Source organism: Bradyrhizobium genosp. L (assembly GCF_015624485.1).
Taxonomy (GTDB): domain Bacteria; phylum Pseudomonadota; class Alphaproteobacteria; order Rhizobiales; family Xanthobacteraceae; genus Bradyrhizobium.
Map to the genome: position 1 here is coordinate 4,126,395 of NZ_CP061378.1, position 55,885 is coordinate 4,182,279.

The window sequence follows — 55,885 nt, forward strand, 5'->3', positions numbered from 1 at the left end:
CGTCCCGATCATCGTGCTGACCGCGCGCGGCGATCTCGCCGACCGTATCACCGGGCTCGACAGCGGCGCTGACGACTATCTGGCAAAGCCCTTCGCGGTCGAGGAGCTGCTGGCGCGGCTGCGCGCCGTGCTGCGCCGCCCCGCCGGCCTGCAGCTCGACATCATCCGGGCCGGCCGCGTCGCCTTCGACTGCGGCCATCGCGAGGCCAGCGTCGACGGCCGCCCGCTCGATCTGCCGCGCCGCGAGCTGTTGGTGCTGGAGACGCTGCTGCGCCGGATGGGCCGCACCGTGCTGCGCGCGACGCTGGAAGACGCCGTGTACAATTTCGACGACGAGATCCAGTCGAACGCGCTCGATGCCCATGTCTCGCGCCTGCGGCGCAAGCTCACTGATGCCGAGGCCGGTGTCGAGATCCACAGCATCCGCGGCGTCGGCTATCTCCTGAAGCAGGTCTCATGAGCGAGACCGCCGATCATTATTGCCTGCGCTCGCAGCTGAGCTGGCGGCTGGTCGCGCTCCAGGCGGCGGTGCTGGCCATGCTGCTCGTTCTGCTGATCGGCGCGCTGTGCGCGTCCGGCGTGCTGGTGGTCCCGCGCGACGAGGATCACGTCATCGCCATCGTGCAGGGCGCGCTCGCCCGCAATGCGCAGGGCGAACTGACGCTGCGCCCGACGGCGGAGCTGAAAGAGCTCCGCGAGACCACCCCCGACCTCTGGTTCCTGGTGCGCGACCACCAGGGACATTCGTTGTCGGAAGGCACGGTGCCGGGCGAATTTGCCAGGATCGGCGACGCGCTCGATCAGATCAGCCAGGCGCGGCTCGGCTGGCAGATGTTCGAGGACGATCCGCGCAAGCTGCCGGCGCGGATGAAGCGCGTCAATTCCGATGCCGGCCAGGTGCAGGTGCTCACCGCCGCGCAGGGACCGATGACACGCGCGAAGACGCTGCTCGCCACCTCGTTCGCGTTCCTCGCCATCGCGCTGCCTGGCGTGCTGGTGATGGCCGCCGCGACCTTCGTCGCGACCCCGATGGTGGTCAGGCGCGCCCTCGCCGGCCTCGACACCACGGCCGACCAGGCGCGCCGGATCGATTTCCGCCAACGCGGCAGCCGGCTGTCCGCCGACCATCTGCCGCTCGAGGTCGTGCCGATGGTCACCGCCATCAACGATGCGCTGAAGCGGCTCGATGACGGCTATTCGCGGCACCAGCGCTTTGTCGCGGACGCGGCGCACGAACTGCGCACGCCGATCGCGATCCTCACCACGCGGCTGGAATCGCTGCCCGCAGGCGCCGAGAAAACCCGCCTGCTCGAAGACGCCGGCCGGCTTGCGACGCTGGCCGAGCAGCTGCTCGACATCCAGCGCTTCGACCAGTGCCGCAATCCGTTTACCCGCGTCGATCTCGTCGCGGTCGCGCGCAACGTCGCGGCGGATCTCGCGCCGCTCGCGATTGCGGCCGGCTACGAGCTGTCGCTGGAGACCGCGGCCGAACAGGTCGCGACGTCGGGCGACCGCGCGGCGCTGGAGCGCGCGCTGACCAACCTGGTGCAGAACGCGATCCAGCATGGCGGACGGCGCGGCACCATCGCCATCCATGTCGGCAGCACGGCCACGATCGACGTCACGGACGAAGGCGACGGCATTCCGCAGGACGCGCGCGCGCGGATCTTCGATCCGTTCTACCGGCTCGCGCCGCTCGATCGCGGCGCCGGCCTCGGCCTCAACATGGTGCGCGAGATCGCGCGCCTGCATGGCGGTCACGTCTCCGTGCTCGACGGGCCGAACGGCGGCGCCTGCTTCCGCCTGTCACTGCCGCCGGCGCCGCTCGTCGAATAGCGCGAACGTGTCATTGCGCAATGCTGCCGCAATGCTGACTCTGCAAAACAGCTCATGCCTCGCAATCGAATCGAGGCGCGATGACACCTTGCCGGGAATGCACATGGCACACGATTTCCTCTCCTTCTTCACCGCGTGGATGGCCGCGCCGGGGCGCGTCGGCGCGATCGCGCCATCGGGCACCGCGCTCGCCGAGCTGATCACGCGCGACGTCACCGCCGCGACCGGCCCCGTGCTGGAGCTCGGCCCGGGCACCGGCGCGTTCACCTATCACTTGCTGAAGCGCGGGCTGCGGCAGCAGGATCTGACGCTGATCGAATACGGCTCCGACTTCATGCGGCTGTTGCAGCTCCGCTTTCCCGGCGCGCGCGTGCTGTGGATGGATGCGGCGCGGCTGGCATCGGAACGGCTCTACGACGGCGCGCCGGTCGGCGCTGTGATCAGCGGCCTGCCGCTGCTCAACATGTCGCCGCGCAAGGTGATCTCGATCGTCGGCGGCGCGTTCAGCTATTTGCGTCCCGGCGGCGCGTTCTATCAGTTCACCTACGGCATGCGCTGCCCGATCCCGCGGCCGATCCTCGACCGTCTAAGCCTGCGCGCCACCCTGGTCGACCGCGCGATCCTCAACGTGCCGCCTGCCGCAGTCTACCGGCTGACGCGACGGCCGCAGTACCGGCTAATCACGCGCGATGCGACGACGGCGGCAGAGTCCGGCATACCGCCTAGCGCGAAAGCGAGCCGGGTCAGCGATGACTGTATCGCCGAGGTCTGAATGACGGCTATGACCGGCGGTCGCAGTTTCGCTGCGACGCGGTCAGGCTTGCCGGTTGGCGCTCGAGCCACATGCACACACATGCTGTGCAGTGGCCAAGGCCCCTTTACAATCTCAGCTGGCCGATCGAATATGCTTCTATTGAACGTTTATTTCATTTCATTCCTGAATTTGGGGTGCTCCGATGGATCATCCAGCGTCTCCGGCATCGTCCGCGCCATCAGATGAGCACGGTTCCGAAACCGATGCAGGTCGAGTCCAAGCCAATGGCGAAGGCGCGGACGTGTCAAAATCCGACGGCGCCGAGAAGGGCTCGAAATTGAGTCCCATCCTGATCGCGGTCTGGACTGCCGCCATCGCAGCGCTCGGCAATGGCGTCGTCAGCTATATGAACGGGCGGCAGATGTACGCGCTGGAGCACGAGAAGGCGCAATCCGCGGTGATCCTCGAAGTGGTCAAGACCAACAGTCCCGACAGGGCCGCGGGCAACCTTGCGTTCCTGGTCGAGATCGGCGTGATCTCGGAGGAGCAGGCCGGAGAGCGGCTCAAGAACTATCTGAAGACACGCGTCGCGGGTCAGGGCCCGTCGCTGCCGTCGGTCAGCGACAAATCGTCAGGTGACCTCTCAGCCGAGGCAACCTGCGCGCCGGTCGCAGGCGATTACGTGGTCGCCGGCGTCCATCTCGGCGACAGCGACGGCGGCCTCAACATTCGGGTCGGACCGAACCAGACGTCGATCGGTGTCATCCCCACGACGGGCACTGGAATCGATGTCGGGACGTGCATGAACGCCTGGTGCCAGGTCCGCTACAAGTGCCTGTCGGGGTGGGCCTTCGCCAACTACCTCGCCCTGCGCACGTCCCGGCTGGCGCGGGTCAAGGGGAGCACCGATCCCGGCGGCCTCGTGGTGCGCCGCGATCCCGGCCCCAAGGGCGAGCCGACCGGCGCGCTTGCCGCCGGCACTCCCGACGTGGTCAAGCACGTCTGCCAGGAAGCGCCCCTCACCGATCACGAACAATGGTGCCAGATCAGCTCGGGAAAGATCGCGGGCTGGGTGCCGTATGCGAATCTGGAGGACCAGAAAAACCTGCCAACGGCTCAAGCCGCGCCGGTTGCCGACCACGCAGCGACCCAATCCGTCGAAGCCACGCCAGCGCCGCCGAAATGAGACGGCGCGCCGCTGCGCTCGAGGACGCTACACCAGCCGGCTCTGCTTCGCCGCCGCCTGGATGAACGACGCGAACAGCGGATGCGGCTCAAACGGCCGCGACTTCAGCTCGGGGTGGAACTGGACGCCGATGAACCAGGGATGGTCCTCATACTCGACGATCTCCGGCAGCACGCCGTCGGGCGACATGCCGGAGAAGCGCAGGCCGTGCTGTTCGAGCCGGTCCTTGTAGGCGGTGTTGACCTCGTAGCGGTGGCGGTGCCGCTCCGAGATCTCGGTCGCGTCGCCATAAACCTGCGAGACGCGGCTGCCGCGGTTCAACGCCGCGGGATAGGCCCCGAGCCGCATCGTGCCGCCGAGATCGCCGCTCTGCGAACGCTTCTCCAGCTCATTGCCGCGCAGCCATTCGGTCATCAGGCCGACCAAGGGCTCCTTGGTCGGCCCGAACTCGGTCGAGTTGGCGTTCTCGATGCCGACGAGATTTCGCGCGGCCTCGATCACCGCCATCTGCATGCCGAAGCAGATGCCGAAATACGGCACGTCGCGCTCGCGCGCGAACTGCGCCGCCTTGATCTTGCCTTCGGCGCCGCGCTGGCCGAAGCCGCCGGGCACCAGGATGCCGTTGACATGCTCAAGGAACGGCGCCGGGTCCTCGTTCTCGAACACCTCGCTCTCGATCCAGTCGAGGTTGACCTTCACCTTGTTGGCGATGCCGCCGTGCGACAGCGCCTCGATCAGCGATTTGTAGGCGTCCTTCATCCCGGTGTATTTGCCGACGATCGCGATCGTCACCGCGCCTTCCGGATTGCGGACGCGCTCGTTGATCACGTTCCAGCTCGCCAGCGCCGGTGGAATCTTGGGCGCGATGCCGAACGCGGCCAGCACCTCGTCGTCGAGGCCGGCGGCATGATAGGCCTCGGGCACCGCGTAGATGTTGTCGACGTCGCGCGCCTCGATCACGGCGCTTTCGCGCACGTTGCAGAACAGGCCGAGCTTGCGCCGCTCCTCCTTGGGGATTTCGCGGTCGGTGCGGCACAACAGGATGTCCGGCTGGATGCCGATCGAGCGCAGCTCCTTCACCGAGTGCTGCGTCGGCTTTGTCTTGAGTTCGCCGGCACTTGGAATGTACGGCAGAAGCGTCAGGTGAATGTAGACGGCGTGATCGCGCGGCAGCTCATTCTTGAGCTGGCGGATCGCCTCGAAGAACGGCAGGCCCTCGATGTCGCCGACGGTGCCGCCGATCTCGACCAGCACGAAATCGTACTCCTCGTTGCCCGAGAGTACGAACTCCTTGATCGCGTTGGTGACGTGCGGGACCACCTGGATGGTGGCGCCGAGATAATCGCCGCGGCGTTCCTTGGAGATGATGTCCTGATAGATGCGCCCGGTCGTGATGTTGTCGGCTTTGGTGGCCGGACGCCCGGTGAAGCGCTCATAATGGCCGAGATCGAGATCGGTCTCGGCGCCGTCGTCGGTCACGAACACTTCGCCGTGCTGATACGGCGACATCGTGCCTGGATCGAGGTTGAGATAAGGGTCGAGCTTGCGGAGACGGACCTTGTACCCGCGAGCCTGCAACAGCGCACCAAGTGCCGCCGATGCCAAACCCTTTCCGAGCGATGAGACCACGCCGCCGGTGATGAAGATGTACCGCGCCATGGGACTTAACCTTTAATCCGCTTCCTGCGATTCGCAAAACGAATCGCCTGTTCCCGGCAAAACAATTCACCGGGCTGTGGGTGACGTTAAATTGACAGCGATTTCAGAGCATTAATGGGGGCTTTGGATGCAGGATGCCAGCGTCGCATCCTGCATGGCCACCCTGCTTTATTGCGACTGCGGCGCCTGCGGGCCCGACGGGGCCGCGGGAGCCTGCTGGCCCTGCTGCTGGTCGGACTTCTTCAGGGAATCGAGGATGCCGCCTGAGGTCGGCGCGGTGATCGGCGCGCCGCCGGCCGGCTGGGTCTGCGCCGGGGCGCCGATGATCGAGGTCGGCTGGCGATTGTAGCCGGCGTACCAGGACAGGAACAGGCTGGTCAGGAAGAAGCCCGCGGCCAGCACCGCCGTCGTCCGCGTCAGCAGATTGGCGGTGCCGCGGCTCGACATGAACCCGGCGCCGCCCCCCATGCCCAGGCCGCCGCCTTCGGACTTCTGCAGCAGCACGGAGCCGATCAGAACGGTGACGATCATGAGGTGGATGACGATAACAACTGTCTGCATTGCAAGCCTTCCGTCACAAGCCCGGAAGCGGCCTGACAAACGGCGCTATCGGCTTCTCGCGGGTTTTCATGAAGTCGCGCCCTGTTACACGATTGGACCGGGCATTGTCACCCCCGAGATAGTCGCAAGCCCTGCGATGGCAAGCGCTGTGAACAGACCGCTGCCGGCGGCTTGATCGGCAGGCCAAAATCCATAATAATCGACGAATGGATACTTTGATAGACGATCTCAGCCAGCGCCTCGCACAGCGCATCAAGCTGGAGCGTGATGGCCGGGGCTGGTCGCTGGCTGAGCTCGCCGAACGTTCCGGCGTCTCCAAGGCCACGATCAGCAAGATCGAGCGTGCCGAGGTCAGCCCGACAGCCGTGGTGTTGGTACGCCTTGCCGGCGCCTTCGATCTCACCCTCGCCGGCTTGATGCTGCGCGCCGAGGGCGAAGGCGAGCGGCTGTCGCGTGCGACAAGGCAACCGGTCTGGCGCGACCCCGAAACCGGCTATCTGCGCCGCCAGGTGTTCAGCCGTCCCGATCATCCCGTCGAGCTGGTGCGGGTCGAGCTGCCGCCGAAGCAGGCCGTCACCCTGCCTGCCTCCTCCTATGCCCATATCCGCCAGCTGGTCTGGGTCTTGACCGGCAGCCTTGTCATCACCGAGGGCACCACGCGCCACCCGCTTGGCCCCGGCGATTGCCTCGGCTTCGGTCCGCCGGCGGAGACCACTTTCTCAAACGAGACCAACGCCGGCTGCACCTACGTTGTCGCCCTGGCGCGGAGCTGATCGATGCCGCCTTTCGCCATCAAACCGCTCGACGACCGGCCAGAGATTCGCGACTCGCTCAGCGAGCTGTTGGTCGAGACCGTCGCCAGCGGCGGCTCAGTCAGCTTCATGCATCCGCTGGCGCCGGATGACGCACAGGCCTTTTGGCGTGATTCGCTGGCATCAGCCGCGCGCGGCGAGCGCATCGTACTCGGCGCCTTCGGGGACGACGAATTGATCGGCACCGTCACGCTGCTGCTCAAGCTGCCGCCAAACCAGCCGCACCGGGCGGAGATCGCCAAAATGATGACGCGCGTGGCGCATCGCCATCGTGGCGTGGCGACGTCCCTGATGCGAACTGCCGAGCAGCTCGCGATCGCACACGGCCGCACGCTGCTGGTGCTCGACACCGCGGAGGAAGACGGAGCCGCGAAGCTTTACGAGCGATGCGGCTTCCAGTTCACCGGCATCATCCCGGACTACGCGCTGAAGCCGCACGGCGGCCTTACCGGCACGTTGATCTATTGGAAGCGGATTGGGGCGACGGCGACGGCCTAGTTGTCTGTCATTGCGAGCGAAGCGAAGCAATCCATCTCCCCGCCCGGAGATAGATGGATTGCTTCGTCGCTAACGCTCCTCGCAATGACGGGGATGGAGTGGCCACGGCCTAGCAGCCCGCCGCGATCGCCAGGAAATCCGACGCCTTCAGGCTGGCGCCGCCGACCAGCGCGCCGTTGACATTGGCCACCGCCATCAGCTCGGCCGCGTTCGACGGCTTCACCGAGCCGCCATAGAGGATGCGGATCCGGTTTCCCTGGTCCTTGAAGCGTTCGGTGAGCTGACCTCGGATAAAGGCATGAACTTCCTCGACATCTTTCGTCGTGGGCGTGAGACCGGTGCCGATCGCCCAGACTGGCTCATAGGCCACCACCAGATTGGCTGCGGTCGAGCCGTCCGGCAGCGAGCCCTTGAGCTGCCCGCCGCAGAGATCCAGCGTCTTGCCGGCATCACGCTGCTCGCGCGTCTCCCCGATGCAGACGATCGCGACGAGCCCAGCGCGCCAGGCAGCTTCCGCCTTCTGCCGCACCAGCGCGTCGGTCTCGCCATGGTCGGCGCGGCGCTCGGAATGACCGACGATGATGGCGACGGCACCCAGATCCCTGAACATTTCCGCCGACAAATCACCGGTATGAGCGCCCGACGCCTTGGGGTGGCAATCCTGGGCACCGACCGCGACCTTGCCGCCGCGCGCCTTGGCGGCGAAGGCGCCGACCAGGGTTGCGGGCGGACAGACCAGGAGATCGGCCTTGGCCGACACAGCGCCCGCCCCCGCCAGCATCGCCTCGAACTCGGCCGTCGAGGCGGTCAAGCCGTTCATTTTCCAGTTGCCGGCGATCAGGGGCCGGATGGCATCGGTCATGTCAAGATTCCCATCGATCAAGCTGATCCCTGCGCTAGCAGAGCTCGGCTTCAACTTCCAGAGAGCGGCTTCGCGCAGGCCGCGCGGCGAATAATCGCTTCAATCCACCCCGCAGCCTCAAGGTTGCGGGGGGCTCTCGGCCACTTTATAAGCGTTTTCAATTCGGTGACGCCCTACCGCGAGACATTCAGCCTCGCCTTGGGCACGACCCGGTTCCCCTCCCTACAAGACAAGTTGGACCCATGCTTCGAGGAATGCGGAAAGCCTCATCAAACTGGCTCGGCAAGACCATTATGGCCTTGGTGATGGGCGTTTTGATCGTCAGTTTCGGCATCTGGGGCATCGCCGACATCTTCAGGGGGTTTGGCCAGTCGACGCTCGCCAAGATCGGCGGGACGGAGATTTCGGCCGAGCAGTTCCGCCAGATCTATACCGACCGCCTGCAGCAGCTCGGCCGCCAGTTCGGCCGGCCGCTGACGCCGGAGCAGGCCCGCGCCTTCGGCATCGACCGCCAGGTGCTGCAGCAGACGCTGGCCGAAGCAGCCCTTGACGAGGAAGCGCGCCGCATCGGCCTCAACCAATCCGACGCCGAGGTGCTGCGCACGATCTACAACGACCCGAACTTCCGCGGCCTCAATGGCCAGTTTGATCCGCAGCGCTTCGCCGCCGTGATCCGCAACGCTGGCTATACCGAAGGCCGCTACATCGCCGAGCAGCGCCGCGTCGGCCTTCGCCGCCAGATCGCGAGCACGGTCTCGGCCGGGATCGAGCCGCCGAAATCGATGATCGAGGCGCTGACCCGCTTCCAGAACGAGCAGCGCTCGATCGACTATGTCACGCTGGGCGCTGCCCAGGCAGGCGCCATCGAGGCGCCCTCGCCGGAAGCGCTCGCCGCCTATTTCGACGACCACAAGGCCCAGTTCCGCGCCCCCGAATACCGCAAGATCGCCTTCGTCGCTATTACGCCCGAGGCGATCGGCAAGTGGGAGACCGTCTCCGACGAGGACGCCAGGAAAGTGTTCGAAGAGCGCAAAGACCGGGTCAGCACGCCGGAGAAGCGCGAGGTATCGCAGATCGTGTTCCCGAACGCCGCCGAGGCACAGGCGGCGCGCGAGCGCATCACCGCGGGGACGTCGTTCGACGACATCGCCAAGGAGCGCAAGCTCGATCTCTCCGACGTCAATCTCGGCCTGGTGACGAAGTCGGCGATCCTCGACCCCGCCGTCGGCGATGCCGCCTTCACGCTGCCGTCCGGCGAGGTCAGTCAGCCGGTGCAGGGCCGCTTCGGCGTGGCACTCGTCAAGGTCGGCAAGATCGAGCCAGGCGTGACCCCGACCTATGAGAGCGTCGCGGCGCGGGTGAAGAGCGAGATCGCGACCGAGCGCGCCCGCAACAAGGTCGCCGAGCTGCGCGACAAGATGGAGGACGAGCGCGGCGGCGGCACCAGCGTGGTCGAAGCCGGACAAAAACTCGGCCTGACACCGGTCACGATCGACGCGATCGACCGCTCCGGCCGGATGCCGAACGGCCAGCCCGCACCCAATATTCCGCAGGGCCTCGACGTGGTCTCGCAGGCCTTCGGCAGCGATATCGGCGTCGACAACGACCCGATCCAGTTCAACAATGGCTGGGTCTGGTACGACGTGCTCGGCATCACGCCGTCGCGCGAGCGCAACCTCGACGAGGTCCGCGACCAGGTCGAGGCGAAATGGCGCGAGGACCAGATCTCGACCAGGCTGCGCACCAAGGCGACCGAGCTCGTGCAGAAGCTCGACACCGGCGGCAAGCTTGCCGACGAGGCGACGGCGCTCGGCGTCAAGGTCGAGGCCGCCACCAATTTCCGCCGCGATGCGACGGTCGCAGGCGTGCCGGCGGCCGCGATCACCGCAGCGTTCCGTACCGCCAAGGATAGCGACGGGCAGACGCCGACCGCCGGCGGCAGCCAGTGGATCGTGTTCCGCGTCACCGACGTGACCGTGCCCCCGGTCGACTTCGCCTCCAACGAGGTCAAGCAGCTCCAGGAGGCCGTGCGGCGCTCGCTGAGCGACGAGCAGGTCGCGGAATATGTCGGCAAGATCGAGGCCGACATCGGCATGACCGTCAACCAGTCCGCCTTCGCCCAGGTGACAGGCGCAAACAACAATTGAGCGTGGCGAATGGACGACCTCAAATCGATCATCGGAAAAGTCGCCACCGGCGCCACGCTGACGCGTGAGGAGGCAGCCACCGCCTTCGACGCCATGATGTCGGGCGAAGCCACGCCCTCGCAGATGGGCGGCCTGCTGATGGCGCTCAGGGTGCGCGGCGAGACCGTCGAGGAGATCACCGGCGCGGTCACGGCGATGCGCGGCAAGATGCTGCGGGTCTCGGCCCCAGCGGAGGCCGTCGACATCGTCGGCACCGGCGGCGACGGCTCCGGCTCGGTCAATGTCTCGACCTGCGCCTCGTTCATCGTGGCGGGCGCCGGCGTGCCGGTGGCCAAGCATGGCAACCGCGCACTGTCGTCGAAATCGGGTGCCGCCGACGTGCTGGCCGCGCTCGGCGTCAAGCTCGACCTCACCCCCGAGCAGGTCGGGCGCTGCGTGCGCGAGGCCGGCATCGGCTTCATGTTCGCGCCCTCGCATCATCCGGCGATGAAGAATGTCGGCCCGACCCGGGTCGAGCTGGCCACCCGCACCATCTTCAATTTGCTCGGCCCGCTGTCGAACCCGGCCGGCGTCAAGCGGCAGATGGTCGGCGTGTTCTCCCGGCAATGGGTGCAGCCGCTGGCCCAGGTGCTGAAGAATCTCGGCGCCGACAAGGTCTGGGTCGTGCACGGCTCCGACGGGCTCGACGAGATCACCCTGACCGGCCCGACCTTCGTCGCGACCTTGGAAAACGGCGAGATCAGGACGTTCGACGTGAACCCGGAGGACGCCGGTCTCGGCCGCGTCGGCGGCGAGGCGCTCAAGGGCGGCGACGCCGATGCCAATGCGATCGCGCTGTCGAGCGTGCTGGCCGGCAAGCCGAGCGCCTATCGTGACGTCGCGCTGCTCAATGCCGCCGCCGCGCTGATCGTGGCCGGCCGCGCCAAGGATCTGAAGGAAGGCGTCGCGATCGGCGCAAAATCGCTCGACAGCGGTGCGGCGGCGGCAAAGCTGAAGCACCTTGTCGCTGTATCCAACGGGTAGCGGTGCGATCATGTCCGACATTTTGACCAAGATCGAAGCCTACAAGCGCGAGGAGATCGCGGGCGCCAAGCGTGCGCGTCCGCTCGCCGAGGTCGAGGCGCAGGCGAAGGCCGCCTCGGCGCCGCGCGGCTTCGTCCGCGCCATCAAGGACAAGCACGCACGCGGCGACTTCGCGCTGATCGCCGAGGTGAAGAAGGCCTCGCCTTCGAAGGGCCTGATCCGCGCCGACTTCGATCCGCCGGTGCTCGCGAAAGCCTATCAGGCCGGTGGCGCGGCGTGCCTGTCGGTGCTGACGGATGCGCCTTCGTTCCAGGGTCATCTCGATTTCATGGTCGCCGCGCACGCGGCCACCGATCTGCCGGTGCTGCGCAAGGACTTCATGTTCGACACCTACCAGGTGGCGGAGGCACGCGCCCATGGCGCCGACTGCATCCTGATTATCATGGCCGCGCTCGACGACGCCGCGGCAAAGGATCTCGAAGACGCCGCGCTCGCGCATGGCATGGACGTGCTGATCGAGATCCATGACCGCGCCGAGCTTGAGCGTGCGCTCAAACTTAGGTCGCCGATGATCGGCGTCAACAACCGCAATCTGCGCACCTTCGAGACCACGCTCGCCACCAGCGAGGCGCTGGCGCCGCTGATCCCGCCCGACCGCCTGATGGTCGGCGAGAGCGGCATCTTCACGTCGGACGATCTCGCCCGCCTCGAACGCGTCGGCATATCGACCTTCCTGGTCGGCGAAAGCCTGATGCGCCAGCAGGACGTCACGGCAGCGACGAGGACCCTGTTGACCCGGCAGTCCGCGCCGCGCGCGACCGGCACGCGCTGACGCGATGGCGCGGAAGGCCAAAGCCAGAGCATCCGGCACCGCCCTCACCCATATCGACGCCAGGGGCGAGGCGCGGATGGTCGACGTCTCCGAAAAACCCGCCACCGAACGCACGGCGGTTGCCGAAGGCCGCGTCGTGATGAACAAGGCGACGCTGGCGCTGATCACCTCCGGTCAGGCCAAGAAGGGCGACGTGCTGGCGACCGCGCGGATCGCTGGCATCATGGCCGCAAAGCGGACCTCGGAGCTGATCCCGCTGTGCCATCCGCTGGCACTCGCCAAGGTCACGGTCGATATCGCAACCGACGCCAAGCTGCCGGGCTGCATCGTCCGCGCCGCCGTCAAGGTGACCGGGCCGACCGGCGTCGAGATGGAGGCGTTGACCGCGGTGTCGGTCGCGTGCCTGACGATCTACGACATGATCAAGGCCGTCGAGCGCGGCGTGCGCATCGAGGGTATCCATCTGATCGAGAAGATCGGCGGCAAGTCCGGGCATTATCGCGCCGGTGCGTGATCGACGCCGATGCGCAGCCGCCGCCTGATCTGGCTGATTGCGATCGTCGCAGCACTTGCCTGGCCGGCGTGGATCGCGTCGCGGTGGGAGACCGCGCGCCGGATCTATGCCGATCCCGACGACCCCGCGCTGTCTGTGACACCGCAGCATATCGAGGCCTTGCGCAAGCTGCAATTTGCCTGGAACACGCGGATCGAAAGCGGCGGTCCGGAGGTCGATCCGCTGACGCCCTATGGCAGCCCGGATTTGGCCGCCGACCTCAGCGCGATCATCGGCTCAAATGACCGCGCGGCGATTGCGCGGTTTCATCGCGAGGTCTCGGCACTCTTGATCTGGGCCCTGCACAATTGCGACCTCGCGGAGGGTCGCTACCGACTGGCCCATCTCGACAATGCCGCGATGGAGCAGCGGCTGCGGCGCGATCTTACCGGATTGCCGGAGGCGCGGATCAACGCGGTCATGGCCGAGCTGCCCCGCCTCGCGCCCGATGGCATGTTCGATTTCACGCGCCGGCACCTGCTGCTTCTGCACGAGATGCGGTTCGAGTGGCCGGACAGCGACGTCATGTGGATCGTGGCAGGCACCGGCTATCCGGTGCCCGCCATCCACTTCAAGCGCCCGTTCGGCGACATGACCGCGTTCGAGATCGACATGGCTGCGATCGTCGGCCTGCCCCGCCCCGACACCAACCGCGTCGATCCCGTGCTTGAGCGCCTCTATTGGGAGATGTGGCCGGCACTGCAGACCTTTGTGCAATACGTCAAGATCGACGCAGGACATTCCTCCTGCGCCGGCAAGTGACGACGGCATCCGCTTCGTCGAAATATCGGTGGATCCGGAGCGCGGGCGCGCAATCGCCTCGCGCGTTCGCTTACTTCAACGAGCCGCTGATCGAATTGAAGGTGCCCGAGAGCTTCGTGCCCACGCCCTTCACGGCGGCGATGATGGCGATGGCAATGCCGGTTGCGATCAAGCCGTATTCGATCGCGGTGGCTCCGGTCTCGTCGACCCAAAAATCCCGCAGCAGCTTTTTCATGGATACACACTCACACGTGATGAACTTATAGATCGCGCTACGCAAACAACGTGCCGACGACGACATCGAGTGTCCTCATAGGCTTAGATCGTAAACCGTTGCTTGCATCGATCGCGCACCCGGCAACGGATTCCGCGTCACGCACCTGACGCGGCAAAATCTGCAGTTCCGAATCCGGAACTTGTCGTTCTGTTATCGATCAACCGCGCGGCCGTGCGGATGTCGCAGCAGCAACATTTCCGCGGTTCGTTCCGCTTGCCACCGTAAAGCAACGCCCCTCGCCGACATCGGCAACCGTTTGTTAACCAGTCTCGCTAACCGCCGCTCCATTTCGTTTCGTTACGACTTTCACGGGCCGGCAGTGCGTCAAAGCTACTTCCGGATGAAACACCGGGAAACGATCATACGCAGATGAATCCAAGCGGCAGCACCTTGTTCAACATCACCTCGATCCTGCGCAGCGGCCCCATCCGCTGGCTGATCCTTGGCGGCGTGCTGCTGGTGGCTGCGATCGCGATCGGCGCGACCCTGATGGCGGAGAATTTCCGCGAGCGCGCCCTGCACAACAGCGAGCGTGAGCTCGAGAACACCGTGCTGCTGCTGGCGCGGCATTTCGACCAGCAGCTCGAGGATCTCGAAGTGGTCCAGAAGGACCTGATCGCGTTCATGCGCGACAATGGGATCGCGACGACCGAGAACTACCGGCGCCGGATGTCGGCTGCCGACATCCATGCCATGCTCAAGTCCAAGATCGACGCGCTGGCCTATGTCGGCAGCCTCAACGTGTTCGATGCCGACGGCACGCTGATCAACAGCTCGCTCGCCTGGCCGCTTGCGCGGGCCAGCATCGCCGACCGCGACTACTTCCGGGACTTCAAGTCGAACCCCGCCTCGCCGGAGCGGTTCATCGCCCCCGTCTTCAGCCGCGTCACCGGGGCCTGGACCATCGTGATCGTGCGCAAGGTCACCGGGCCGAACGGCGAATTCCTCGGCGTGATCGGCCGCGGCGTCGAACCGGCCACCTTCGAGAAATTCTTCTCCACGGTGGCACTCGGCGAAGGCGCCGCGATCGCGATGCATCACCGCGACGGCACGCTGCTCGCGCGCTATCCCCATGCCGAAGAGCTGATCGGCAAGAATTTTCGCGCCGGCCCGGCCGTCCAGCAGAGGGTATTCGATCTGCCGCAGACCACCGCGCGGCTGACCAGTCCGCTCGACGGCAAGGACCGCGTGGTGTCCTCGCGCGCGCTCAGCAACTTCCCGATCGTGATCGTCGCGGCAACGACCACGGCGGCGGCGCTCGCCAACTGGCGCGAGCAGATCGCGATCCTGATCGCGGTGACCGGACTGTCGATGCTCGCGATCGCGATCCTCCTGACGTTCGTGGTGCGCAAGCTGGTGCAGCAGCATCGCGCCCAGCAGCAGCGCCTGACGCTGGAGAAGCTGCGGCTCGATACCGCCGTCAACAACATGACGCAGGGGCTTCTGCTGTTCGATGCCGCGCGGCGCCTGGTGATCTGCAACAAGCGCTACATCGAGATGTACGGATTGTCGGCGGACGTCATCAAGCCGGGCTGCACCTTCCACGACGTCATCGCGCACCGCCACCACACCGGCTCGTTCAAGGGCGACGTCGAACGCTACGTCAATCTCGTGCTGCGCGACATCGGCAGCCGCAACACCATGGTGATCGCGACGCCCGACGGCCGCTCGATCCAGGTCGTCAACGAGCCGCTCGCCGACGGCGGCTGGCTCGCGACCCACGAGGACGTCACCGAGCGCCGGCGCGCCGAGGAGCGCATCACGCATCTTGCCCACTACGATGCGCTGACCGACCTGCCGAACCGCGCTTTGTTCCGCGACGAGATCAGGCGCGAGCTGCCGCATGTCACGCCGGACAGCCAGCTTGCGGTGCTCTATATCGACATCGACGAGTTCAAGGGCGTCAACGACTCGCTCGGCCACATGGTCGGCGACGAACTGCTGAAATCCGTAGCCAAGTCGCTGAGCGGGTTGATCCGAGACGGCGGCTTCGTCGCGCGCCTGGGCGGTGACGAATTCGCGATCGTCCAGACCGCCGTGAAGAGCCGCGAGGAGATCACCGATCTCGTGGGCCGGCTCTACGAGGCGATCCGCGCGCCGTATGAGTGCCTCGGCCACCAGCTCACCACCGATGCCAGCATCGGCATCGCGCTCGCGCCGACCGACGGCACCGACCTCGACCAGATCCTCAAGAATGCCGACCTCGCTATGTATGCGGCGAAGGCGGCCGGACGGCGCACCTCGCGCTTCTTCGAGCCGACCATGGATGCCGACGCCCGCGCCCGCCGCGAGCTCGAGATGGAGCTGCGGGCTGCGATCGCCGCGGGCAGCGGCCTCGAGGTCTACTACCAGCCCTGCCTCGACTTGCGGACCAACGAGATCACCGGCTGCGAGGCGCTGGTGCGCTGGCGCCATCCGGCGCGCGGCATGATTTCGCCGGCCGACTTCGTGCCGATCGCCGAGGAGACCGGCCTGATCAACCAGCTCGGCGAATGGGTGCTGCTGACGGCCTGCCGCGAAGCCGTGAACTGGCCCGAGCGCGTCAAGCTCGCGGTCAACGTCTCGCCGGTCCAGTTCCGCAGCGGCACGCTGGCCTTGAAGGTGATCACGGCGCTGGCGGCGTCCGGGCTGTCGGCCGGCCGGCTCGAGCTCGAGATCACCGAGGCCGTGTTGATCCGCGACGACGAAACGGCGCTGGCAGCGCTGCACCAGCTTCGCGCCATCGGGGTGCGGATCGCGCTCGACGATTTCGGCACCGGCTATTCGTCGTTGAGCTATCTGAAGCGCTTCCCGTTCGACAAGATCAAGATCGACCGTTGCTTCGTGACCGATATCGCCGATCCGCAAGGCTCGGCCGGCATCGTCGAGGCCGTCGTCAATATCGCCGCCGAGCGGAGCATGACGACGACGGCGGAAGGGGTCGAGACAGCGCAGCAGCAGCAATTGCTGCGCGAGCTCGGCTGCTCGGAAATGCAGGGCTATCTGTTCAGCCCACCGAAGCCTGCCGGCCAGATCCGCGAACTGCTCTCCGCGCACCGCCAGGGCCCGCCCGCCGGCAGCGGCCGCGCCCGCCGGCGCAAACCGGTCGCCGGCGCGGCGTGAGCTTTTCGTAGCCTGGATCAAAGACGAAAATGGCCAGGCAAGCCCGGCCATGACGCAGGAAAACCTCAGCGACTAATTCGGCACCGGCCGCTTCTGCTGCGCAGCCGACTTGGCGTCCGCGTTCTTGGCGTCGGCGTTGATGGTGACGCCGCGGAGCTGATTGAGGGCAGCCGCCAGCGCCTTGTCGTTCTTCTCGTCCGGCGGGACGTAGGACTGCGAGCCGGTCTGCTCGGCGCCCTCGGCGGCGAGATGACCGCGCATCTTGGCCTCGCTCACGATCTCGGAGCGGGTCTTGAACTCATCCGGCACGTCCTGAAGGATCTCGATGTCGGGGTTGATGCCCTGGGCCTGGATCGAATGTCCCGACGGCGTGAAGTAGCGCGCCGTGGTCAGCGCCAGCGCGCCGTTGCCGGTGCCGAGCGGAATGATCGTCTGCACCGAACCCTTGCCGAACGAACGGGTGCCGATCAACGTGGCGCGCTTGTGGTCGTGCAGCGCTCCGGCGACGATCTCCGAGGCCGATGCCGAGCCGCCGTTGATCAGCACGACCAGCGGCTTGCCCTTGGTCATGTCGCCGCCATGGGCGGTGAAGCGCTGGGTTTCTTCCGGATTGCGGCCGCGGGTCGAGACCACCTCGCCGCGCTGCATCAGGGTCGAGACCACCGACACCGCCTGGTCGAGCAGGCCGCCCGGATTGTTGCGGAGGTCGATGACGTAGCCCGCGAGCTTGTCCTGCGGGACCTCCTTCTGGATATCGCCGATCGCCTTGCGCAGGCCCTCGGTGGTCTGCTCGTTGAACGAGGTGATCCTGACATAGCCGATGTCGCCGCCCTCGACGTGAGACTTCACCGGGCGGACGCGGATGATCTCGCGGTTGATCGCGAGCTCGATCGGCTTGTCGGCGTCCTTGCGGACGATCTTCAGCTTGATCGACGTGTTGGGCGCGCCCTTCATCTTGTTGACGGCCTGGTCGAGCGTCATGCCCTGGATCGACTCGCCGTCGATCGTGGTGATGACGTCACCCGACATGACGCCGGCGCGCGAGGCCGGCGTGTCGTCGATCGGCGCCACCACCTTGATGAAGCCGTCTTCCATTGTCACCTCGATGCCGAGCCCGCCGAACTCGCCATGGGTGGTCTCCTGCATCTCCGACCAGCCCTTCTCGTTCATGTAGCGAGAATGCGGGTCGAGCGAGGAGATCATGCCGTTGATCGCGCCTTCGACGAGCTTAGAGTCTTCGGGCTTCTCGACGTAGTCGGATTTGACCTTTTCGAAGACCTCGCCGAACAGATTGAGTTGCGAGTAGGTGTTGTCGGAATGCGCGGCGGCCCTGGCGATCCCGACCAGATGCGCTCCCTGCGGCGAGGTGACGAGAACCGTGAGACACGCACCCGCAACCGTCCCCAGGAAAAACCCAACGTGTTTGCGCATCTTCCGCGATCCTTTTTCGCTACGGCCGGCAATGTTTCGCAACACTGGCCACCTCACCCCGACGGGGCACCACACAATGCCTTTTTGGTCGGATCAAGGCCGCAGCCTTACCGGACCATTACGGAACGCCGCAAACAACCTCCCGGCGACCCGAAAAGATCATGACCGAACAAGGAGATGGGATCGCCATGCGATTCCGTCCAGTGGTCCTTTGACCTAGACGCCTTTGCCGGCCTCCTGCAGCCCGCTCTGCCAGGTCGACGGCCGGGTCCCGAATCCGCGCTTCGCCCTCGTGCCCAACCAATAGCCAAATTGCGGTGGAACGCCCCTGAACGGGCCCTCCACACCGAGCTTCAGTGCGGCATCCATCGGCCAGTTCGGGTTATTGAGGATTTCCCGGCCGACCGCGATCAAATCTGCTTGTTTATCACGCAGGATTTGCTCGGCCTGGTCACCATGGATGATCAGGCCGACCGCCATGGTCATGATATCGGCCTGCCCGCGGACATATTCCGAGAGCGGCACCTGGTAGCTGTATTTGATCTCCTTGCCGAGGATCGGGGCCGCCTCGGTGATTCCCCCCGACGAGCAGTCGATGACGTCGACGCCCTTCCCCTTCAGGATTTTCGCCAGTCGCGCGCTCTGCTCCGGCCCCCAGCCGGCATTGTCCTCGACCGACAGCCGCACGAACAAGGGCTTGTGATCGGGCCAGTGCGCACGCACCGCCTCGGTCACCTCGATCAGGAAGCGCATGCGGTTGGATTCGGAGCCGCCATATTCGTCGCTGCGCTGATTGGAGCGCTCGGAGAGGAATTCATGCACGAGGTAGCCATGGGCGCCGTGCAGTTCGAGCACCTCGAAGCCTGCCTCGTGCGCCCGCCGCGCCGCCTGCCCCCAGGCCGCGACGAGGTCCTTCACCTCATCCGTTTCAAGCGCCCGCGGCACTGGCCAGCGCTCGCTATGGGCGATCGCGCTCGGCGCCACCGGGGTCCAGGCGTCCCAATCCTCGATCTCGGGCGTGCGCGCCAGCGGACGGTCGCCCTCCCACGGCCGGCTCGCCCGCGCCTTGCGGCCGGAATGGCCGAGCTGGATACCGGCCACCGCATTCTGCTGCTTGATGAAGCCGACGAGCCGGCTGAGCGGCGCGATGAACTTGTCGTCCCAGATGCCGAGATCGCCGACCGTGCCGCAGCCGCGCCGCTCGACCTTGGTCGATTCGACGATCACCAGCCCCGCACCGCCGGCGGCGAACTTGCCGGCATTCATCAGGTGCCAGTCGGTCGCAAAACCCCTTTCGGCCGAATATTGGTGCATCGGCGGCACCACGATACGGTTCTTCAGCGTGACGCCGCGGATCGTCATCGGCGAAAACAGCAGCATGTCGGACATCGGCTTCCTCGCGTCCTTCGAGTCGTTACCCAGCGCGTGCCGGGCCGATCTTCTGACGGCGCGAGACGATATAGGTCCGACGCGATCGCCGAAAGCGATTTGTCCGGCTGTCAGGGCAGCTCCGCACGTCCCGGAAACGGCGCGGAAATGACGCCCAGGATCAGGAAGCCGGCCGTGTAGACCACGAGAACTTTCTGCGAGAGCCAGATAAGCCTCCCCAGAATGAACAGCGCTGAGTCCTTCGGGCTCCCGAAGTGATAAGTGCCAACAGCGATCTGCCACGCGGCAACGATCAGCGGGATCCAGACGATCGCGTACAGCACGAGGAAAACGTAGGAGAAGGCGCCTTCCTGACGAGGAGCATTGCGAGCAGAGGAAGGAAGCACATCAGGGAATCGACGCCGTCCTTGGCTTTGTTGACGGCGCCAGAATAGCAGACGCTCAGTCTTCGGGTCGATGATACGTCCGTGCCACACGGGCTACCGCGATGGGAACATTTGAACCCAAAGGACTTTTTACCCCGGAATTTTCAGCAATGGGAGTGAGTAGGACTTGGCTTCCGACTTTCGGCCCCTATACGTTGCGCTTGAGACGATATTCAATCCTATTTCACGCACGATCGGCGGTCGGGGGACACTGCAGAATGCGCTGGAAGTTATGGCTCGGCTGTGCAGTGCCGATTTATTTTATTCTCGCGAACTGGCTGTCCTACGCCTATGTGCCGGTCTTGACCGCGCCGGGCGTGGGGGGCGAGCGGCATGAGCTGATGCGGCCATTCGTGCCGATCAACTCAACATTCGCCATGACCAGCGTCGACCCTTGGTTCGGCGACCTAGCCGATCGCGCAGGCGATCTCGACGGCACCTCGCCGATCGTGATTTATGAGGACGACAAGCCGCTCGGCCCGGCACATTCCACGCCGCATGCCGAGATCAGCACGCTCGGCCACGGCCGCTTCTCACACTGGAAGGGCAGCTTCTCCGTGTTCGTGTTCTCGTCCAGCGACAACACCGATCCCCGCACCAACGGTCGCACTTATTGGGCGGTCAAGCCTCCGATCCCGAAGGGCTCCGGAATCGTGCCCGACGTGCCCGGCGAAAAGCACCTCCTCGAGCGCCCCTTCAAACCCTTCGCAACCTCACCTTTCGCGGTCAGCACCAGGGACAAATGGTTCGCCGATGTGGCGGATGTCGCCGGACAGTTCGACTCTAGTTCGCCGATCATGATCTACGAGGACGGCAAGCCGCTCGGGCCGGCTCACTCCACGCCGCACGACACCATCGCGACGCTGGGCCACGGCCGCTTCTCGCACTGGATGGGCAACTATCCCGTGTTCGTATTCTCGTCGAGCGACAACACCGATCCGGAGACCAACGGTCGCGACTACTGGGTGGTACGGCCGCCGCCTCCCAAGGGATCCGGAATCGTGCCTGACGTTCCCGGAGAAAAGCATCTTCTCGAGCGGCCATTCGTACGTTTCGGAAAATCGCCCTTCGCTGCGATCGCGAAGGACGACTGGTTCTCCGACTCTGCCGACGTGCCCGGACGATTCGACTCGAGCTCGCCCATCATGATCTATGAGGACGGGAAGCCGCTTGGCCGCGCGCACTCGACACCGCATGATCTGATCAGCAGCCGCGGTCATGGTCGCTTCTCGCACTGGAAGGGCAATGCGTCGGTTTTCGTGTTCTCCTCCAGCGACAACACCGACCCCGAAACGAATGGCCGCGATTACTGGGCGGTCAAACCCGAGCGTGATCGATGATGCTCGCCACGCTTCGTGAATGGGTGGTCCAGCGGCCGCGGGCGATGAGGCGCGCGCCGCGTGATGGCACGCGAATCGAAGCGCTGACGTCCGGCAACGAATGGCTGGAAGTCTACTGGGATCCGTTCGAAGGCGCGTGGCATGCCGGCCACCACTTCGACCACCGAAAGATCGAGGATCTGAATGCGTGGCGGCCGCTGCGCCCCCTCGGGTGATGGCCGCGCGCCGAACGCGACCGCCGTCACGGGCTCCGATCGGCAGCCGTCACGAGGCGTCATACATCGCCAGAAACATCGCCACGGCGGATTCGACATGGTCGCGGACCTCGCGTTCCGACGGCCGCTTCCAGTTGGGCTGCACCAGGCAGTGCAGATGATATTGCGAGACCACGGCGCCGAGGTACAGGCGCGCCGCCTGCTGCGGGTCGCTGCAGCGCAATTCGCCGCGCTCGGTCGCGGCCGCGAGATAGGCCGCGAGCCGCCGCACGGTGCGGCCGGGTCCCCGCTTGTAGAAGAGGTCGCCGAGTTCCGGCGTGCGCGGCGCCTCCGCGACAAGGATTCGAAACAGCGACGACGATGGCGACCGCAGCACCATGGTCAACAGCTCGGCGCCGAGGTCGAACAGCACGGTCGCCGGCGCCCCGCCGCGCGCCAGCGCCGAATCCGGACCGGAGAGCTCGCGGGCCTTGCGGTCGACGATCCCGGCGAACAACTGTTCCTTGCTGGAGAAATGACGGTACAGCGTTTCCTTCGAGGCGCCCGCCGCTTCCGCGATCATCTGCATCGTGGTCTCGGCGAAGCCGCGCTCGAGGAACATCCGCTCGGCGACGTCGACCAGTTCCATCCGACGCCGCTCGCCGCGTGGAACTTTTCTCGATGGAACTGGTGCAGCCACGTCACAGGCTCCGATTTGCGTTCCTGACGGCGTTGTGCATAAGCGAACTAGTCGGTACGGTTAGTATATCCATTGGGCGGGGGCGTGAACAACAGGGTAGCTCCACCCGCTGCGGAGTCGCGTGCAATGCCGGTTGACCAGTTGCAGGATGAAGCTCCAGCCAAGGAGCAGCCGGCGAACGAGGCGCGCCCCCAGCAAGCTCCGCCGGCGGCCGCGCCGCCGCAGGACGTCGCCAAGGCTGACGACGATGCCAAGGCGAAGCGGCGGCCGACCGTGCTGATCATCGGCATCGTCATCCTGGTGCTGCTCGCGATCGGCGTGTTCTATTACTGGCTCACCACCCGCAACATCGAGAGCACCGACGACGCCTATACCGATGGCCGCGCCATCACGATCGCGCCGCAAGTGTCCGGCGCCGTGGCGTCGCTCGACGTCACCGACAACCAGCGCGTCAAGCAGGGACAGCCGCTGATCCATATCGATCCCCGGCAATACCGGATCGACCGCGAGCAGGCCGAGGGCGCGCTCGCCACCGCCAAGGCGCAGTATCGCGGCCAGCAATTCGGATTGGAGATCGCCAAGAAGAACTTCCCGGCCCAGCTCGAGCAGGCCAAGGCGCAGCTCGAGAACGCGAAGGCCGCGCGCGAAAAGGCGCAGTCTGATTTCGACCGTCAGAAAGCGCTGCCGAAGGCCGCGACCTCGCAGCAGGAGGTCGACGCCGCCGATGCCGCCTTGAAACAAGCCGACGCCCAGGTCGCGCTGGCGCAGGCGCAGATCACGCAGAACTCGCCGGTGCCGGAGCGGATCAACGAGACCGACGCGCAGGTCGGTCAGCTCAAGGGCCAGGTCGAGCAGGCGCAGGCGAAGCTCGACCAGGCCGATCTCAATCTGTCATGGACGACGCTGACCGCGCCGCAGGATGGCTGGATCACCAAGCGCAACGTCGAACAGGGTAACTATGTCGCGCCCGGACAGCAGCTGTTCTCGATCGTCGCCCCCGACGTCTGGATCACCGCCAATTTCAAGGAGAGCCAGCTCGCCGACATGCGGCCGGGCCAGCACGTCACGATCCGGGTCGACGCCTATCCGAACCTGCGGCTCGAGGGCCATGTCGACTCGATCCAGCTTGGCTCGGGCTCGAAGTTCACCGCCTTCCCGCCGGAGAACGCCACCGGCAATTTCATCAAGATCGTGCAGCGCGTGCCGGTCAAGATCGTGATCGACAAGGGTCTCGATCCGAACGTGCCGCTGCCGCTCGGCATCTCCGTGGTGCCGACGGTGACGGTGCGATGAGCCAGACGGCGGACCATCACGACGACTGGAAGCCGGCCTATAATCCCTGGCTGATCGCGATCGTGGTGACGCTCGCCGCCTTCATGGAGATCCTCGACACCACGATCGTCAACGTGGCGCTGCCGCACATCGCCGGCAGCCTGTCCTCCAGCAACGACGAAGCGACCTGGGCGCTGACCTCCTACCTGGTCGCCAACGGCATCGTGCTGACGATCTCGGGCTGGCTCGGCGACCTGTTCGGCCGCAAGCGCTATTTCATCATCTGCATCGTGATGTTCACGGTCTGCTCTTTCCTGTGCGGCATCGCGCAGAGCCTGGCGCAATTGATCATCTTCCGCCTGATGCAGGGCTTCTTCGGCGGCGGCCTGCAGCCGAACCAGCAATCGATCATCCTCGACACCTTCCCGCCGGCCAAGCGCGGCGCCGCGTTCGGCGTCGCGGCGATCGCAACCGTCGTCGCGCCAATCATGGGGCCGACGCTCGGCGGCTACATCACCGACCAGGCGACCTGGCGCTGGATCTTCTTCCTCAACATCCCCGTCGGCATGATCGCCGCCTTCTTCGTCTCGCTGATGGTCGAGGACCCGCCGTGGGAGAAGAACCGCCGGAGCCGCGGCATCGACTATATCGGGCTGTCGCTGATCACGCTCGGTCTCGGCGCGCTGCAGATCATGATGGACCGCGGCGAGGACGCCGACTGGTTCCAGTCCGGCTTCATCAAGCTGATGGCGATCACGGCCTTCCTCGGCATCACCGGGGCGATCGGCTGGCTCCTGATCGCCAAGAAGCCGATCGTCGATCTCTCGGTGTTCAAGGACAAGAATTTCACCGGCGGCTGCATCATGATGGGCGCCACCGGCGGCATCCTCTACGCCAGCGCCGTCATCATCCCGCAATTCGCCCAGACCGTGCTGCAGTACACCCCGACCTGGGCCGGCCTGATCCTGTCGCCCGGCGGCATCGCCGTGGTGCTGCTGATCCCGATCGTCGGGCGGATCATGACAATCGTGCAGACGCGCTTCGTCATTGCGGCCGGCTTCACCATCATGGGCTGCGCCCTGCTCTATGCCACCACGCTGGTGCCCAATATCGACTTCAAGACGCTGATGTTCATGCGCACGTTCCAGTCGTCCGGGCTGGCCTTCCTGTTCGTGCCGATCTCGACGGTCGCCTACATGACGCTGCCGCGCGAGCTCAATGGCGACGGCTCGGCGATGTTCGCTATGTTCCGCAACGTGTTCGGCTCGATCGGGATCTCGCTTGCGACATCGCAGATCACCCAGCGATCGCAGGTCCACCAGAGCTATCTGTCGGAATGGGCGACGCCGTTCCACCAGCCGTATCAGGCGCTGGTCGCGCAATACGAGCAGTCGCTGCGCGCCATGGGGCGCGCCGGCACCGCGGCGCATGACGCCGCCGTCGGCCACGTCTACCAGGCGATGCGAACCCAGGTCGCCGTGCTGGCCTATGCCGACGTGTTCTTCTATTGCGCGGTGGTTGCCTTCGCCGTCGTGCCGTTCTGCTTCCTGCTCTCGGCGAAGACCGGCGGCATGCGACCGGGGGGTGGTCACTGATGGCGCGGCCGATCCACAGACTTGCGGTGTGCTTGCTAGCGAGCGCCGCCCTGCTCGCCGGCTGCAGCGTCGGCCCGGATTTCGTGCAGCCGGATTCCCATCTGCCCGACCACACGACCTTCTCGGGGCAAGCCTTCTCCGACGCGCATCTGCCGGCGCCGACCGATCCAACCTGGTGGAAAGTATTCGCCGATCCCGTGCTCACCGGCCTCGAAAGCCGCGTGGCGGAGGCCAATCTCGACGTCCGCACCGCCACCATCCGAATCGCCGAGAGCCGCTATCAGCGCAGCGCCACCGCTTCCGCGCAGTTTCCGAGCATCAACGGCGATGCGAAGTATAACCGCGAGCTGTACAGCCAGAACGGCATCGCGAGCCTGCTCTCGCCGCTGCTGCCGCCGGGCTCCGGCGGGCTGAGCCTGGCCCCGATCAACGAGTACAATGTCGGCCTCGACATGTCCTGGGAGATCGACCTCTGGGGCCACGTCCGCCGCCAGATCGAATCCGCCGACGCGTCCGTCGACCAGGCCGAGGACCGCCGCCGCGACGCGCTGGTCTCGGTGCTCGCCGAGCTCGCCAGCGACTACATCCAGCTGCGCGGGGTGCAGGAGCAGATCCGGATCGCCGAGAACAATCTCAAGGTCGACCGCGAGGTGCTGCAGCTTGCGCAGCAGCTGCAGCAGAAGGGCGTCCGCTCCGGCCTCGATGCGGAGAATGCCGCAGCGCAAGTCGAGGGCATCCGCGCCCAGCTGCCGAGCCTGGAGCAGCAGCAGATCCAGTACATGAACGCGATCGCGCTGTTGCTCGACCTGCCGCCGACCGCGCTCAACGCCGAGCTCGCGCCGCGCCGCGTGATCCCGCGCTCGCCGCCGCGGATTCCGCTCGGCATTCCCTCCGAGCTGGCGCGCCGCCGCCCCGATATCCGCGCAGCGGAGGATCAGCTGCATGCCGCGACCGCCAATATCGGCGTCGCGGTCGCCAATTTCTATCCGAAATTCCAGCTCAACGGCACGGTCGGCCTCGACGCGCTCGACTTCAACAATCTGTTCAAGTCGTCGTCGCTGCAATACAACGCCGGCCCCAGCGTCTCGCTGCCGATCTTCGACGGCGCGCGGCTGAAGAGCGTGCTGAAACTCAGCGACGCCCAGCAGGCCGAAGCTGCGATCACCTACCACAAGACCGTGCTGCAGGCCTGGCACGAGGTCGTCAACGCGCTCGCCGCGCACCGGCTCGAGCAGACCCGCCGCGTCAGGCTGCGCGCCCAGCTCGATCACACCCGAGCGGCGCTCGACCTCGCCCGCTCGCGCTACAATGACGGCGTCACCGATTTCCTGAGCGTGCTCGATGCCGAACGCAGCCTGCTGCAGAACGAGCAGCAATACGCCACCAGCACCACCAACGTCTCGCTCAACCTGGTGACCCTGTTCAAATCGCTCGGCGGCGGCTGGGAGCAGGTGTTCCCCGATCCGCCACGGCCGGCGGCAACGCAGGCCAGCAACTAGGCCGTGTACTCATAAATCGGAAAGCTTGGTCACGGCCGATCTGATGTCCGCTTTTCCCCCAACGGTGGCACAAGAGCGGACATGGTTGGAAGTCCGAGAAGGGCCAATAAGCGACATCAACGCGAGCCGACAATCGGCTGACGACTTCTGGATCGGTTCCGAAGTTTCTCTGATTGGACTATTCGAGCGGCACGGTAAGTCTTTTGATTGTGGTCCGGGTGTCGGGACGCAGGCCACGCCACCACACAAACGCCTCCGCCGCCTGCTCGACCAGCATACCGACACCGTCCGCAAGCCGCTTCACGCCGGCGTTCCGCGCCAGCCGGAGGAATGGCGTAAGGCCCTTTCCATAGAGCAACTCATAGGCAAGGCAATCGTCGCCAAAAGCCTCCGGGCTTATCGGCGGAAGCTCGCCGAGCAAGCTGGCAGAAGTTGCGTTCACGACTAGATCGAACCGGCCGAGTTTTTTGTCAGCGAGGGCCGAATAGCCGATAGCAGTAACGGGCCCATATCGCTCAAATTTACGGCCAAGCTCTTCCGCCTTGGTTACGGTGCGGTTTGCTATAACCAGCTCCGCCGGCCCCTGTTCGAGGAACGGCAGCACGACGCCTCGTGCAGCCCCACCCGCACCGAGCAGCGCTACCCGGCGCCCCTGCATCAAGCAGCCGAGATTGCGTGTGATATCGTTGGTAAGGCCGATGCCGTCGAAGTTCTCTCCGGTCACCCGGTCTGCCTCGAACTTCATCGCGTTGACGGCACCAGCGAGCCGGGCGCGCTCCTTGAGAACGGTGCAATACGCGAACGCATCCATCTTGAACGGAGCGGTGATGTTGAGGCCCACGCCGCCTTCGCGCCGAAACCTGTCCACCACGTCGCTGAAGCCGCCGACGGGAGCTTCAATGGCGATGTAGTCGATAGTCTGCCCGGTCTCTTTTGCGAAGCTGAGATGGATCAGCGGCGATTTCGTGTGGTCGATCGGATTGCCGACCACGGCATATTTGTCAGACATCAAGTCGCTCCCCACGCCTTCGCCTCGTTGACGGCAGGCTCGCGTACAGCACGCCTTCGCTGACTTCGGCTGCGTCCTCCTTTTTCGAGATGCGGCCTTTTCGATTGACACGCGTCCCGCGCCAAAATCTCTCCAATGCGACCCCATCGAGTTCGACCGCGGCAATGTCCGCCTCGGGTCATGAACGACAAAACTCACCCTGAGCATAATAGGTCCGCTTTGCGGAGTGTAGCGGCCAGTTGAGCTTTGGCGGCGAACCATGATTCAAGCCCTTCGCGTCGCCAGGGGCTCGAATCATGCGCTACGAACTCACCGAACACGAATGGACCGCCATCAAGCCAATGCTACCCAACAAACCGCGCGGCGTCCCTCGGGTAAATGACCGTCGCGTACTCAACGGCATCTTCTGGGTTCTGCGCTCCGGCGCGCCTTGGCGCGATCTACCGGGCGCCTTTGGCCCCTACACCACCTGCTACAATCGCTTCGTCCGTTGGCGCCGGGCGGGCGTGTGGAGCCGTATCATAGACGCGCTCGCCGCTGCCCACGATGCGGCTGTCCAGATGATCGACACTTCTATTGTCCGCGTGCACCAGCATGGAGCATGCATCAAATGGAACCAACGGCAGCTGATGGGGCGATCACGGGGTGGATTGACCAGCAAGATTCATGCGGTTGTAGACGCCAACGGCTTGCCGGTCCGCCTTGCGCTAACGCGCGGCGAGACACACGACAATCGGCTTGCAGGAAAACTCCTGTCTCGCTTGAAGTCTGGATCGATGTTGCTTGCCGACCGCGGCTATGATGCCGATTGGATCAGAGGCTCGCCATGCGGCGAGGCGCATGGGCCAATATCCCCCCCAAAACGCAATCGCAGTAATCCGATCAACTTCAGTCCTTATCTCTACCGCGACCGCAACCGGATCGAGCGCTTCTTCAATAGGATCAAGCAATGCCGTCGCGTTGCAACGCGCTACGACAAGCTGGCTGCCAACTACCTTGCCTTCGTACAGCTTGCCTCGATCAGGCTATGGCTTCGCGCTTATGAGTCCACGCCCTAGCCAGGCCGCGGATCACCTCGCTTGCGGGTATCTGTCATGTTGCACATCCACAAAGTGTGCTAGCGTCGGTGCATTGCCGGCAGCAGCACGCTCCGTCGCCTGTTCGTCATCCAACGGTTGTTGACTGCCGACCATTTTCAGACCGGGAGAGTTTCATGCTGGAAATGCGCTTTGCTCGCGCCAATCTGTGCCGCGCCGTCGCTGGCCTGTTGCTGCTGCTCGCGTCGGGTGGCCCGTTGCGGGCGTGGGGCCAGGAAGGCCATTCCGTGATCGCCGAGATTGCCGACCTCAATCTGACGGCGAGCGCCAAATCGCAAATCGCGGCGCTGATCGGCCAGAACGCCTCGCTGGCCTCGATCTCGAGCTGGGCGGACGATATCCGCGACGATCGGCCGGAAACCTACAACTGGCATTTCGTCGATATCCCGCTCGACGCCGACGACTACGTGCCGAGCCGTGACTGCCTTGACTCCAGCAAGGGCGATTGCGCCATCAACGCGATCGAGCGCAACCGCAAGATGTTGCTCGATCCCGCCGCTTCCGTGCAGGCCAAGATGGAAGCGCTGATGTATCTCGTGCACTTCATCGGCGACATCCATCAGCCGCTCCACACCATCGGCGACTATCGCGGCGCCAACGACTATCCCGTCAAATTCTTCGTCGATCCCCTGAAGAAGACCAAGGAGGACACCAATCTGCATACGGTGTGGGATGTCGGCCTGATCCACGCCACGGTGTGGGATTGGGGCGCCTATGTCCGGCGCCTGCAGGACAATTGGCTGCCGGGCAAGGACATCAAGCAGCTCACCGCCGGCAGCGTCGTCGACTGGATGCTGGAAGCGCACCGCGCCGCGCGCGACATCGCCTTCAAGGCATCGATGAACGAGGAGCTCGGGCAGGACTATCTGACGCTGGCGCTGCCGACCGTCGACCGGCAGCTCGCGGTCGGCGGCCTGCGCCTCGCCCGCGTGCTCAACGAAACCTTCACCGACAGCCCGCTCGCATGCAAACCGCTGTCGAACCAGGCGCTGTCGATGAGCCAGCCGCTCAATGTCGGCGAGCTGAAGCTGCAGCTAGACGACTACAAATGCTCAGGCCAGTATGATCGCGAGGTCGACGACACCCTCGCCGCTGCCCAGGCCTATGTCGACAAGCGCGCAAGCCAGGTCAACCACCCCGCCATCGTGCTCGACATCGACGAGACCTCGCTGTCGAACTGGCCCCAGATCATCGCCAATGATTACGGCTACATCCCTTCGGGCGCGTGCAATCTTGCGGGCCCGTGCGGCGAGACCGCCTGGGAATTGAGCGCGCAGGCGCCCGCGCTCGCGCCGACGCTGCGGCTGTTCAACGAGGCCAAGGCGAAGGGCGTCAAGATCTTCTTCGTCACCAGTCGGCGCGAGACGCCGGCGCTGCGTGATGCGACCGAGAAGAACCTGCGCGCTGCCGGCTACGACGGTTGGGAAACGCTGTTGATGCGTCCCGTTTCGAATGCCCGGTACCCGAACGTGCAGGCGTTCAAGACCGCTATGCGCGACGACATCCACAAGACCTTCACGATCATCGCCAACATCGGCGATCAGCGCAGCGACCTCGACGGCGGTTTCGCCGAACGGACCTGGAAGGTGCCGAATCCGTTCTACTTCATCCCATGAGACGCATCCGCTCACATCGCGAGGAAACTTCCGCGCGTTGCGGAACTGATCGGCCACCGAGGTGTTTGAAGGCCGGGCAATGGGCATGTTGGAGACCAATGGAAATGATCAGAAAAATTCTTGCCGCAGGTGTGATCGGCGCCGGCGTGATGGCGGCGTCAACGTTCGGCGCGTCGGCGGCCATCGTGTGCCAGGGCCACACCTGCTGGCACACGCATGAAGCCTATGATTTCCCCCATGAAGCAGGTGTCGTCGTTCACGAGGACAATTGGCGTGCGGGACCGCATGAGAAATACAGCTTCCGCGAACACGAGGGGCGCGGCTATTGGCGCGGCGGCAAGTGGGTGGCCTGGTAAGTCCGGCCTCTATCGACCCCGCGACCGAGGCCGCCGTTTCGGCGGCCTCACTGCCTGTGACCGGGCGCAGTCACAACGCTATTGGTGCGCCTCGCGCGCGAGCAGGCGGTCGCCGACCAGATGCACCGCGCCGCGCGTCCAGGAGTAATCGGCGCCCATCCGCAGGCCGCTGTCGCCGCGTGAGATGACCGCGCCGCTGCTGGCATCGCGCACCTGAAATCCCACCGTGTATTCGGTACGGCTTACCCGCCGCACCACGCCGACCAGCGATTGCTCGGCACCGAGCTTTTGCGCGATCGCGGCATCGCAGCCATTGCAATCGCGCAAGGTGTGACGCTTGGCGGCGTCAAGGTCTGTGCTGCCGGGATCGACCAGACGATATCGACCGGATTGTGCGAGCAACTGACGCACGCCGTTGGTGACATCGGCGAGATAGGCCGCATCCGACGCCTCGCGTCCGGCTTCCGGCGTCGCCGCGCTGGTGTCCTCGAGCTCGAAGTCGAACACCGCAAGCCCAATCGGCGCCGCCGCGGGCTCGGCCGCGGCCAGCACGGCGAGAATGTCGCGGGACACGAAGCCGCGGGCACGATCCCACGCCTCGTCGGTGTCGCCGCGAAACGTATAGAGCTTGTCGAACAGCACCCGGTTCGCCACGGTGTCGACCACCGCAACCTTCGCCCACTGGATGAGGGTGCTCATCTTTTGAACGCCGCCGACGACCTTGATCCGGGCATCTCCCGACGACACCGGACGGTCATGCGGCTGCGCCGCGACATCCTCCCTCAGCGCGCGCACGAATGCGTCGAGGCGCTTCTGGTGCGCTGCGGTCTGATCGATCACCTCGCCCGAGGTATCGCGATAGCTGAAATCCTCGACCTCGACGCCGAGGCCGGGACCCGAGGGCGCTTCTTTCCCGGCCCACGCCGGAGGCCCGGCCAGCAGGCCGAGCAGCGCCAGAACAGACAGACCGGGACCGAATTGGGACATGGTTTGAACCTCAGCGATGATGGAGCGGTCGGTTGACGGCAGCCTGGACCCGCAAGCCTCGACGCCGCAACGGAGCCCCTCCCGGCCTGCACCGGGAAAATTTCACGACGGCAAGCCGGGCCCGACGACGGAGCTTCCCGCTGCCGCCGTTCTGCCGTTAGATGGCGGGAAGGTTCACCCACGGCCGCGTGGAGACGGACACAGACCAACGAGGATCCGCCGATGTGGAATTGGTCAGGGAGCGACCTGAAGGTGAGGTTGACGCTGCGTGTGGCGGCCATCTCGATGCTGTGCTTCGTCGCCATCTCCGGCTATGTCCTGATCGACTCCCACCACACCGTGCGCAGCAGGATCGATGCCATCGCCGACGTCGCCGCCCGGACGCTGGAGCTCCAGCAGAACAAGATCCAGTGGATCAGCAATCCGCAGTCGGACTTTCCGGATCTCGACAGCGTCGCGGCGTCGGTCATGACATCGGGACTGTGCCTCGCATTCCGGACCGGCGGCGGCGACGTCCGCCAGCGGATCTGCAGCGGCGCGTCATTCGATGTGGCGACACCGCCGCTGGCGTTTGCGACGCTGTATCGCCGCCTGTTCGATCCCGGACGCGAGACGGTGCGACCGGTGGTGGTTCGCGGCCAGGCGATCGGCGAAGCCGTGGTCTGGACCGATCCCGCCGTGCTCACGGCCGAAGCCTGGCATGATGCCGGCCGGCTGATGGTCGCGCTCGCGATCACGCTGCCGCTGCTTTGCGCCCTGGTCTATGCGGCGCTGGCGCGCGCATTGCGCCCGACCCGCTTGATCCGCGACGGCCTGGAGCGGATCGCCGCCAACGACCTCACCGCACGCCTGCCGCCGTTCGACCTTGCCGAGCTTTCGGCGATCCGCGACGTATTCAATCACCTGGCCGAAAGCCTCGCGAGCGCGCTGGCCGACCGCAATGCGCTGATGCAGAAGCTGGTCTCCGTGCAGGACGAGGAGCGCCGCCATCTGGCGCGCGAACTCCACGACGAGTTCGGGCAGTCGCTTGCCGCGATCCGCGCGCTCGCGGCATCGGCCCGGCAGACTGCGGTACAGGAATGCTCGCCCCTGCTCGCCGAATGCGACGGCATCGCGCGCACCGCGGCCGACATGATGGAGACGCTGCGCGGCGCGCTGCTCAGGTTGCGGCCGCCCGATGTCGACGAGCTCGGCCTCGCGGCGAGCCTGGAAGGCCTGGTCGCCGGCTGGAACGCGCGCAGCCGGGGCCGGCCCCGGTTCGAGATTGCGATCACCGGAACGTTCGAGCGCCTCGCCGCCACCGTCACCGCCAATCTCTACCGCGTCGTGCAGGAGGCGCTCACCAACGCCGCCAAGCACGCCGGCGCCACGCGCGTGCTGCTTCGGCTCGACGGGCACGAGGCCGAAATCGCGATTGCGATCGATGATGACGGGCGCCCCGGCGATCCGCCGGCCAGGTCGGGCATGGGCCTGCTCGGCATGCGCGAACGAGTGGCGGCGCTCGGCGGACGGCTGAGCTTCGAGACCAAGGACGGCAAGGGATCATCGCTCCGGGTCGCCGTTCCCGTCGCCATCGGCCACGCGGTCGACGCCGCCGTGGAGTGTTCCGTGTGAGCGTGTCAGCGCGAACCATCATGCTGGTCGACGACCACGCCGTGGTTCGCGAGGGCTATCGGTCGATGCTGCAGAAGCAGCCGGGGCTCTGCGTCGTCGCCGAGGCGTCCGACGGCGCGGAGGCGTACCGCCTGTACAAGGAAACCGGCCCCGATCTCGTCATCATGGATCTGGCGATGCCCGGCATCGGCGGGATCGAGGCGATCCGGCGGATCAGACAATGGGACAAGCGCGCCAGAATCCTGGTGTTCACCATGCACCAGAGTGCCGCCTTTGCCGTGCAGGCGATCCGCGCCGGCGCGAGCGGCTATGTCACCAAAACCAGCCCGCCGGAGGCGCTCGTGCATGCCGTCATGGACGCGCTCGCCGGAAAAATCGCGATCAGTCCCGACATCGATCACGAGCTCGCGCTCAGTCACCTCGCCGGCGAAACCGCGGCGGCGGAGCTTCTGACCGCGCGGGAATTCGAAGTGCTGCGCATGCTGCTCGCGGAACGGACCACGGACGAGATCGCCACCGCGCTGCACATCAGCCCGAAGACCGTCGCGAACCTGCATTCCCTGATCAAGGACAAGCTCAGCGTCGGCTCGGACATCGAGCTGGTCCGCCTCGCCCTCCGTCAGGGAATCCTGACGCAGATCGATGACCAGGCTCGAAGTCGATGAAGGGCGCCGTCGCCGGCTCTAGTTGGAGAGCGGAGCCGCCTTGCGGACGAGCAGGCTGTCGCCGTTGCGGCTGATCTCGAGCGCGCTCGCCAGCTTCGGCGTCGAGAACACGACGCGCTGGCCGGGCGCCAGCACCGACACGAAGCGGATCGGCGTCCCCGCCTCGCCCTCGGCAAGCGTCGTCACAACGCGAAAACCGTCGCGCTCGGCGGTGTAATAGGCGACGCCCGAGACATCGCCGAGATGGATGCTCTGCGCCGCGATCGGCCGCAGGCCGTCGGCATGGGCGGCGCCCAGCGAGGCCAGAGTGACGGCGGCTGCGAGAAGCGTGCTGCGGACTGACATGGACATTCTCCGTCGGTAATGGGCGGCGGGCCGGTCGCCCGCCTGATCCCTTGCCGATGGAGATGGTCAGGCTATGATTATTAATCAAACCGATAGGATCGATAATGAGCATCGACGCCGTCAATTTGGCTCGTATCGACTTGAATCTGCTGGTTCATCTCGATGCGCTGCTGACCGAAAGAAGCGTCACGCGCGCCGCGGCGCGGGTCGGCATTGGCCAGTCGGCGATGAGCCATAACCTCGGCCGCCTGCGCGATCTGTTCGACGACGAGCTGCTCACCCGCGGATCCGAGGGCATGCGCCTGACGCCGCGCGCGATGACGCTGCTGGAGCCGGTGCGATCCATGCTGGCGCAGGTCGAGGCGCTGGTGTCGCGCGAACAGGATTTCGATCCGACAACGGCGGTGCGCACGTTCCGGTTCGGCCTGCCCGACAGCATGGAGATCCTGATCATGCCGGCGCTGCTGGCGCGGATGCGCGAGGTCGCGCCCGGCATCCACCTGCGGCTCTATAATTTCGACACGTCCCGGCTGTTCGACGATCTCGACGCCGACCAGATGGACCTCGCCATCGGCTACGACATGTTCCAGCAGGGCCAGACCCACCACAAGCGGCGCAAGCTGTTCACCGAAACCTATCTGTGCATGTTCAACGCCGAGAAGACCGGCATCGCGTCGCCGATCTCGCTCGAGGACTATGTGCGGCTTCCGCACGTGCTGACCAGCCTGCGGCCGGGGTTGAGCGTCCGCGGCGTCGTCGACGAAGCGCTGGAGAAGCTCGGCCTGCAGCGCTCCGTCGCGCTGACCACGCCGCGCTTCCTCACGGTCCCCTTCCTGGTGGCGCGCGCGCCCGTGATCGTCACCATGCATGCACGGCTGGCGCGGCTGTTCGCCACCGAGCTCGGACTGAGCCTGAGCCCGCCGCCGGTCGAGCTGCGCGAGGTCACGGTGTCACTGCTGTGGCACACGTCCTACGACCACGATCCGGCGCACCGCTGGCTGCGCGAGCTAATCGCCGGGCTGGTCGCTGATGTGTGAGACCTCGGCTCCGTCCTACTTCGCGACCGCGTACACGTCGGGATCGTAGCTCGAGCTCGGATGCTTGAACGCATTGCGCAGCGCCGGCGACATCGGGACATTGTAGTTGATGCCGTTGGGCGGGGTCGGCTGCTGCAGCCATTTCTTGTAGATGACCTCGATCTCGGGGCTCGCATAGAGCTCGGCGGTCGCGCGGTCGGCCAGCGCCTTGAAGGGCGGGTCTTCCCGGCGCAGCATGATGCCGAACGGCTCGGCCTTCGACAGCGTCTCGCTGCCGATCATGTAGAGCGCAGGCTGCTTCGAGCGCGCGATCGCCACCGCAAGCTGGATGTCGTCGAGCGCATAGGCCTGGGCGCGATCGGTCTCCAGCATCAGGAACGCCTCGGCCTGGTCCTTGGCCGGGAGAATGTTGATGCCGAGCTTGCGCTCGGTGTTGGCCTTGATCAGCTGCGCCAGATTGACAGAGCCCGCCACCGCCGTCACCGACTTGCCCTTGAGGTCGTCGATGACGTTGATGCCGGCCGATTTCTTGGCAGCGATCCCGGTGGCGCTCAAATAATGCGTGTTGGTGAAGTCGACCTGCTTCTGGCGGTCGGCGCTGTTGGTGGTCGCCGAGCAATGCAGGTCGATGGTGCCGTTGACCATCAGGGGAATCCGGTTCGACGAGGTCACCGGGAGGTAGTCGACGGCGAGATCGGGCATGCCGAGCTGCTTCTTCACGGCGTCGACGATCTTGAGGCAGATATCGAGCGCAAAGCCGATCGGACGCTGATTGTCGTCGAGATAGCTGAAGGGAACCGAAGCCTCCTGGTAGCCGAGCGTGATCTTCTTCGTCTCCTTGACCTTCTGCAAGGTGCCCGACAGCTCCTCGGCGGCCGCAAGACTCGTTGCAAGAGGACTCGTAGCAAGGCTTGCGGCGAGCGAGAGGGCAAAGAGAATGGCGGGCAGACGCATCGACGGCTCCTGTGCGGTGACGGCAGCAGAGCCATAGCCTGTAGCGGCGCCGGAAGGAAGACGAGGATGTGTCTAGCAGCTATCGCGCCTTGCTATCGTCCGACCCGTGGCGCCCGCAGGCTGCCGAAGACCAGCCTGTGCTCAATAGCCGCAATCCGCGTAGTGCCGGCTGGCGAGCCTGTATTGCGCGCCCACCGCGACGAAGTCGACGTCGACGCACTGATTGCCGCGCCGGAATTCGCCAAGGCCGTCGCAGCGCAGATATTCGAGATTGATCCGCCAGCGCCGCTCATGCGGATTGTAGGTCGCGAAATCATGCTGGGCGGCCGGCGCCGACTTGCAGATGCCCGCGATGTAGCTCTGCACCTCCGGCGGCAGGCCGCTGATGTGACGCGGATCCCAGGGATCGTGTTTGTTCATCGAGCCGGCAAAAGCCTGTGGCGCGGTACAGACGAGCAAGCAGACAATGAGCGACCAGGTTCGGATGGCCATGTGACACCCCTCGGCGAGGCTTGTGTCGGGGCAGACGCGAGCCGCAGTAGCGCTCGCGTGTGCGATGATGCCGATACGCTACAGCACGGCACTTACGTGAAACTGACGGGACGATCGCAGCAGGTTCGGTTTCTGGCCGTCGCAGTGCACCACGGACGCTCGATGAAAACGCTAACGCGTACCCTGCAGCCGCCGTTTACTGAGGATAGTTGAAATGATACTGCTTCGGATATTCGTCTAGGGGTTGTCGATGCCCAATCAGGACATGCACGCGCTGGAATGGGCGATACGGACCGCGCGCACTACCGACGCTCACGATATCCACGCGATCTACGCGCCGATCGTGACTACGACAGCGATTTCATTCGAGATTGAGCCGCCGTCTGTCGCTCAACTCGAAGACCGCATTCGGGGTACGCTGACGAGGTTTCCTTATCTTGTTTGCGTTACGGACGAGAAGGTGCTCGGGTTCGCGTATGCTGGAGCTCACCGCGAGCGGGCCGCTTATCGATGGTCCGTCGACGTGACGGTCTATGTCGGCGAAGAGGCCCGGAGAAGCGGTGTCGGGCGATCGCTCTACGGCAGCTTGATTCGAATATTGCAGCGCCAGCGTTTCCATGCCGCGTTCGCCGGGATTACGCTTCCCAATGAAGGCAGCGTTTCTCTTCACAAGTCGCTCGGATTTCAGCTTCTCGGAATCTACGAAGAGGTCGGCTTCAAGTTCGGACGCTGGCACAGCGTCAGTTGGTGGCGGCGTGCCCTTAGTGACGGCCAGACAGTTGCCGAACCCATCTCATTCGAAGCGTTGCGGGATGAACTACCCAATCTCTTCCGGACGGATACGATGAGCTGACGGCGCGCGGACGAGCATCCTGACGATAACTGCGTGCTATTCCGCGAGCACGGGTGCTCTCGGCGAGTTTGTTCGCGGCAGCATCGCCAAGGCGATCAGGGCCGAAAGACTGAGACCGGCCGACACCACGACCACCGCCCTGCCCAGCGGCTCGATCAAGAGCCCGAAGGCCAGCGGCGCAACCGCTTGGCAGATTCGGGATGGCGCCCCGATCAGCCCGAGACGGTACGCGTAATTCTCCGAGCCGAAGATTGCGAGCGGCAGCGTTCCGCGCGCGATGGTCAGGATGCCGTTGCCGGCACCGTGCAGCAGAGCGAACGCCGCCGCTGCGCCGCCGCCAAAGATGCCGATCACGCACGCCCCGATCGGATGGGTGATGCAGGCAAGCCGCGTCGAGAGCAGCGGATGGAAACGGCTCAGAAGACCCGCTTCGAGAATCCGCGCCCCGACCTGGGCCGGACCGATCATCATGCCGGCAAAGATGGCTTGCGCGGGCGTCGCTCCAAAGGCTTCCACGATCCGCGGCAGATGCGCCGCCATCGCGGACGTCACGGTCCAGGCGGCGGCGAATGCGAAGGAAAGCACCACCATCGTCCGATCGATCGGAATGTGCGGCTTCCTGGGCGGGCCTTCGGCCGACGCCAGCCGCTCCGTGCGCGGCAACAACAGATTGAGCGGCAGCCCGATGACGAGATGCGCGATCGCCCAGGCGTAGCAGGTCTCCCGCCAGCCGATCGTTCCGAGGCCGAGTGAGCTCAGCGGCCAGCCAACCGTGCTGGCGAAGCCGGCAATCAACGTGATTCCGGTGATCGAGGCGCGGGCATCGCTGCCGTAGATCCGCCCGAGCGTCCCGAACGCGGCGTCGTAGAGCCCAAGCCCCATCCCGACGCCGAGCAGCAGCCATGCTGCCGACATCGTCCACACCGAGCCGGCCGCGCCGAGCAGCGCCAGTCCCGCCGCGAGCACGATGTTCGAAGCGCAGAGCACCTGCCGCCCTCCGACCCGATCGATCTGGCGCCCGACGCGCGGCCCGAGCAATCCGGAGACCACGAGCGATGCCGAGAACGCCGCAAAGAACCAGTTGCTGGAAATCCCGAGGTCGCGCGCGATCGGATCGGCGAGGATCGCGGGCAGATAGTAGCTCGACGCCCAGGCCAGGGTCTGGGCGGAGCCAAGCGCCGCCACGATCGTAAGTCGGTTGCGATCCATCAGGCGCAGCCGCAACCGCCGCGTCCAGCCGATTTTGCCGACGCATCCTCCGCACAGCATGCGTTTGCTTCGGTCGGCGCAGGACCACCACAGCAGCCGCCCGCGGCCTCACCGCCCTCGACGCCTCCCCGGGTGCAGACGCCGGTCTCGGGCAGCTCCAGCTCGACACGCTCGGCGGCTTCACGGTCTCCCGCGATGTCGGCGGCGATCGAGCGCACCTGCTCATAACCGGTGATCATCAGGAAGGTCGGCGCGCGGCCGTAGCTCTTGATGCCAGCAAGGTAGAAGCCGGGATCGTCCTGAACCAGCTCGCGCGCCCCGTGCGGCCGTACCGTTCCACAGGAATGCTCATTCGGATCGATCAACGGGGCCAACGCCACCGGCGCTTCGATTGCCGGATCGAGCCGCAAACGAATCTCGCCCAGGAACGACAGATCGGAACGGAAGCCGGTCGCGACAATCAGCTCATCGACGACGATGCTGCGCGCGCAGCACGCGGTAGACGTCGCGATCCTGAGGCGCCCCTCGGCCTGGCTCAGCGCAGCGACCGGAAATCCCGCCTCCACCTGAACGCGGCCTGACGCGACGAGCGACGCGAAGTGAGCGCCCAATTCGCCGCGGGCTGCAAGCTTGTCGTTCGCTCCGCCGCCGAAGGCCTTCGCCGGATTGGTCCCGCGGAGCAGCCAGATCGGCCGCGTGCCCGGCGCCTCATGTGCGAGCCTCGTCAAATCGGTCAGCGTGCCGATCGCGGAGTGCCCTGCTCCCAGCACGGCAACGGCCTTGCCGGCATATCGGCTCCGATCCTTGCCGAGCACGTCAGGCATGCCATAGGCGATGTTGTCCCTCGCTTCGCGCTCGCCGATGGCGGTGAGCCCGTTTGCGCCGGCAGGGTTCGGCGAGGTCCACGTTCCCGAGCAGTCGATGACGGCGTCCGCGCGCAGCGTCTGCGGACCCTTGCCGTTCTGGCAGCGAATTTCGAATGGCGCCTCGTCGCGGCCCCTGGTCTTGGCCTTGTCAAAGCCGGCGCGGGCGACCGCCGTGACGCGGCACGATGTGCGGATTGCGTCCCTCAGCGGCGTCCGGGTCGCGAGCGGGATGAGATAGTGATCCAGCAGCTCACCGCCGGTCGGATAGACATGCGGATCCGGTCGGTTCCAGCCGATGCCGGCAAGCAGCCGCTCGGCCGCACGGTCCACATTGTATTCCCAGGGCGAGAACAGCTGCACATGCTGCCATTGCCGCACGGCGTCTCCGGCTTCGCGCCCGGCCTCCAGCACGACCGGTGTCATGCCGCGCTCCATCACATGCGCCGCCGCGGCAAGGCCGACGGGTCCTGCCCCGATGATCGCGACCGTCTTCCCAGCGCTCATCCCTTTTCTCCTGTCTTTCTAGAATTATCGAATAATTGGCCGGAAAAATCAGGCGGCCGTCTGCGCCGGACTGCATCGCGCTTCCTCGACGCAGCACTCCGCCACCAGGAAATCGACCAAGCCCTGCATCGTGTCGTATTCGGCGTGGCAAACCAGCGTCGTCCCCTCGCGCTTCTGCGAAATCAGCCCTACGGACACCAGCGCCTTGACGTGGTGCGATAGTGTCGACGCCGGGATTTTCAGCCTTTCCTGCAGGCGCCCGACGGGCATGCCCGCGTGCCCGGCACGAACCAGCGCCCGGTAGATCTTGAGCCTGGTCGTATTACCGAGGGCTTCCAGTTGCGCCGCTGCATCGTCGATCTTCATGAGGCAAACATTCGCTCGCGGCGTCCCCGTGTCAATCGATATTTCTAGTATTTTCGAAATAACCACGGCCGTCCCGATTCGAGAATTGACTCGAGCTTATCATTTCCATAAATCTGGATATATGGAAACCGAACAAGCCGTTCTCGCCCTGGCCGCCCTCTCCCAGTCGACCCGCCTGGAGGCGTTTCGGACGCTCGTCAGACGCGAGCCCGATGGTCTCGCCGCCGGCGATCTCGCCCGGCTGCTGGAGGTGCCGCAGAACACCCTTTCCGCACATCTGTCGATCCTTACGCGCGCCCGCCTCGTCACGTCCGAGCGACGAAGCCGATCGATCGTCTATCGCGCCAACCTGACCGAATTTCGCGACGTCGCGATGTTCCTGCTCCGGGATTGTTGCGATGGCCGGCCGGAGGTCTGCGCACCGGTCGTCGAAAGCCTGCAACCGTGCTGTCCTCCGAAGCGAAAGGAGCGAAGCCGTGTCTGACCAAGGTGGGAGCACAACTTCATCGCCGATGCACGGCTTCGATCTCTCGCGGCGTCTTGCTGCCGAAGCGCTTGGCACCGGCATGCTCGTCGCCACGGTGGTGGGGTCCGGCATCATGGCCGAAACCTTGACCAGAGATGTCGCGCTCGCGCTTCTCTGCAACACGCTGCCGACCGGGGCCATTCTGGTCGTCCTCATCACCGTGTTCGGTCCGATCTCGGGCGCCCACTTCAACCCGGCCGTCACGCTGGTCTTCACGGCAAGGCGCGAGTTGCCGGTGAACGAAGCGGTGTCCTACATCGTCGCGCAGGTGGCAGGTGGTGCCCTCGGCACGATGGCGGCGCACGTGATGTTTGCACATCCCCTGATCGATCTGTCGATGAAGGTCAGGACCGGCGGTGCGCAATGGTGCGCGGAAGCGATGGCGGCCTTTGGTCTCATCGCAGTCATTCTGGCCGGCATCCGCTTCCAGCGAGCGGCTGTCCCGTGGCTGGTCGGCCTCTACATCACGGCAGCCTACTGGTTCACAGCGTCAACGTCGTTTGCCAATCCGGCGGTCGCAATCGCTCGCTCCCTGACCAACACCTTTTCCGGCATTCGTCCCGCAGACCTTCCCGGGTTCATTCTCGCCGAACTCGGTGGGGCCATCGCCGGCATGCTGCTGATGAACTGGCTGCTCGGGCATTCCGAGATGCACCGCCCCGTTGCCGTCGTGGAGACACAACCATGAGCGTCACGATCTATCACAATCCGGATTGCGGCACCTCGCGCAATACGCTGGCGATGATCCGACAGAGCGGCGTCGAACCCGTCGTCATCGAATACCTCAAGACGCCCCCTTCGCGTGAAAAGCTCCGGGAGCTGATCGCGGCGATGGAAATTTCGGTGCGCGCTGTGCTGCGTGAAAAGGGTACGCCGTACAACGCGCTGGGTCTTGACGATCCAAAATGGACGGACGACGAACTGCTCGACGCGATGATGGCGCATCCCATCCTGATCAACCGGCCGATCGTGGTCACGCCGAAAGGCGTGCGCCTATGCCGGCCGTCGGAAGCCGTCATCGATTTGTTGGACGCGCCCGTCGGGCGGTTCGTCAAGGAGGACGGCGAAATCGTCGAAGCGCGCTGAGGCACGTTGCTTCGTTTTTCGTAATTTTGTCTTGACGCATCGTCCAACTCAGGCGGGGCGACCCAGTACCCCGCGGCCTCTCGGCTCAAGCGCTTCTGTCTCTGGAATATTGGATCACCCGTACGCGCAGGTGACGACACCGCGGTGGTGGATAGTGAATTGAGAACCATCCCATCGTCGTCCTGGCGAAAGCCAGGACCCATTACCCCAATTGCACGTTGTTGCGCGATGCGCGAGGCCACGACCACAACCACAATGCAATTCAGTGGTTATGGGTCCTGGCTTTCGCCAGGACGACGCGAGAATGACGAGCCGCCATCACAAAATTCGCAGCCATTGCCCCCTGCCCGCAATTTTCGTAAACCGTCCGTGCAATGACATCCTCCCTCTCCCCGAATTCCGTCGACGTGCTGCTGTTCGACATCGGCCGCGTCGTGATCGACATCAGCTTCGACAAAGTGATGGCGAGCTGGGCTGGCCATGCCGGCTGCGCGCCTGCCGAGCTCGCGCAGCGCTTCGTCGTCAACGACAGCTTCAAGCATCACGAGATCGGGCGCATCGACGATGCGGCGTTCTTCGAGAACCTGCGCGCGTCGCTCGGCATCACGCTGACCGACGCCCAGTTCCTCGAAGGCTGGAATGCGATCTTCACCGGCGCGATGCCGGGGATCGCGCCGCTGCTCGCGAGCGCCGCGAAGCGGATGCCGCTGTACGCCTTCTCCAACACCAACCCGGCCCATGTCGCGCATTTCTCGGTCGCCTATGCCGACCTGCTCAGTCACTTCCACACCGTGTTCCTGTCCTCGAGCATCGGGTTCCGGAAGCCCGACGCCGCGGCCTATGATCATGTGGTAAAGGAGATCGGCGTGCCGGCGTCGCGGATCCTGTTCTTCGACGATACGGCCGCCAACATCGAGGGGGCGCGGGCGCGCGGCCTTCATGCCGTCCACGTGACATCGACGGATGACGTGGCGAGGGCGCTTGCCGAATTGGGAATGTGAGGAGGCCTGCCCGTGGCCCTGATGCCGGTTGCCGATGCCCTATCAGCCATTCTCGCCGGCGCCGATCCGCTGGCGGAAGAGATGGTCGCGCTCGATGCCGCCCATGACCGCACCCTGGCACGCGACACAGCGGCCCGGCGTACCCAGCCGCCGCAGCCGATGTCGGCGATGGACGGCTATGCGGTGCGCGCGGCCGATGCGGCCGATCTGTCCGCTCGCCTGAAGGTGATCGGCGAAGTCGCGGCCGGCCGGCCGTTCGCGCGCAGCCTCAGTGCGGGCGAAGCGGTGCGGATCTTCACCGGCGGCGTGATCCCCGACGGCGCCGATGCGGTCATCATCCAGGAAGACACGGCCATCGACGGCGACCACATCACCATCACCGAGGCCGCGACCAGGGGACGGCACATCCGCCCCGCCGGCGTCGACTTCAACGCCGGCGACGTGCTGCTCGCGGCAGGCCAGCGGCTCTCCGACCGCGCGCTGTCGCTGGCCGCCGCCATGAATTATCCGGAACTCGCGGTGCACCGCCGCCCCAAGGTCGCGTTGCTCGCAACCGGCGACGAGCTGGTGATGCCGGGCTCGGAGCCTGGTCCCGGCCAGATCGTCTATTCCAACGGCTATGCGCTGCGGGCGCTGGCGCGCCGCGAGGGCGCCGAAACCATCGATCTCGGGATCGCGGCCGATACCGTGGCGGCGACCACCGCCGGCATCCGCCGTGCACGCGAGGTCGACGCCGATATCCTGGTCACGACCGGCGGAGCATCGGTCGGCGACCATGATCTGGTCAAGCAGTCGCTGGAGGCCGAGGGCGTCGCCATGGCGTTCTGGCGGATCGCAATGCGGCCCGGCAAGCCGATGATGCATGGCCGGCTCGGCACCATGCGGGTGATCGGCCTGCCCGGCAATCCGGTGTCGTCCTATGTCTGCGCCTACCTGTTTCTGGTGCCTTTGATTCGGGCTTTGAGCGGCCGCAAGGTGATTCATCACACTCGCGCGCGCGCCTTGCTCGGCCGCGATCTCGCCGCCAACGACCAGCGCGAGGACTATCTGCGCGCGCGTCTGGAAGAGCGCGACCACGGCACGCTGATCGCAACGCCGGTGATGCAGCAGGACAGCTCGCTGCTGGGAAATCTCGCTGCGGCACGGGCACTTCTGATCCGTCCGCCATTCGCGCCGGCGGCTCTCAAAGGCAGCGCATGCGATATCCTGACACTGCCGGAATGACCCCGCGCGGCAGCGTCGGGTGAGCGCGTTCACCTGAAATTAAGTGGTTGCAGAACATGTATCGAACATATAGTGTCCGTTCATGATTTGTTTCGAGTACTGGTGTCACCAAATGGGAGTCCCTCGTCGCTGGCGCGCATCGTGCTCGCAAGATCGGGGCTCCTGAGGTCTCGGAATCGAACGACGCACTCAACCGGGGGAATACTCGAGATGCTCACGCGCAAACAGTACGAACTTCTGCGTTTCATCAATGAACGTCTGAAAGAGGCCGGCGTGCCCCCCTCCTTCGACGAGATGAAGGATGCGCTCGACCTGCGCTCGAAGTCCGGTATCCACCGCCTCATCACCGCGCTGGAAGAGCGCGGCTTCATCCGCCGGCTGCCGAACCGCGCCCGCGCCATCGAGGTGATCAAGCTCCCCGAATTGGCCGCCGGTGGCGGCAACGGCCGCCGCGGCTTCACGCCGAGCGTCATCGAGGGCACGCTCGGCAAGCGCGCCTCCGCCCCCGTGATCGAGGACGACGGCAACCGCCCGGTCGCCGTCCCGGTGATGGGCCGGATCGCGGCCGGTACCCCGATCGAGGCGCTGCAGACCCGCAGCCACACCATCAGCGTACCGCCCGACATGCTCGGCACCGGCGAGCACTACGCGCTCGAGGTGCGCGGCGACTCGATGGTCGAGGCCGGTATTCTCGACGGCGACATGGCGCTGATCCAGCGCAACGACACCGCCAACACCGGCGACATCGTGGTGGCCTTGATCGACGAGGAGGAAGCCACCCTGAAGCGCTTCCGCCGCCGCGGTGCATCGATCGCGCTGGAGCCGGCCAACACCGCCTATGAAGTGCGCATCCTGCCGCCGAACCGGGTTCGCATCCAGGGCAAGCTGATCGGGCTCTATCGCAAATACTGAGGCCGCGAAGGAACGCGCGACACATCCGACCGTTGCTTGGCAGATAGCGCGACGTGTGAGCTTGCCAGATGCGCCCCGATACCTCTCGTGCGTAGCGCGTTTGTGATCGGGCCGCTCTGCAGCCAGTCGTACAATCGCCAAGAAACGGGGAAACACTCGTTCGCTATCGTCCACTCTGGTAGAGGCCTGCGCCTCAAGGGGAGGCTTTGGGTCGCTACCTCGAACCGAGGAGCCATCCGATGTGTGACTATAGCCTGCACGCGGTGCAATCGCGTCCCGCCGTCGTCGGAGAGACGCTTGTCACCACGACCTTCCGCGGCACGTCGACCCGCGGCTTTGCCTCCGAAAGCGATCTCGCGGTTGCGGTCTGCATGTTGCCCGGCACCGAGCTCGCCTTCACCGAGAACGTCCGCTACGACAGCCGCTGGATCTGGACCAAGACGATCGGCTTCCGTGTCGGCGTGTTCAACGAGATCGAGCCCGATGTGCCGGATCGCCATCACGACGCGGTCGAATTCCCCGACGGCAACCGCGTGCTGGTGACCCAGCTCGTCGAGGGACAGCGCGTCACGGTGCTGCAACTGCCGGCGCTGCCTCAACAGATCGAGCAGAAGCCCAAGGTCGCAGAGCGGCGGCCCTCCGCATTCGCATCGCTGTTTTTGGGTTGAACGCATCGCAGCCGCAGGACGACCATTCCCGCGGCGGGTGACCAAAGCAATTTCAAGCGGCCCCGGACTTCGGGTTCCGGGCCGCGGCCTGAGGAATTGCGTCTGACGACGCGTTGGCGCATCATCGCGCACGGAGGGCGTGCGCGGTGGTCGACAAGGTCACGTGGCAAAAGGCTGGACGCGTCACCGAACCGGGCCGCTACATGTTCCGGTTCGGCTGGCTGACGATCACCGCCGACGACCTCAAGGTCTGGCAGCAGTTTCCCGAAGCCGCCTTCACCCTGGTCAAGAAGCCCGACGCCGGCCCCGATTCCGACGAGTACCATCTCGGCCTGTTCGAGCTGCCCCCGCCCGGCCAGACTTAATCGTCGCCTTGCAGATCGGTCTCGGCGGGTGTCGCATCGACGGGACGGGACGGCTTGTCAGGCGTGCGCAGCAGCGCCTCGCTGTCACCTTCACCGGGAACCGCCGGCGACCAGGGCCGGTCGATGCCACCGGGTTTGACCGCATCGATGGCGAAGCCGCCGCTGACGCGGCGCAGCGTCAGCGCGCCGTGGCGGCGTAGCCGCTCGGCATCGATCACCGAGGCCGCGCAGCCCTGCGGCGCGGGGTGGGCCATGACGATCAGCGCCGCCCGCTCGCAATCGTCGGCCAGCGCATCGGGCCGGTTCGCCAGCGCGACGAAACTGCCGGCGCCAGGAGTGACGCAGCCGCTGGAATCGCAGGAAACGCTCTCGCCGAGCGACGGATCCGCGGCGAAGCGCGCGTCGGCATCGGCCGCGAGCCACTCCTTGACCAAAAAGGCATCCTTCGCGCTGTGCATAAGATGCAGCCGCCCGTCGCCGCCGCGCACCGCGACATTGCGGCCATCGGCGGAGACCAGCACATCCGGCTGCGGCACCCGCACCGCCCAGACCGTCGCCACCACGAGCAGCATCGCACCCGACCAGCGCAGCGGCGTCCGCAACAGCCCGAGCAGGACGAGCCCCGCGCTGGCCAGGATCATCGGTCCGGTGCCGAACGCCGCCATCCGTCCGACCGCGCCCGGCAGTGCGGCGACCCATTGCGTCACCACGATCATCCAGTCGATGCCAATGCCCATGATCGCCCAGAACACGCCGTCGAACCCGAACGGCATTGCGGCAAGCCCGAGCAGGCCCGCGGGCATCACGACCGCCGAGACCACCGGCATCGCCGCCAGGTTGGCGAGCAGTCCGTAGGGCGTGATGCGATGGAAATGGAACGCGGCATAGGGCGTCGTCGCCAGCCCCGCCACCAGCGAGGCCAGCACCAGCACGATGAGCTCACGCCCGCCCCACAGCGCGATCCGCGCGGTCACCGAATGGTCCGGCGACGCAAACAGGCTCGGCATCCCGATCTGCACCAACGCCACCAGCCCGAGCGTCGCGGCGAACGACATCTGAAAGCTCGGATGCACCAGCGCTTCCGGCGCAATCGCCAGCACGATCAGCGCCGCCACCGCCAGCGTTCGGAAGGTGATGGCGCGGCGATCGACCATGACGGCGATCAGCACCACTGCCGTCATGAAGAAGGATCGCTGCGTCGCGACCTCCGCGCCCGACAGCAACAGATAGAACGCGGCAGCGAACAGCGCCGCCCCGGCCGCCCATTTCTTGATCGGCTGTCCGGCCGTGAACGCCGGAAACAGCGCGAGCAGCGCGCGGATCGTGAAGAACACCACGCCGGCGACGACAGCCATGTGATAGCCGGAGATCGACAGCACATGGCCGAGCCCGGAGATGAACATCGCGTCGTTGACCGGCGTCGTGATCGCATCGCGCCGGCCGGTGAGCAGCGCGGTCGCGATCGCGCGCTGGTCGCCGTCGAGCGTGGTGCGGATCCGCGCATCGATGGCGTCGCGCAGGCCCTGCATGACGGCCGCATAGCGCAGCGCAAGGCCGCCACTCGCCGGCGGCTGCTTCGTCCTGACCGCGCCCATCGCGAAGCCGGAGGCGCCGATGCCCTGGAAATAAAGGTCGCGACCGAAATCATAGGAGCCGGGTCGCTGCGGCCCGAGCGGCGGCATCAACCGCGCCTTCAATTCGACGAAGCTGCCGACCTCGGGCGCGGTGCCCTTCTTCACCGAAAGCCGCACGCGCTCGAGCTTCGTCAAGTCGCGCGGGCTCTCCATCGAGACCACGCGCAGCACGAAGCGATCGGTCTTCTCCCTGATGTCGCGGGTCTCGACGAAGCCGGTCAGCGTCACCGAGAACATCGGCCGCGCCAGCACGCCATGCGCGATCCGCGCCGTCTTCCAGGTCGCGGTCGCAAAACCCGCCGCGACCGCCGCCAGCATCACGAGCGCGGGAAACATCCTGTGCCGCCGCAGCAGGAAGGCCAGCGCACAGAGCGCGACCGCGGCGACGGCCGCGGGCAACAACATCGGCTCATGCTCGGCCGCGAAGTAGAACGCGATGCCGGTGCCGAACGCCACCGGCACCCAGGGCAACAGCCGCCCGGCCCCCGCCTCGGCGCGCACCCATTGCCGCAACCGCTCGACCAGCGGCGGCCAAATACTGGCGCGCGTCGGGATATAGCCGCCGACTGGCGCAGCCGCCCGCGGCGGCCACGTCCCCGCGTAGCCGCGCTTGCCGCCCGGCGTCGTGCCCTGCTCCGCCATTCCGCTTGCGATCCCTGCCGGGCCGCAAAGCTAGCGGTGCCGCAGTCACCCGGCTAGCGGAACACAACCGGAACGGTTGGTGGCGGCGGTCGACCCGCCTAGATCAGCGGCGTCTGCGACGACACGTGATGGCAGGCGATCTTCCAGTCGCCATCCTCGCGCGCGATCACCCAGGTGATCTTGACCACCAGCGCCGGCGCGTCGCCGTCGAGGACAAACGATGTGACGGCCGCCATGTTGACGAGATCGGCGTTGACCTGCTCGGTCCTGACCTCGCTGAACTGGACGCGTGGCGCGCGCCAGCGCGGCAGGCCGTTGCAATAGGCCTTCACCCCATCGCGGCCGCGATACAGCGACGGGTTCGAGCCGAAGAAGAACGCGTGCTTCGAATAGAGCGCGGCAAGCGCATCCGCGTCGAGCCTGCTGAAGCCCGCGGACCATCTTGCGATGATGGCGGAGACGATGTCGTCGGCTTCGCTTGGCATCACCCGGCCCCCGGTGAGCCTTCGCTTTCTGGATTTCCAGAACTCGATGCTCCGCTGGCTACAACAGGGACACCACCGAGAAATGGCGCCAAACCTTCTGGACAATAGCGGATTAGGTTTTCCATATTTTCCTTAACGGTGGGATTGTCGTGATGCTCTGCATACCAACGTTTTGCGGCCGCTATCATCTCACCGCAAAATTGCGCGAGATCAAACATAGCAGCCTTCTTGCCCGTCGCTTGGTCTACGATACTTAGCGCATGTATGCTTGCGAACGTGTTTGGCAGAGTGAATACGACATTTGTTGCCCCAAACTTGTCGTGACCGGCCATATTGGCCCTGTGAACCACGCCGCCGCGCAAGCGATAGCACGACTGCCCCTCGAGACCTAAGGCTGGCTCCGTCGTATACTTGTCAACGAACGCCACATAGTGCTTCTCCTTAACAAAGGCGCTGTTCGGCAGTGCCAGCGCGGAACAAATATCTGGCACGGTCAAAGCAGCAAGCAACGCCGGGTAGTAGAGTTTCGCCTTTATGGCGAGATCAATGTCATTGAGTACACTGTACAGCGGAGAAGACGCCGCCAAAACGGGTGGATTCGTCATCTTTCCTCCGACTTCCTTCGCGAACGTATCGCGCAGGCCGATCGTGCGGTTGAACACCAGCCTGTCCGGCGTCGAGTCCCGGTCGCGCACGAAATAACCTTGGCGCTCGAACTGCATTGCGTCGGGCGAATTGCTGTCGGCGATCGCCGGCTCGACGCGTGCGTCGGTCAGCACTTCCAGCGACTGCGGATTGAGGTCGGTGGCGAAGTTGCCCGCATCCGGGCTCGGATTGGCGAACAGCTGGTTGTAGATGCGGATCTCCGCCGGCTTCGACTGCGCAGCAGGCAGCCAGTGCATGGTCGCCTTCACCTTGCGGCCATCGGGCGCGTTGCCGCCCTTGGTCGCGGGATCGTAGGTCGCGCGCAGCTCGACGATCTCGCCGGCATCGTCCTTCACCACGCCGGTGCACTTGATGAAGTAGGCGTAGCGCAGCCGCACCTCGTTGCCGGGCGAGAGGCGGAAGAACTTCTTCGGCGGGTTTTCCATGAAATCGTCGCGCTCGATATAGAGCTCGCGGCCGAAGGCGATCTTGCGGGTGCCGGCCTCCGGATTGTCAGGGTGGTTGATCGCCTCGAGCTCCTCGACCTGGCCTTCCGGATAGTTCTCGATCACCACCTTGAGCGGCCGCAGCACCGCCATGCGGCGCAGCGCCGTGCGGTTCAATTCCTCGCGGATACAGAACTCCAGCATGCCGACGTCGACCACGCTGTTGGCCTTGGCGACGCCGATCCGCTTGATGAACTCGCGCACCGCAGCCGGCGGCACACCGCGCCGCTTCAACCCGGCGATGGTCGGCATCCGCGGATCGTCCCAGCCCGAGACATGGCCGTCGCGCACGAGCTGGGTCAGCACGCGCTTGGACAGCAGCGTGTAGGTCAGGTTGAGCCGCGCCATCTCATACTGGCGCGGCTGCGAGGGCACCGGCAGCTTGTCGAGCAGCCACTCATAGAGCGGGCGGTGATCCTCGAACTCCAGCGTGCAGATCGAATGCGTGATGCCTTCGATGGCATCCGACTGGCCGTGGGCGTAGTCGTAACTCGGATAGATCGACCATTTGTCGCCGGTGCGCGGATGGTGGGCGTGCAGGATTCTGTACAGTACCGGGTCGCGCAGATTGATGTTGCCCGACGCCATGTCGATCTTGGCGCGCAGCACACGGGTGCCGTTCGGAAACTCGCCGGCCTTCATGCGGCGGAACAGGTCGAGGTTCTGCTCGACCGAGCGGTCGCGGAACGGCGAGTTCTTGCCGGGTTCGGTCAGCGTGCCGCGCGAGGTCCGGATCGCCTCCTGCGACTGGTCGTCGACATAGGCAAAGCCGGCCTTGATCAGGCCCTCGGCCCAGTCGTAGAGCCGCGCGAAATAGTCGGAGGCGTAGAACAGGTTGTTGCCCCAGTCATAGCCGAGCCAATGCACGTCGGCCTGGATGGAGTCGATATATTCCTGCTCCTCCCGGGTCGGATTGGTGTCGTCGAAGCGCAGATTGCACTGGCCGCCGAACTCCTGCGCAATGCCGAAATTGAGCGCAATCGACTTGGCGTGGCCGATATGCAAATAGCCGTTCGGCTCCGGCGGGAAGCGCGTCACGACCTTGGCGTGCTTGTGGGAGGAGAGATCGGCCTGGACGATGTCGCGGATGAAGTCGCGCCCTGCCTCTGCCGTCGCCGTGTCAGTCGTCATCATGGGTTCCCTGGAGGAGCTAGGTGGACCTTCTGCCAAATTCGCGCCGCCGGGCCAAGCCTACTCTGGAGCCTCGTGGCCGGCCAAATGGCCTCACCCGAGGCTTTAGTTATGTCGGGTTCCTGCTATACACCAGCGCCGTTCCCGCATACGTCTCGCTGCAATCATGACCGATTCCGTCGTTACCCGCTTCGCCCCCTCGCCGACCGGCTTCCTCCACATCGGAGGCGCCCGCACCGCCCTGTTCAACTGGCTCTACGCCAAGAAGCACGGCGGCAAGATGCTGCTGCGGATCGAGGACACCGATCGCGAGCGCTCGACCAAGGAGGCGATCGACGCCATCCTGGACGGCCTGAAGTGGCTCGAGCTCGATTGGGACGGCGACGTCATCTACCAGTTCAGCCGTGCCGCCCGCCACCGCGAGGTCGCCGAAAGCCTGCTCGCCGCCGGCCGCGCCTATTACTGCTACGCGACGCCGGAGGAGCTGACCGCGATGCGCGAGAAGGCGCGCGCCGATGGCCGCACCCGGCTCTATGACGGCCTGTGGCGCGACCGCGATCCCTCGACTGCGCCTGCCGGCATCAAGCCGACCATCCGCCTGAAAGCGCCGCAGACCGGCGAGACCGTGCTCGAGGACCAGGTGCAGGGCCGCGTGGTCTGGCAGAACGAGAACCTCGACGACCTCGTCCTGCTGCGCGGCGACGGCACGCCGACCTACATGCTGGCGGTCGTGGTCGACGACCACGACATGGCGGTCACCCATATCATCCGCGGCGACGATCACCTGATCAACGGCGCCCGCCAGAAGCAGATCTACGACGCGCTGGAGTGGGAGCTGCCGAGCATGTCCCACATTCCGCTGATCCATGGTCCGGACGGCTCGAAACTGTCGAAGCGCCATGGCGCGCTTGGCGTCGATGCCTATCGCGCGCTCGGCTACCTGCCGGCCGCCCTGCGCAACTATTTGGTCCGGCTCGGCTGGAGCCATGGCGACCAGGAGATCTTCTCGACAGAGGAGATGATCGACGCGTTCGACCTCTCCGGCATCGGCCGCTCGGCGGCGCGGTTCGATTTCGCCAAGCTGGAGAACCTCAACGGCCACTACATCCGCCAGAGCGACGATCAATCCCTCGTGACCCAGTTCGAGAGCGTGCTGGACTATATTCCCGAGGGCGCCGCGCTGAAGGCCAAGCTCAACGACACCACCCGTGCGCAATTGCTGCGGGCGATGCCGAGCCTGAAGGAGCGCGCCAAGACGCTGCTCGAGCTGATCTCGGGCGCCTATTTCATCTTCGCCGACCGCCCGCTCGCGCTCGATGCCAAGGCGGCCGCGCTGCTGACGCCTGAGACGCGCGCGCTGATCGGCCAGTTGCGGGCGGCGCTCGAGGCCGTGACCGATTGGAACGCGGAAACGACCGAAACCGCCATGCGGAATTTCGCCGAGCAGAACGGCCTGAAGCTCGGCGCCGTCGCCCAGCCGCTGCGGGTGGCACTGACCGGACGCACCACGTCGCCCGGTATCTTCGATGTCCTGGCCGTGCTGGGACGCCAGGAGTGCCTCGCGCGCCTCGCCGATCAGGCGGCGTGATCCTCCTGCATGGACCCCCTCCAGGGTCCATCTTGCAGCGCACATTGCAATGAGCTACCCATCCTCGGACGCTTTCTCAACAAGCCGTTCCGCCCCGCCATGGGCCGCAGTTCAGCGACTGGGCAAGGTCGGTTTTCGCAACGAATTCATCGGGGATATCGCGATGGACGCAAAATCCAGCAAGACAGCCACACTCACCATCGGCAACAAGAACTACGATTTCCCGATCCTGAGCGGCACGGTTGGGCCTGATGTCATCGACATCGCCAAGCTCTACGGCCAGGCCGGGGTGTTCACCTACGACCCCGGCTTCACCTCGACCGGCAGCTGCCAGTCCAAGATCACCTACATCGACGGCGATGCCGGTGTCCTCGAATACCGTGGCTACCCCATCGAGCAGCTCGCCGAGCACGGCGATTTCCTCGAGACCTGCTATCTGCTGCTCAACGGCGAGCTCCCGACCCCGGCGCAGAAGAAGGACTTCGACTATCTGGTCACGCACCACACCATGGTGCATGAGCAGATGGCCCGCTTCTTCCAGGGCTTCCGCCGCGACGCCCACCCGATGGCGATCATGGTCGCAGCCGTCGGCGCGCTCGCCGCGTTCTATCACGACTCGACCGACATCAACGATGCGAAGCAGCGGGAGATCGCCTCGATCCGGATGATCGCCAAGATCCCGACGCTGGCGGCGATGGCCTACAAATACACGGTCGGCCAGCCCTTCGTGTACCCGAAGAACTCGCTCTCGTTCGCCGAGAACTTCCTCAACATGTGCTTCGCGGTGCCCTGCGAGGACTACAAGATCAATCCCGTTCTCGCCGACGCACTCGACAAGATCTTCATCCTGCACGCCGACCATGAGCAGAACGCCTCGACCTCGACGGTGCGTATCGCCGGCTCGTCGGGCGCCAACCCGTTCGCCTGCATCGCGGCCGGCATCGCCTGCCTGTGGGGCCCGGCGCATGGCGGCGCCAACGAAGCGGCGCTGGCGATGCTCGCCGACATCGGTACGGTCGACAAGATCCCCGACTTCATCGCCAAGGTGAAGGACAAGAACAGCGAAGTCCGCCTGATGGGCTTCGGCCACCGCGTCTACAAGAACTACGATCCGCGCGCCAAGATCATGCAGAAGATGTGTCACGCGGTGCTCAAGGAGACCGGCCACGGCGACGATCCGATGCTCAAGGTCGCGCTCGAGCTCGAGAAGATCGCGCTCAGCGACCCCTACTTCATCGACCGCAAGCTCTATCCGAACGTCGACTTCTATTCGGGCATCACGCTGAAGGCGATGGGCTTCCCGACCTCGATGTTCACCGTGCTGTTCGCGGTCGCCCGCACCGTCGGCTGGATCAGCCAGTGGAGCGAGATGATCGAGGATCCGCAGCAGAAGATCGGCCGTCCGCGCCAGCTCTACACCGGCGTTGCCCGCCGCGAATACGTCGCGATCGACAAGCGCAAGTAAGCGCAGCCGATCCTGTTCCTCAAAGCCGGATGCGGGCGACCGCGTCCGGCTTTTTCGTCCAAAGCATGACGAAGTCAGGGTGAGTCAGAACGGCGTTGAAGGTTCACCTCTCCCTTGGGAGAGGTCGATTTGCGGAGCAAATCGGGTGAGGGTTTACGGTCCATCGAGAGTGCAAGAGCCCTCACCCGGATTGCTGCGCAATCCACCTCTCCTCGTTGGGGAGAGGTGGACCGAAGCGTGGCGAACCGATTCAACCAAAACCCATCCCGCTCTAGCATCTCGCCGCGTCACTTTGCCTTCGACGGACAGGATGAACGGATACTGCGCGTTGTCGATGATCGGCGTGATGCCGAAGAAATCGTCGAGCACGGCATCCCAACGTTGAGGACGTCAACGCATCGGCGGAAATTTCAATCCTGCCGGCGCCGCTTTCGCTTGCCGCGGGCGACCTCCGTTGCGAGCGCATCGAGCTTCGGCAGCCAGAACGCCCGGAAACGGTCGAGCCAGTCATCGACCTCGCGCAGCCGCCGCGGCTCGACCGCGTAGATGCGACGCGTGCCGTCAACGCGCACCGACGCGAACCCAGCATCGCGCAGGATCCGCAGCTGCTGCGACACCGCCGATTGGGTGATGCCGAATTGGCGCTGCACGACCGTGACGATGTCGCCCGAGCTGTGCTCGCCGGTCGCCAATAATTCGAGGATGCGCCGGCGGACGGGATCGCCGAGGATGTCGAAGGCGTGCACGTGAACTAGCCTCCGCCGGGCTCCGGCTCGCCAAGATAAAACGCCGTGGTGTTGGCTCCGGCCCTGCGCGCCGCATCTTCCTCAGTACCGGCTGCGATCGAGGCGCGGCACCAGTCCGTGCTGCTGCGGCGGATGAAATCCTTGCCATCATCAGAGGCAGGCCATGCCGCGGCGGCGGCACGATCAAATTCCTCACCGACACCGGTAGCGAGATACAGCGCGAGCCCGATCAAAGCGAGATCCCAGCCGACGCCGACCGCACCCGGCCCGTAGCGGTCCCAGAAATCGCCCTCGACAATCGAAAGATGCTCCAGTTCCAGTCGCGTGCCGCCGGAGCCGTCATCGGCCAGCGTCACGGTGACCCAGCTGACGCTGCCCATGGCCTCCCACGTCACCGCGAGCCGACGTGGCGGCTCGCAGGCCGTGATCTCGCCACCCGCCTGCCCTTCGAATTTGTAGCGGCCGCCAGGTCGCAGATTGCCCGAGATCGGCAGGAACCAGCGCGGAATGCGCTCGGGATTGGTCAGCGCATCCCAGAGGTCGTCGATGTCGGTCTCGTAACTGCGGGTGGCGATGACCGCC

Annotated in this window: 54 protein-coding genes and 1 pseudogene (2 of these 55 only partly in view); 34 read left to right on the forward strand and 21 right to left on the reverse strand. The window is 65.4% G+C overall.

Annotated features, from left to right (window positions below; translation table 11 throughout):
- From IC762_RS19470 to IC762_RS19485, 4 genes are all read left to right on the forward strand, one after another.
- Positions 1 to 460, forward strand: partial view of a response regulator transcription factor gene (locus IC762_RS19470; RefSeq protein WP_195783880.1) — the 3' portion only. 215 nt of this gene lie to the left of the window's left edge; 460 of the gene's 675 nt are visible here — the last part of the coding sequence; its start codon lies off the left edge, out of view; the stop codon is at positions 458 to 460.
- Positions 457 to 1,836, forward strand: a complete 1,380-nt coding sequence (locus tag IC762_RS19475) for a sensor histidine kinase (protein WP_195783881.1) — start codon at positions 457 to 459, stop codon at positions 1,834 to 1,836. The genes IC762_RS19470 and IC762_RS19475 overlap by 4 nt, the downstream gene beginning before the upstream one ends.
- Before the next feature lie 103 nt (positions 1,837 to 1,939).
- Positions 1,940 to 2,608: a class I SAM-dependent methyltransferase gene (locus IC762_RS19480; protein ID WP_195783882.1), complete on the forward strand. Its 669-nt coding sequence runs from the start codon at positions 1,940 to 1,942 to the stop codon at positions 2,606 to 2,608.
- 283 nt (positions 2,609 to 2,891) lie between these two features.
- A complete protein-coding gene (locus IC762_RS19485; protein WP_195783883.1) occupies positions 2,892 to 3,776 on the forward strand; it encodes a hypothetical protein in 885 nt (294 codons plus the stop codon).
- 27 nt (positions 3,777 to 3,803) lie between these two features.
- Here the strand turns inward: IC762_RS19485 and IC762_RS19490 are convergent, their stop codons facing one another.
- On the reverse strand, positions 3,804 to 5,435 hold the full coding sequence (locus IC762_RS19490) for a CTP synthase (RefSeq protein WP_195783884.1): 1,632 nt from the start codon (positions 5,433 to 5,435) through the stop codon (positions 3,804 to 3,806).
- A 168-nt stretch (positions 5,436 to 5,603) separates the two neighbouring features.
- Positions 5,604 to 5,996: a preprotein translocase subunit SecG gene (secG, locus tag IC762_RS19495; protein WP_195783885.1), complete on the reverse strand. Its 393-nt coding sequence runs from the start codon at positions 5,994 to 5,996 to the stop codon at positions 5,604 to 5,606.
- Between the two features lie 206 nt (positions 5,997 to 6,202).
- Between secG and IC762_RS19500 the strand changes: the two genes are divergently transcribed.
- Together IC762_RS19500 and IC762_RS19505 are read left to right on the forward strand one after the other, a co-directional pair.
- Complete coding sequence (locus IC762_RS19500) at positions 6,203 to 6,769, forward strand: helix-turn-helix domain-containing protein (RefSeq protein WP_195783886.1); 567 nt, start codon at positions 6,203 to 6,205, stop codon at positions 6,767 to 6,769.
- A gap of 3 nt (positions 6,770 to 6,772) precedes the next feature.
- On the forward strand, positions 6,773 to 7,306 hold the full coding sequence (locus tag IC762_RS19505) for a GNAT family N-acetyltransferase (RefSeq protein WP_195783887.1): 534 nt from the start codon (positions 6,773 to 6,775) through the stop codon (positions 7,304 to 7,306).
- A gap of 109 nt (positions 7,307 to 7,415) precedes the next feature.
- On the opposite strand, the gene tpiA is transcribed toward IC762_RS19505, so the two are convergent.
- Positions 7,416 to 8,168 (reverse strand): triose-phosphate isomerase, encoded by a 753-nt coding sequence (gene tpiA, locus IC762_RS19510; RefSeq protein WP_195783888.1) that lies wholly within the window; start codon positions 8,166 to 8,168, stop codon positions 7,416 to 7,418.
- 242 nt (positions 8,169 to 8,410) lie between these two features.
- On the opposite strand from tpiA, the gene IC762_RS19515 reads away from it, so the two are divergent.
- From IC762_RS19515 to IC762_RS19535, 5 genes are read left to right on the forward strand one after another with little or no spacing between them, the layout of a single operon-like run.
- Positions 8,411 to 10,315 carry a peptidylprolyl isomerase gene (locus IC762_RS19515; protein ID WP_195783889.1) on the forward strand — a complete coding sequence of 635 codons (1,905 nt, stop codon included), beginning with the start codon at positions 8,411 to 8,413 and terminating at the stop codon, positions 10,313 to 10,315.
- 9 nt (positions 10,316 to 10,324) lie between these two features.
- Positions 10,325 to 11,338, forward strand: coding sequence for an anthranilate phosphoribosyltransferase (trpD, locus tag IC762_RS19520; RefSeq protein ID WP_195783890.1), 1,014 nt, complete (start codon positions 10,325 to 10,327; stop codon positions 11,336 to 11,338).
- A gap of 10 nt (positions 11,339 to 11,348) precedes the next feature.
- A complete protein-coding gene (trpC, locus tag IC762_RS19525; protein ID WP_195783891.1) occupies positions 11,349 to 12,170 on the forward strand; it encodes an indole-3-glycerol phosphate synthase TrpC in 822 nt (273 codons plus the stop codon).
- Between the two features lie 4 nt (positions 12,171 to 12,174).
- On the forward strand, positions 12,175 to 12,684 hold the full coding sequence (gene moaC / locus IC762_RS19530) for a cyclic pyranopterin monophosphate synthase MoaC (protein WP_195783892.1): 510 nt from the start codon (positions 12,175 to 12,177) through the stop codon (positions 12,682 to 12,684).
- 9 nt (positions 12,685 to 12,693) lie between these two features.
- Positions 12,694 to 13,485, forward strand: coding sequence for a hypothetical protein (locus IC762_RS19535; RefSeq protein WP_195783893.1), 792 nt, complete (start codon positions 12,694 to 12,696; stop codon positions 13,483 to 13,485).
- Between the two features lie 70 nt (positions 13,486 to 13,555).
- Here IC762_RS19535 and IC762_RS19540 read toward each other — a convergent pair whose 3' ends face one another.
- Entirely contained in the window at positions 13,556 to 13,720 is a 165-nt protein-coding gene (locus IC762_RS19540) for a Flp family type IVb pilin (RefSeq protein ID WP_195783894.1), read from the reverse strand.
- A gap of 411 nt (positions 13,721 to 14,131) precedes the next feature.
- On the opposite strand from IC762_RS19540, the gene IC762_RS19545 reads away from it, so the two are divergent.
- Positions 14,132 to 16,864 carry a bifunctional diguanylate cyclase/phosphodiesterase gene (locus tag IC762_RS19545; protein ID WP_195783895.1) on the forward strand — a complete coding sequence of 911 codons (2,733 nt, stop codon included), beginning with the start codon at positions 14,132 to 14,134 and terminating at the stop codon, positions 16,862 to 16,864.
- A 72-nt stretch (positions 16,865 to 16,936) separates the two neighbouring features.
- Here the strand turns inward: IC762_RS19545 and IC762_RS19550 are convergent, their stop codons facing one another.
- The 3 genes from IC762_RS19550 to IC762_RS19560 all read right to left on the reverse strand — a co-directional run bounded on the left by IC762_RS19550 (position 16,937) and on the right by IC762_RS19560 (position 20,160).
- A complete protein-coding gene (locus IC762_RS19550; RefSeq protein WP_195783896.1) occupies positions 16,937 to 18,295 on the reverse strand; it encodes a S41 family peptidase in 1,359 nt (452 codons plus the stop codon).
- Positions 18,296 to 18,511: 216 nt separating this feature from the next.
- Complete coding sequence (locus IC762_RS19555) at positions 18,512 to 19,684, reverse strand: NADH:flavin oxidoreductase/NADH oxidase (protein ID WP_195783897.1); 1,173 nt, start codon at positions 19,682 to 19,684, stop codon at positions 18,512 to 18,514.
- Positions 19,685 to 19,794: 110 nt separating this feature from the next.
- Positions 19,795 to 20,160: a hypothetical protein gene (locus IC762_RS19560; protein ID WP_195783898.1), complete on the reverse strand. Its 366-nt coding sequence runs from the start codon at positions 20,158 to 20,160 to the stop codon at positions 19,795 to 19,797.
- Between the two features lie 11 nt (positions 20,161 to 20,171).
- On the opposite strand from IC762_RS19560, the gene IC762_RS19565 reads away from it, so the two are divergent.
- On the forward strand, positions 20,172 to 21,449 hold the full coding sequence (locus tag IC762_RS19565; protein WP_195783899.1) for a hypothetical protein: 1,278 nt from the start codon (positions 20,172 to 20,174) through the stop codon (positions 21,447 to 21,449).
- Positions 21,446 to 21,664 carry a hypothetical protein gene (locus tag IC762_RS19570; protein WP_195783900.1) on the forward strand — a complete coding sequence of 73 codons (219 nt, stop codon included), beginning with the start codon at positions 21,446 to 21,448 and terminating at the stop codon, positions 21,662 to 21,664. The genes IC762_RS19565 and IC762_RS19570 overlap by 4 nt, the downstream gene beginning before the upstream one ends.
- 49 nt (positions 21,665 to 21,713) lie before the next feature.
- On the opposite strand, the gene IC762_RS19575 is transcribed toward IC762_RS19570, so the two are convergent.
- Positions 21,714 to 22,292, reverse strand: a complete 579-nt coding sequence (locus IC762_RS19575) for a TetR/AcrR family transcriptional regulator (protein WP_195783901.1) — start codon at positions 22,290 to 22,292, stop codon at positions 21,714 to 21,716.
- Between the two features lie 177 nt (positions 22,293 to 22,469).
- Between IC762_RS19575 and IC762_RS19580 the strand changes: the two genes are divergently transcribed.
- Genes IC762_RS19580 through IC762_RS19590 form a run of 3 tightly spaced genes read left to right on the forward strand, consistent with a single transcriptional unit; the run spans position 22,470 to position 26,709 of the window.
- On the forward strand, positions 22,470 to 23,636 hold the full coding sequence (locus tag IC762_RS19580; protein ID WP_195783902.1) for an HlyD family secretion protein: 1,167 nt from the start codon (positions 22,470 to 22,472) through the stop codon (positions 23,634 to 23,636).
- Positions 23,633 to 25,210 carry a DHA2 family efflux MFS transporter permease subunit gene (locus IC762_RS19585; protein ID WP_195783903.1) on the forward strand — a complete coding sequence of 526 codons (1,578 nt, stop codon included), beginning with the start codon at positions 23,633 to 23,635 and terminating at the stop codon, positions 25,208 to 25,210. Before IC762_RS19580 ends, IC762_RS19585 begins: the two co-directional genes overlap by 4 nt.
- A complete protein-coding gene (locus tag IC762_RS19590; RefSeq protein ID WP_195783904.1) occupies positions 25,210 to 26,709 on the forward strand; it encodes an efflux transporter outer membrane subunit in 1,500 nt (499 codons plus the stop codon). Before IC762_RS19585 ends, IC762_RS19590 begins: the two co-directional genes overlap by 1 nt.
- 178 nt (positions 26,710 to 26,887) lie before the next feature.
- On the opposite strand, the gene aroE is transcribed toward IC762_RS19590, so the two are convergent.
- Entirely contained in the window at positions 26,888 to 27,718 is an 831-nt protein-coding gene (gene aroE, locus IC762_RS19595) for a shikimate dehydrogenase (RefSeq protein WP_195783905.1), read from the reverse strand.
- 293 nt (positions 27,719 to 28,011) lie between these two features.
- Between aroE and IC762_RS19600 the strand changes: the two genes are divergently transcribed.
- From IC762_RS19600 to IC762_RS19610, 3 genes are all read left to right on the forward strand, one after another.
- Positions 28,012 to 28,776, forward strand: a complete 765-nt coding sequence (locus tag IC762_RS19600; protein WP_433995915.1) for an IS5 family transposase — start codon at positions 28,012 to 28,014, stop codon at positions 28,774 to 28,776.
- A gap of 155 nt (positions 28,777 to 28,931) precedes the next feature.
- On the forward strand, positions 28,932 to 30,431 hold the full coding sequence (locus IC762_RS19605) for a S1/P1 nuclease (protein ID WP_195783907.1): 1,500 nt from the start codon (positions 28,932 to 28,934) through the stop codon (positions 30,429 to 30,431).
- A gap of 98 nt (positions 30,432 to 30,529) precedes the next feature.
- Positions 30,530 to 30,787, forward strand: a complete 258-nt coding sequence (locus tag IC762_RS19610) for a hypothetical protein (RefSeq protein WP_246801097.1) — start codon at positions 30,530 to 30,532, stop codon at positions 30,785 to 30,787.
- Between the two features lie 78 nt (positions 30,788 to 30,865).
- On the opposite strand, the gene IC762_RS19615 is transcribed toward IC762_RS19610, so the two are convergent.
- A complete protein-coding gene (locus tag IC762_RS19615; protein WP_195783908.1) occupies positions 30,866 to 31,774 on the reverse strand; it encodes a DUF3280 domain-containing protein in 909 nt (302 codons plus the stop codon).
- Between the two features lie 222 nt (positions 31,775 to 31,996).
- On the opposite strand from IC762_RS19615, the gene IC762_RS19620 reads away from it, so the two are divergent.
- A complete protein-coding gene (locus IC762_RS19620; protein ID WP_195783909.1) occupies positions 31,997 to 33,388 on the forward strand; it encodes a sensor histidine kinase in 1,392 nt (463 codons plus the stop codon).
- A 20-nt stretch (positions 33,389 to 33,408) separates the two neighbouring features.
- Positions 33,409 to 34,053 (forward strand): response regulator, encoded by a 645-nt coding sequence (locus tag IC762_RS19625; RefSeq protein ID WP_433995916.1) that lies wholly within the window; start codon positions 33,409 to 33,411, stop codon positions 34,051 to 34,053.
- 18 nt (positions 34,054 to 34,071) lie between these two features.
- Here the strand turns inward: IC762_RS19625 and IC762_RS19630 are convergent, their stop codons facing one another.
- Positions 34,072 to 34,398 (reverse strand): hypothetical protein, encoded by a 327-nt coding sequence (locus IC762_RS19630; protein WP_195783911.1) that lies wholly within the window; start codon positions 34,396 to 34,398, stop codon positions 34,072 to 34,074.
- Positions 34,399 to 34,502: 104 nt separating this feature from the next.
- Here IC762_RS19630 and IC762_RS19635 point away from each other — a divergent pair, with 104 nt between their 5' ends.
- A complete protein-coding gene (locus IC762_RS19635; protein ID WP_195783912.1) occupies positions 34,503 to 35,435 on the forward strand; it encodes a LysR family transcriptional regulator in 933 nt (310 codons plus the stop codon).
- 15 nt (positions 35,436 to 35,450) lie between these two features.
- Here the strand turns inward: IC762_RS19635 and IC762_RS19640 are convergent, their stop codons facing one another.
- Positions 35,451 to 36,389, reverse strand: a complete 939-nt coding sequence (locus tag IC762_RS19640) for an amino acid ABC transporter substrate-binding protein (protein ID WP_195783913.1) — start codon at positions 36,387 to 36,389, stop codon at positions 35,451 to 35,453.
- Between the two features lie 141 nt (positions 36,390 to 36,530).
- Complete coding sequence (locus IC762_RS19645; protein WP_195783914.1) at positions 36,531 to 36,881, reverse strand: hypothetical protein; 351 nt, start codon at positions 36,879 to 36,881, stop codon at positions 36,531 to 36,533.
- 250 nt (positions 36,882 to 37,131) lie between these two features.
- On the opposite strand from IC762_RS19645, the gene IC762_RS19650 reads away from it, so the two are divergent.
- Complete coding sequence (locus tag IC762_RS19650; RefSeq protein WP_210338382.1) at positions 37,132 to 37,734, forward strand: arsinothricin resistance N-acetyltransferase ArsN1 family B; 603 nt, start codon at positions 37,132 to 37,134, stop codon at positions 37,732 to 37,734.
- Between the two features lie 36 nt (positions 37,735 to 37,770).
- On the opposite strand, the gene IC762_RS19655 is transcribed toward IC762_RS19650, so the two are convergent.
- The 3 genes from IC762_RS19655 to IC762_RS19665 are packed head-to-tail and all read right to left on the reverse strand — an operon-like array spanning position 37,771 to position 40,679.
- Positions 37,771 to 38,943: an MFS transporter gene (locus tag IC762_RS19655; protein ID WP_195783915.1), complete on the reverse strand. Its 1,173-nt coding sequence runs from the start codon at positions 38,941 to 38,943 to the stop codon at positions 37,771 to 37,773.
- On the reverse strand, positions 38,943 to 40,313 hold the full coding sequence (locus IC762_RS19660; RefSeq protein ID WP_195783916.1) for an NAD(P)-binding domain-containing protein: 1,371 nt from the start codon (positions 40,311 to 40,313) through the stop codon (positions 38,943 to 38,945). Before IC762_RS19660 ends, IC762_RS19655 begins: the two co-directional genes overlap by 1 nt.
- Before the next feature lie 48 nt (positions 40,314 to 40,361).
- Entirely contained in the window at positions 40,362 to 40,679 is a 318-nt protein-coding gene (locus IC762_RS19665; RefSeq protein ID WP_195783917.1) for an ArsR/SmtB family transcription factor, read from the reverse strand.
- A 121-nt stretch (positions 40,680 to 40,800) separates the two neighbouring features.
- Here IC762_RS19665 and IC762_RS19670 point away from each other — a divergent pair, with 121 nt between their 5' ends.
- The 8 genes from IC762_RS19670 (at position 40,801) to IC762_RS19705 (ending at position 46,461) form a co-directional block, all read left to right on the forward strand.
- Positions 40,801 to 41,163: an ArsR/SmtB family transcription factor gene (locus tag IC762_RS19670; RefSeq protein WP_195783918.1), complete on the forward strand. Its 363-nt coding sequence runs from the start codon at positions 40,801 to 40,803 to the stop codon at positions 41,161 to 41,163.
- A 28-nt stretch (positions 41,164 to 41,191) separates the two neighbouring features.
- Entirely contained in the window at positions 41,192 to 41,893 is a 702-nt protein-coding gene (locus IC762_RS19675) for an aquaporin (RefSeq protein ID WP_195790199.1), read from the forward strand.
- Positions 41,890 to 42,291: an arsenate reductase (glutaredoxin) gene (gene arsC / locus IC762_RS19680; protein WP_195783919.1), complete on the forward strand. Its 402-nt coding sequence runs from the start codon at positions 41,890 to 41,892 to the stop codon at positions 42,289 to 42,291. Before IC762_RS19675 ends, arsC begins: the two co-directional genes overlap by 4 nt.
- Before the next feature lie 374 nt (positions 42,292 to 42,665).
- Entirely contained in the window at positions 42,666 to 43,292 is a 627-nt protein-coding gene (locus IC762_RS19685; RefSeq protein ID WP_195783920.1) for an HAD family hydrolase, read from the forward strand.
- Positions 43,293 to 43,304: 12 nt separating this feature from the next.
- Positions 43,305 to 44,516: a molybdopterin molybdotransferase MoeA gene (locus tag IC762_RS19690; protein WP_195783921.1), complete on the forward strand. Its 1,212-nt coding sequence runs from the start codon at positions 43,305 to 43,307 to the stop codon at positions 44,514 to 44,516.
- A 210-nt stretch (positions 44,517 to 44,726) separates the two neighbouring features.
- Complete coding sequence (gene lexA / locus IC762_RS19695) at positions 44,727 to 45,428, forward strand: transcriptional repressor LexA (protein ID WP_195783922.1); 702 nt, start codon at positions 44,727 to 44,729, stop codon at positions 45,426 to 45,428.
- Between the two features lie 239 nt (positions 45,429 to 45,667).
- On the forward strand, positions 45,668 to 46,096 hold the full coding sequence (locus IC762_RS19700) for a hypothetical protein (RefSeq protein ID WP_195783923.1): 429 nt from the start codon (positions 45,668 to 45,670) through the stop codon (positions 46,094 to 46,096).
- Between the two features lie 146 nt (positions 46,097 to 46,242).
- Positions 46,243 to 46,461, forward strand: coding sequence for a hypothetical protein (locus IC762_RS19705; RefSeq protein ID WP_195783924.1), 219 nt, complete (start codon positions 46,243 to 46,245; stop codon positions 46,459 to 46,461).
- On the opposite strand, the gene IC762_RS19710 is transcribed toward IC762_RS19705, so the two are convergent.
- The 3 genes and pseudogenes from IC762_RS19710 to IC762_RS19720 form a co-directional block, all read right to left on the reverse strand.
- Positions 46,458 to 48,737 (reverse strand): ComEC/Rec2 family competence protein, encoded by a 2,280-nt coding sequence (locus IC762_RS19710; RefSeq protein WP_195783925.1) that lies wholly within the window; start codon positions 48,735 to 48,737, stop codon positions 46,458 to 46,460. The two genes, IC762_RS19705 and IC762_RS19710, sit on opposite strands and share 4 nt — an antisense overlap.
- Positions 48,738 to 48,835: 98 nt before the next feature.
- Positions 48,836 to 49,222, reverse strand: coding sequence for a YybH family protein (locus tag IC762_RS19715; RefSeq protein WP_195783926.1), 387 nt, complete (start codon positions 49,220 to 49,222; stop codon positions 48,836 to 48,838).
- Positions 49,223 to 49,836: 614 nt separating this feature from the next.
- Positions 49,837 to 51,507, reverse strand: a pseudogene (locus IC762_RS19720) (glutamine--tRNA ligase/YqeY domain fusion protein); the annotation flags it as partial.
- A gap of 163 nt (positions 51,508 to 51,670) precedes the next feature.
- Between IC762_RS19720 and gltX the strand changes: the two are divergent.
- Together gltX and gltA are read left to right on the forward strand one after the other, a co-directional pair.
- On the forward strand, positions 51,671 to 53,092 hold the full coding sequence (gene gltX / locus IC762_RS19725) for a glutamate--tRNA ligase (protein ID WP_195783927.1): 1,422 nt from the start codon (positions 51,671 to 51,673) through the stop codon (positions 53,090 to 53,092).
- 163 nt (positions 53,093 to 53,255) lie between these two features.
- Entirely contained in the window at positions 53,256 to 54,557 is a 1,302-nt protein-coding gene (gene gltA, locus IC762_RS19730; RefSeq protein WP_195783928.1) for a citrate synthase, read from the forward strand.
- A 410-nt stretch (positions 54,558 to 54,967) separates the two neighbouring features.
- On the opposite strand, the gene IC762_RS19735 is transcribed toward gltA, so the two are convergent.
- Positions 54,968 to 55,303 carry an ArsR/SmtB family transcription factor gene (locus IC762_RS19735; RefSeq protein WP_195783929.1) on the reverse strand — a complete coding sequence of 112 codons (336 nt, stop codon included), beginning with the start codon at positions 55,301 to 55,303 and terminating at the stop codon, positions 54,968 to 54,970.
- 5 nt (positions 55,304 to 55,308) lie between these two features.
- Positions 55,309 to 55,885, reverse strand: the 3' portion of a protein-coding gene (locus IC762_RS19740) for an SRPBCC family protein (RefSeq protein ID WP_195783930.1). Its footprint extends 80 nt past the window's final position; the window shows 577 of its 657 coding nt (coding positions 81-657); its start codon lies off the right edge, out of view; the stop codon is at positions 55,309 to 55,311.

Excerpts from the sequence above, each read along its gene's own strand:
- IC762_RS19630 (WP_195783911.1), bottom strand. The coding sequence starts at position 34,398 with ATGTCAGTCCGCAGCACGCTTCTCGCAGCCGCCGTCACTCTGGCCTCG.
- IC762_RS19515 (WP_195783889.1), top strand. The coding sequence starts at position 8,411 with ATGCTTCGAGGAATGCGGAAAGCCTCATCAAACTGGCTCGGCAAGACC.
- IC762_RS19490 (WP_195783884.1), bottom strand. The coding sequence starts at position 5,435 with ATGGCGCGGTACATCTTCATCACCGGCGGCGTGGTCTCATCGCTCGGA.
- IC762_RS19575 (WP_195783901.1), bottom strand. The coding sequence starts at position 22,292 with ATGGAACTGGTCGACGTCGCCGAGCGGATGTTCCTCGAGCGCGGCTTC.
- IC762_RS19700 (WP_195783923.1), top strand. The coding sequence starts at position 45,668 with ATGTGTGACTATAGCCTGCACGCGGTGCAATCGCGTCCCGCCGTCGTC.
- IC762_RS19540 (WP_195783894.1), bottom strand. The coding sequence starts at position 13,720 with ATGAAAAAGCTGCTGCGGGATTTTTGGGTCGACGAGACCGGAGCCACC.
- IC762_RS19570 (WP_195783900.1), top strand. The coding sequence starts at position 21,446 with ATGATGCTCGCCACGCTTCGTGAATGGGTGGTCCAGCGGCCGCGGGCG.
- IC762_RS19610 (WP_246801097.1), top strand. The coding sequence starts at position 30,530 with ATGGAAATGATCAGAAAAATTCTTGCCGCAGGTGTGATCGGCGCCGGC.
- IC762_RS19640 (WP_195783913.1), bottom strand. The coding sequence starts at position 36,389 with ATGCGTCTGCCCGCCATTCTCTTTGCCCTCTCGCTCGCCGCAAGCCTT.
- IC762_RS19615 (WP_195783908.1), bottom strand. The coding sequence starts at position 31,774 with ATGTCCCAATTCGGTCCCGGTCTGTCTGTTCTGGCGCTGCTCGGCCTG.
- gltA (WP_195783928.1), top strand. The coding sequence starts at position 53,256 with ATGGACGCAAAATCCAGCAAGACAGCCACACTCACCATCGGCAACAAG.
- lexA (WP_195783922.1), top strand. The coding sequence starts at position 44,727 with ATGCTCACGCGCAAACAGTACGAACTTCTGCGTTTCATCAATGAACGT.
- IC762_RS19565 (WP_195783899.1), top strand. The coding sequence starts at position 20,172 with ATGGGAACATTTGAACCCAAAGGACTTTTTACCCCGGAATTTTCAGCA.
- moaC (WP_195783892.1), top strand. The coding sequence starts at position 12,175 with ATGGCGCGGAAGGCCAAAGCCAGAGCATCCGGCACCGCCCTCACCCAT.
- gltX (WP_195783927.1), top strand. The coding sequence starts at position 51,671 with ATGACCGATTCCGTCGTTACCCGCTTCGCCCCCTCGCCGACCGGCTTC.
- IC762_RS19585 (WP_195783903.1), top strand. The coding sequence starts at position 23,633 with ATGAGCCAGACGGCGGACCATCACGACGACTGGAAGCCGGCCTATAAT.
- IC762_RS19665 (WP_195783917.1), bottom strand. The coding sequence starts at position 40,679 with ATGAAGATCGACGATGCAGCGGCGCAACTGGAAGCCCTCGGTAATACG.
- IC762_RS19655 (WP_195783915.1), bottom strand. The coding sequence starts at position 38,943 with ATGGATCGCAACCGACTTACGATCGTGGCGGCGCTTGGCTCCGCCCAG.
- IC762_RS19625 (WP_433995916.1), top strand. The coding sequence starts at position 33,409 with ATGCTGGTCGACGACCACGCCGTGGTTCGCGAGGGCTATCGGTCGATG.
- tpiA (WP_195783888.1), bottom strand. The coding sequence starts at position 8,168 with ATGACCGATGCCATCCGGCCCCTGATCGCCGGCAACTGGAAAATGAAC.
- IC762_RS19555 (WP_195783897.1), bottom strand. The coding sequence starts at position 19,684 with ATGTCCGACATGCTGCTGTTTTCGCCGATGACGATCCGCGGCGTCACG.
- IC762_RS19660 (WP_195783916.1), bottom strand. The coding sequence starts at position 40,313 with ATGAGCGCTGGGAAGACGGTCGCGATCATCGGGGCAGGACCCGTCGGC.
- IC762_RS19500 (WP_195783886.1), top strand. The coding sequence starts at position 6,203 with ATGGATACTTTGATAGACGATCTCAGCCAGCGCCTCGCACAGCGCATC.
- IC762_RS19505 (WP_195783887.1), top strand. The coding sequence starts at position 6,773 with ATGCCGCCTTTCGCCATCAAACCGCTCGACGACCGGCCAGAGATTCGC.
- trpD (WP_195783890.1), top strand. The coding sequence starts at position 10,325 with ATGGACGACCTCAAATCGATCATCGGAAAAGTCGCCACCGGCGCCACG.
- IC762_RS19580 (WP_195783902.1), top strand. The coding sequence starts at position 22,470 with ATGCCGGTTGACCAGTTGCAGGATGAAGCTCCAGCCAAGGAGCAGCCG.
- IC762_RS19635 (WP_195783912.1), top strand. The coding sequence starts at position 34,503 with ATGAGCATCGACGCCGTCAATTTGGCTCGTATCGACTTGAATCTGCTG.
- aroE (WP_195783905.1), bottom strand. The coding sequence starts at position 27,718 with ATGTCTGACAAATATGCCGTGGTCGGCAATCCGATCGACCACACGAAA.
- IC762_RS19645 (WP_195783914.1), bottom strand. The coding sequence starts at position 36,881 with ATGGCCATCCGAACCTGGTCGCTCATTGTCTGCTTGCTCGTCTGTACC.
- IC762_RS19480 (WP_195783882.1), top strand. The coding sequence starts at position 1,940 with ATGGCACACGATTTCCTCTCCTTCTTCACCGCGTGGATGGCCGCGCCG.
- IC762_RS19670 (WP_195783918.1), top strand. The coding sequence starts at position 40,801 with ATGGAAACCGAACAAGCCGTTCTCGCCCTGGCCGCCCTCTCCCAGTCG.
- IC762_RS19650 (WP_210338382.1), top strand. The coding sequence starts at position 37,132 with ATGCCCAATCAGGACATGCACGCGCTGGAATGGGCGATACGGACCGCG.
- IC762_RS19685 (WP_195783920.1), top strand. The coding sequence starts at position 42,666 with ATGACATCCTCCCTCTCCCCGAATTCCGTCGACGTGCTGCTGTTCGAC.
- trpC (WP_195783891.1), top strand. The coding sequence starts at position 11,349 with ATGTCCGACATTTTGACCAAGATCGAAGCCTACAAGCGCGAGGAGATC.
- IC762_RS19710 (WP_195783925.1), bottom strand. The coding sequence starts at position 48,737 with ATGGCGGAGCAGGGCACGACGCCGGGCGGCAAGCGCGGCTACGCGGGG.
- IC762_RS19675 (WP_195790199.1), top strand. The coding sequence starts at position 41,192 with ATGCACGGCTTCGATCTCTCGCGGCGTCTTGCTGCCGAAGCGCTTGGC.
- arsC (WP_195783919.1), top strand. The coding sequence starts at position 41,890 with ATGAGCGTCACGATCTATCACAATCCGGATTGCGGCACCTCGCGCAAT.
- IC762_RS19535 (WP_195783893.1), top strand. The coding sequence starts at position 12,694 with ATGCGCAGCCGCCGCCTGATCTGGCTGATTGCGATCGTCGCAGCACTT.
- IC762_RS19715 (WP_195783926.1), bottom strand. The coding sequence starts at position 49,222 with ATGCCAAGCGAAGCCGACGACATCGTCTCCGCCATCATCGCAAGATGG.
- IC762_RS19475 (WP_195783881.1), top strand. The coding sequence starts at position 457 with ATGAGCGAGACCGCCGATCATTATTGCCTGCGCTCGCAGCTGAGCTGG.
- IC762_RS19545 (WP_195783895.1), top strand. The coding sequence starts at position 14,132 with ATGAATCCAAGCGGCAGCACCTTGTTCAACATCACCTCGATCCTGCGC.
- IC762_RS19605 (WP_195783907.1), top strand. The coding sequence starts at position 28,932 with ATGCTGGAAATGCGCTTTGCTCGCGCCAATCTGTGCCGCGCCGTCGCT.
- IC762_RS19550 (WP_195783896.1), bottom strand. The coding sequence starts at position 18,295 with ATGCGCAAACACGTTGGGTTTTTCCTGGGGACGGTTGCGGGTGCGTGT.
- secG (WP_195783885.1), bottom strand. The coding sequence starts at position 5,996 with ATGCAGACAGTTGTTATCGTCATCCACCTCATGATCGTCACCGTTCTG.
- IC762_RS19620 (WP_195783909.1), top strand. The coding sequence starts at position 31,997 with ATGTGGAATTGGTCAGGGAGCGACCTGAAGGTGAGGTTGACGCTGCGT.
- IC762_RS19590 (WP_195783904.1), top strand. The coding sequence starts at position 25,210 with ATGGCGCGGCCGATCCACAGACTTGCGGTGTGCTTGCTAGCGAGCGCC.